Origin of the sequence: Reichenbachiella agariperforans, from assembly GCF_900142205.1 — a bacterium.
In the GTDB taxonomy this organism is placed as follows: domain Bacteria; phylum Bacteroidota; class Bacteroidia; order Cytophagales; family Cyclobacteriaceae; genus Reichenbachiella; species Reichenbachiella agariperforans.
In genome coordinates this window covers 115,343-173,013 of the sequence record NZ_FRAA01000006.1, presented here as the reverse complement: position 1 = coordinate 173,013, position 57,671 = coordinate 115,343, and the positions used below count along the sequence as shown (strand labels likewise).

Annotated in this window: 46 protein-coding genes (2 of these 46 running past the window's edge); 11 read left to right on the top strand and 35 right to left on the bottom strand. The window is 44.4% G+C overall.

Annotated features, from left to right (window positions below; genetic code table 11):
* The 3 genes from porU to BUB99_RS15345 all read right to left on the bottom strand — a co-directional run.
* Positions 1-1,836, bottom strand: partial view of a type IX secretion system sortase PorU gene (gene porU / locus BUB99_RS15355; protein WP_073123873.1) — the 5' portion only. The gene continues 1,491 nt to the left of window position 1, outside the view; only the first 1,836 of its 3,327 coding nucleotides appear in the window; it begins with the start codon at positions 1,834-1,836; its stop codon lies off the left edge, out of view.
* 92 nt (positions 1,837-1,928) lie between these two features.
* Positions 1,929-2,624 carry a CDP-diacylglycerol--serine O-phosphatidyltransferase gene (pssA, locus tag BUB99_RS15350; RefSeq protein WP_073123870.1) on the bottom strand — a complete coding sequence of 232 codons (696 nt, stop codon included), beginning with the start codon at positions 2,622-2,624 and terminating at the stop codon, positions 1,929-1,931.
* Positions 2,621-3,268 (bottom strand): MBL fold metallo-hydrolase, encoded by a 648-nt coding sequence (locus BUB99_RS15345; protein WP_073123866.1) that lies wholly within the window; start codon positions 3,266-3,268, stop codon positions 2,621-2,623. Before BUB99_RS15345 ends, pssA begins: the two co-directional genes overlap by 4 nt.
* Positions 3,269-3,330: 62 nt before the next feature.
* Between BUB99_RS15345 and BUB99_RS15340 the strand changes: the two genes are divergently transcribed.
* The 3 genes from BUB99_RS15340 to BUB99_RS15330 are packed head-to-tail and all read left to right on the top strand — an operon-like array spanning position 3,331 to position 8,575.
* On the top strand, positions 3,331-4,389 hold the full coding sequence (locus tag BUB99_RS15340) for an NAD(P)/FAD-dependent oxidoreductase (protein WP_073123862.1): 1,059 nt from the start codon (positions 3,331-3,333) through the stop codon (positions 4,387-4,389).
* A gap of 16 nt (positions 4,390-4,405) precedes the next feature.
* On the top strand, positions 4,406-7,648 hold the full coding sequence (locus BUB99_RS15335) for a TolB-like translocation protein (RefSeq protein WP_073123860.1): 3,243 nt from the start codon (positions 4,406-4,408) through the stop codon (positions 7,646-7,648).
* 51 nt (positions 7,649-7,699) lie between these two features.
* A complete protein-coding gene (locus tag BUB99_RS15330; RefSeq protein WP_073123858.1) occupies positions 7,700-8,575 on the top strand; it encodes a YicC/YloC family endoribonuclease in 876 nt (291 codons plus the stop codon).
* Between the two features lie 84 nt (positions 8,576-8,659).
* Here BUB99_RS15330 and BUB99_RS15325 read toward each other — a convergent pair whose 3' ends face one another.
* The 10 genes from BUB99_RS15325 to BUB99_RS15280 form a co-directional block, all read right to left on the bottom strand.
* A complete protein-coding gene (locus BUB99_RS15325) occupies positions 8,660-9,334 on the bottom strand; it encodes an energy transducer TonB (RefSeq protein WP_073123857.1) in 675 nt (224 codons plus the stop codon).
* A gap of 82 nt (positions 9,335-9,416) precedes the next feature.
* Positions 9,417-9,716, bottom strand: coding sequence for a VanZ family protein (locus tag BUB99_RS15320; RefSeq protein ID WP_158584276.1), 300 nt, complete (start codon positions 9,714-9,716; stop codon positions 9,417-9,419).
* Positions 9,717-9,785: 69 nt separating this feature from the next.
* A complete protein-coding gene (gene gcvH / locus BUB99_RS15315) occupies positions 9,786-10,166 on the bottom strand; it encodes a glycine cleavage system protein GcvH (RefSeq protein ID WP_073123853.1) in 381 nt (126 codons plus the stop codon).
* Between the two features lie 108 nt (positions 10,167-10,274).
* The gene (gene sov / locus BUB99_RS15310) at positions 10,275-17,273 is read right to left on the bottom strand and encodes a T9SS outer membrane translocon Sov/SprA (protein ID WP_073123851.1); all 6,999 of its coding nucleotides are present in this window, start codon (positions 17,271-17,273) and stop codon (positions 10,275-10,277) included.
* An 86-nt stretch (positions 17,274-17,359) separates the two neighbouring features.
* Complete coding sequence (gene ruvA, locus BUB99_RS15305; protein WP_073123849.1) at positions 17,360-17,953, bottom strand: Holliday junction branch migration protein RuvA; 594 nt, start codon at positions 17,951-17,953, stop codon at positions 17,360-17,362.
* A complete protein-coding gene (locus BUB99_RS15300) occupies positions 17,950-20,223 on the bottom strand; it encodes an NADP-dependent malic enzyme (RefSeq protein ID WP_073123847.1) in 2,274 nt (757 codons plus the stop codon). The genes ruvA and BUB99_RS15300 overlap by 4 nt, the downstream gene beginning before the upstream one ends.
* A 46-nt stretch (positions 20,224-20,269) precedes the next feature.
* The gene (locus BUB99_RS15295) at positions 20,270-21,358 is read right to left on the bottom strand and encodes a DUF4837 family protein (protein ID WP_073123845.1); all 1,089 of its coding nucleotides are present in this window, start codon (positions 21,356-21,358) and stop codon (positions 20,270-20,272) included.
* Positions 21,359-21,417: 59 nt separating this feature from the next.
* On the bottom strand, positions 21,418-22,782 hold the full coding sequence (locus BUB99_RS15290; protein ID WP_073123843.1) for a lytic transglycosylase domain-containing protein: 1,365 nt from the start codon (positions 22,780-22,782) through the stop codon (positions 21,418-21,420).
* Positions 22,779-24,209, bottom strand: coding sequence for an Asp-tRNA(Asn)/Glu-tRNA(Gln) amidotransferase subunit GatA (gatA, locus tag BUB99_RS15285; RefSeq protein WP_073123841.1), 1,431 nt, complete (start codon positions 24,207-24,209; stop codon positions 22,779-22,781). Before gatA ends, BUB99_RS15290 begins: the two co-directional genes overlap by 4 nt.
* A 3-nt stretch (positions 24,210-24,212) precedes the next feature.
* Positions 24,213-24,413: a Sec-independent protein translocase subunit TatA/TatB gene (locus BUB99_RS15280; RefSeq protein ID WP_073123839.1), complete on the bottom strand. Its 201-nt coding sequence runs from the start codon at positions 24,411-24,413 to the stop codon at positions 24,213-24,215.
* Between the two features lie 205 nt (positions 24,414-24,618).
* Here BUB99_RS15280 and BUB99_RS15275 point away from each other — a divergent pair, with 205 nt between their 5' ends.
* The 3 genes from BUB99_RS15275 to BUB99_RS15265 all read left to right on the top strand — a co-directional run bounded on the left by BUB99_RS15275 (position 24,619) and on the right by BUB99_RS15265 (position 26,532).
* Positions 24,619-24,996, top strand: a complete 378-nt coding sequence (locus BUB99_RS15275) for a VOC family protein (RefSeq protein WP_073123837.1) — start codon at positions 24,619-24,621, stop codon at positions 24,994-24,996.
* Positions 24,997-25,175: 179 nt separating this feature from the next.
* On the top strand, positions 25,176-25,757 hold the full coding sequence (locus BUB99_RS15270; RefSeq protein WP_073123835.1) for a YceI family protein: 582 nt from the start codon (positions 25,176-25,178) through the stop codon (positions 25,755-25,757).
* Between the two features lie 115 nt (positions 25,758-25,872).
* On the top strand, positions 25,873-26,532 hold the full coding sequence (locus BUB99_RS15265; protein WP_073123833.1) for a LiaF transmembrane domain-containing protein: 660 nt from the start codon (positions 25,873-25,875) through the stop codon (positions 26,530-26,532).
* Positions 26,533-26,534: 2 nt separating this feature from the next.
* Here the strand turns inward: BUB99_RS15265 and BUB99_RS15260 are convergent, their stop codons facing one another.
* The gene (locus BUB99_RS15260; protein ID WP_073123831.1) at positions 26,535-27,053 is read right to left on the bottom strand and encodes a hypothetical protein; all 519 of its coding nucleotides are present in this window, start codon (positions 27,051-27,053) and stop codon (positions 26,535-26,537) included.
* A 124-nt stretch (positions 27,054-27,177) separates the two neighbouring features.
* Here BUB99_RS15260 and BUB99_RS15255 point away from each other — a divergent pair, with 124 nt between their 5' ends.
* On the top strand, positions 27,178-28,266 hold the full coding sequence (locus tag BUB99_RS15255; RefSeq protein ID WP_073123829.1) for an NAD-dependent epimerase/dehydratase family protein: 1,089 nt from the start codon (positions 27,178-27,180) through the stop codon (positions 28,264-28,266).
* A 27-nt stretch (positions 28,267-28,293) separates the two neighbouring features.
* On the opposite strand, the gene BUB99_RS15250 is transcribed toward BUB99_RS15255, so the two are convergent.
* The 3 genes from BUB99_RS15250 to BUB99_RS15240 are packed head-to-tail and all read right to left on the bottom strand — an operon-like array spanning position 28,294 to position 29,802.
* Positions 28,294-28,740 carry a DinB family protein gene (locus tag BUB99_RS15250; RefSeq protein ID WP_073123827.1) on the bottom strand — a complete coding sequence of 149 codons (447 nt, stop codon included), beginning with the start codon at positions 28,738-28,740 and terminating at the stop codon, positions 28,294-28,296.
* Positions 28,737-29,432: a GTP cyclohydrolase I FolE gene (gene folE, locus BUB99_RS15245; protein WP_073123825.1), complete on the bottom strand. Its 696-nt coding sequence runs from the start codon at positions 29,430-29,432 to the stop codon at positions 28,737-28,739. Before folE ends, BUB99_RS15250 begins: the two co-directional genes overlap by 4 nt.
* On the bottom strand, positions 29,395-29,802 hold the full coding sequence (locus BUB99_RS15240; RefSeq protein ID WP_073123824.1) for a 6-pyruvoyl trahydropterin synthase family protein: 408 nt from the start codon (positions 29,800-29,802) through the stop codon (positions 29,395-29,397). Before BUB99_RS15240 ends, folE begins: the two co-directional genes overlap by 38 nt.
* A 218-nt stretch (positions 29,803-30,020) precedes the next feature.
* On the opposite strand from BUB99_RS15240, the gene BUB99_RS15235 reads away from it, so the two are divergent.
* Together BUB99_RS15235 and BUB99_RS15230 are read left to right on the top strand one after the other, a co-directional pair.
* Positions 30,021-30,677 carry a phosphoadenylyl-sulfate reductase gene (locus BUB99_RS15235; RefSeq protein WP_073123822.1) on the top strand — a complete coding sequence of 219 codons (657 nt, stop codon included), beginning with the start codon at positions 30,021-30,023 and terminating at the stop codon, positions 30,675-30,677.
* 71 nt (positions 30,678-30,748) lie between these two features.
* Positions 30,749-31,669 (top strand): NAD-dependent epimerase/dehydratase family protein, encoded by a 921-nt coding sequence (locus tag BUB99_RS15230; protein ID WP_073123820.1) that lies wholly within the window; start codon positions 30,749-30,751, stop codon positions 31,667-31,669.
* Positions 31,670-31,754: 85 nt separating this feature from the next.
* Here the strand turns inward: BUB99_RS15230 and BUB99_RS15225 are convergent, their stop codons facing one another.
* The 7 genes from BUB99_RS15225 to BUB99_RS15195 form a co-directional block, all read right to left on the bottom strand.
* Positions 31,755-33,230, bottom strand: a complete 1,476-nt coding sequence (locus BUB99_RS15225; RefSeq protein ID WP_084190586.1) for a glycoside hydrolase family 30 protein — start codon at positions 33,228-33,230, stop codon at positions 31,755-31,757.
* A 6-nt stretch (positions 33,231-33,236) separates the two neighbouring features.
* Positions 33,237-34,670 (bottom strand): glycoside hydrolase family 30 protein, encoded by a 1,434-nt coding sequence (locus BUB99_RS15220; RefSeq protein ID WP_073123818.1) that lies wholly within the window; start codon positions 34,668-34,670, stop codon positions 33,237-33,239.
* A complete protein-coding gene (locus BUB99_RS15215; RefSeq protein ID WP_073123816.1) occupies positions 34,670-36,139 on the bottom strand; it encodes a glycoside hydrolase family 30 protein in 1,470 nt (489 codons plus the stop codon). The genes BUB99_RS15220 and BUB99_RS15215 overlap by 1 nt, the downstream gene beginning before the upstream one ends.
* Positions 36,140-36,249: 110 nt before the next feature.
* Positions 36,250-37,194: a PKD domain-containing protein gene (locus tag BUB99_RS15210; protein ID WP_073123814.1), complete on the bottom strand. Its 945-nt coding sequence runs from the start codon at positions 37,192-37,194 to the stop codon at positions 36,250-36,252.
* Between the two features lie 115 nt (positions 37,195-37,309).
* Positions 37,310-38,794 (bottom strand): RagB/SusD family nutrient uptake outer membrane protein, encoded by a 1,485-nt coding sequence (locus BUB99_RS15205; protein ID WP_073123812.1) that lies wholly within the window; start codon positions 38,792-38,794, stop codon positions 37,310-37,312.
* Between the two features lie 11 nt (positions 38,795-38,805).
* Entirely contained in the window at positions 38,806-41,766 is a 2,961-nt protein-coding gene (locus tag BUB99_RS15200; RefSeq protein ID WP_073123810.1) for a SusC/RagA family TonB-linked outer membrane protein, read from the bottom strand.
* Positions 41,767-42,021: 255 nt separating this feature from the next.
* Positions 42,022-43,692, bottom strand: a complete 1,671-nt coding sequence (locus BUB99_RS15195; RefSeq protein ID WP_073123808.1) for a DUF6377 domain-containing protein — start codon at positions 43,690-43,692, stop codon at positions 42,022-42,024.
* A gap of 205 nt (positions 43,693-43,897) precedes the next feature.
* Here BUB99_RS15195 and purB point away from each other — a divergent pair, with 205 nt between their 5' ends.
* Positions 43,898-45,253: an adenylosuccinate lyase gene (gene purB, locus BUB99_RS15190; RefSeq protein ID WP_073123806.1), complete on the top strand. Its 1,356-nt coding sequence runs from the start codon at positions 43,898-43,900 to the stop codon at positions 45,251-45,253.
* A gap of 128 nt (positions 45,254-45,381) precedes the next feature.
* On the opposite strand, the gene BUB99_RS15185 is transcribed toward purB, so the two are convergent.
* The 8 genes from BUB99_RS15185 to BUB99_RS15150 form a co-directional block, all read right to left on the bottom strand.
* Positions 45,382-45,807, bottom strand: a complete 426-nt coding sequence (locus tag BUB99_RS15185) for a hypothetical protein (protein ID WP_139281040.1) — start codon at positions 45,805-45,807, stop codon at positions 45,382-45,384.
* 48 nt (positions 45,808-45,855) lie between these two features.
* Positions 45,856-46,116, bottom strand: a complete 261-nt coding sequence (locus BUB99_RS15180) for a DUF493 domain-containing protein (protein ID WP_073123802.1) — start codon at positions 46,114-46,116, stop codon at positions 45,856-45,858.
* Positions 46,117-46,174: 58 nt separating this feature from the next.
* Positions 46,175-48,274, bottom strand: a complete 2,100-nt coding sequence (locus BUB99_RS15175; RefSeq protein ID WP_073123800.1) for a peptidylprolyl isomerase — start codon at positions 48,272-48,274, stop codon at positions 46,175-46,177.
* 90 nt (positions 48,275-48,364) lie between these two features.
* Positions 48,365-49,639, bottom strand: coding sequence for a hemolysin family protein (locus BUB99_RS15170; protein WP_073123798.1), 1,275 nt, complete (start codon positions 49,637-49,639; stop codon positions 48,365-48,367).
* A 176-nt stretch (positions 49,640-49,815) separates the two neighbouring features.
* Positions 49,816-50,439 carry an LPS export ABC transporter periplasmic protein LptC gene (gene lptC, locus BUB99_RS15165; RefSeq protein WP_084190584.1) on the bottom strand — a complete coding sequence of 208 codons (624 nt, stop codon included), beginning with the start codon at positions 50,437-50,439 and terminating at the stop codon, positions 49,816-49,818.
* 63 nt (positions 50,440-50,502) lie between these two features.
* Entirely contained in the window at positions 50,503-51,795 is a 1,293-nt protein-coding gene (locus BUB99_RS15160; RefSeq protein WP_073123794.1) for a hypothetical protein, read from the bottom strand.
* Between the two features lie 89 nt (positions 51,796-51,884).
* Complete coding sequence (locus tag BUB99_RS15155; RefSeq protein ID WP_073123793.1) at positions 51,885-53,156, bottom strand: hypothetical protein; 1,272 nt, start codon at positions 53,154-53,156, stop codon at positions 51,885-51,887.
* Entirely contained in the window at positions 53,140-53,862 is a 723-nt protein-coding gene (locus tag BUB99_RS15150) for a type III pantothenate kinase (protein WP_073123791.1), read from the bottom strand. Before BUB99_RS15150 ends, BUB99_RS15155 begins: the two co-directional genes overlap by 17 nt.
* Before the next feature lie 211 nt (positions 53,863-54,073).
* Between BUB99_RS15150 and BUB99_RS15145 the strand changes: the two genes are divergently transcribed.
* Positions 54,074-55,558, top strand: coding sequence for a sodium:proton antiporter (locus BUB99_RS15145; RefSeq protein ID WP_073123789.1), 1,485 nt, complete (start codon positions 54,074-54,076; stop codon positions 55,556-55,558).
* A 69-nt stretch (positions 55,559-55,627) separates the two neighbouring features.
* On the opposite strand, the gene ribH is transcribed toward BUB99_RS15145, so the two are convergent.
* From ribH to pdhA, 3 genes are all read right to left on the bottom strand, one after another.
* The gene (gene ribH / locus BUB99_RS15140) at positions 55,628-56,104 is read right to left on the bottom strand and encodes a 6,7-dimethyl-8-ribityllumazine synthase (RefSeq protein ID WP_073123787.1); all 477 of its coding nucleotides are present in this window, start codon (positions 56,102-56,104) and stop codon (positions 55,628-55,630) included.
* A 76-nt stretch (positions 56,105-56,180) separates the two neighbouring features.
* Positions 56,181-56,885, bottom strand: a complete 705-nt coding sequence (locus BUB99_RS15135) for a tetratricopeptide repeat protein (protein WP_073123785.1) — start codon at positions 56,883-56,885, stop codon at positions 56,181-56,183.
* Positions 56,886-56,959: 74 nt separating this feature from the next.
* Positions 56,960-57,671, bottom strand: the 3' portion of a protein-coding gene (gene pdhA / locus BUB99_RS15130; RefSeq protein WP_073123783.1) for a pyruvate dehydrogenase (acetyl-transferring) E1 component subunit alpha. The gene runs 320 nt beyond the window's last position; 712 of the gene's 1,032 nt are visible here — the last part of the coding sequence; its start codon lies off the right edge, out of view — the gene reads right to left on this strand; the stop codon is at positions 56,960-56,962.

Genomic DNA, 57,671 nt, shown 5'->3' with positions numbered 1-57,671 from the left:
CTTGGTCAAAGCCTCTAGAAACGCATCGCTAGCCCGTGGCGAACGCTGATCCAGCTCCCCCATCGCTCCAACCTGCTCATAACTGTCCAGAAAAATTCGTCGAATATTGAACTCTCGCCGTGATGTGTCGACCAATGTTGCTAAACGGTCTGCATCTCGCTGATGTCGTTTACCATCTTCATCATCCGCAAAAAACACCACTTTGTTTTTCCAATTGCCATACATAAATCGGCTGGTTTCATAGCGTATCACCTTATCTACATATTGCGCTAGCTCCGTCGGCGTACGGACAGGGACACGGCCGATACCGAGCTCGAGGGTATGATCTCCTGCTGAGGTTTCGATCCATTCACCTTCATCATCCTCCATAAATCCCAAAAAATCATCCGACGAATAACTATACAAGGGGTGTACAGAGTTTCGTGCTTCATAGACAGGTACCCAATTGGTTTTATCTGATATTCTATCTTTGTAATCATACGAGCAGTCTCCCAGTAGTGTCACATACTTTAATGTGCCATAGCTATCGTACTGATGCTTGATGAAATCTCGTAAGGCAGTCAAATCTTGACGCCCTGACGAAAACTCATTGTAGATATCCCCTACCGTCACCACCTGCGTCGCTAGCCCATCGTGGGTTGCTCTGAAATCTGCCAAGCGCTGCGCCTGCTTCTCAAAAGAGCTATTCGTTATATAAAGTACTTCGGCCGAAGCTAGCCCATGTAAGTTTTGATTGGCCACTTCTCCTACCACAATCGGCTTCTCTATATGGGATTCGTCGAATGCCCAATACTGTACTCCTGCTACTGCCTCGAAGCGTAGACTCTCATTTTCTATTAACGCTTGTTGGACTTGTACAGCAGTGGGATCTGTAATATCCCAAACGTAGCGGTTGGTTTCACCTCCTGAGATTGCCAACACCTCGTTTTCAGGATAAATAGACATTACACCATGATCTAGGTTGAGCACATGTCGAGACACCAGATGACCGTAATCTATATAGCCCTTGGCATTGCCAGATGAGATTTCAAAACCAATAGTGAGATCCAATTTATCCTCCACATGACTGGCTATCTCGTAGCGTTCATATCTAATGTCCGCCTGTGTTTCATATTGATCACCAGACATAGGTGTCATATTGATCGTCCCCAATGTCTCCCCTCCTAGAGCACAATGAAAAGCTGACGGCACAACTGCTTCGGATACTACTCCTACATAGACTGTCAACGGGCTGCCAGTGACATACCCTGTCGGGTCATGTTTAATCGTGGTTTGAGGCACCCCATTCGAAAGCCGTTCTCCGAACCATTCTCGCCCAGAGGACAGAATGTTAACCAAATCTTCTTCGAAAATGGATGTTCTCCAATAATCAGTCGTGACCGTACCAGTCGTTGTTCCAACAGGTCGTGTTGCCATACGCTTGGCCGCTTGCTTTTTCTCTGTGACGAAGTAAAAAGAACTATCACTATAAATGTTTTTTTCGAAAAGAAAATCTCTAGTTACAGGATCAAAATCAACCCTATGTGGTGATTTGCCATAAAACAACAAATAGTCGTCCTTGTCAAAACTACCATCCTCTAACCCTACAGCCATCGTAGCATTTTCGATTAGATCTACTGGTCTATCCGCACTGTTGGCTTGTGGCAGAATACCATTCACGGCATTGCCATAGACTGTTAGGTTGGCTGGATTGATTGATGATCGATCGATACCTAGTTTTTTGAGGACATTCGCATCTATTCGATACGCTCCGTCTTGCATGATGGCAATTTTGTACCAATCGCCCGCTCGCAATACAGACTGAGTCTGGCCTACAGCCATATATGCGCCTCCCATAGTCAGGAGATAAAAAGAGATATGAAGAAGACGTTTAATCAAGTTTTGGATCTAAAAAAAACAGAACAGAATAATCAACAAATGATTGTAAATCAGTGCCCTTCGGGCGCAGCTGCATTGACAAAAATAGACCCAATGAAGTAAAATACAATCACAAAAGGTAAAGCCATCACCTGAAATGTCGCTAAACCCACCAGAGAAAGACCAAGAATTAAATATCGTGCTTCATTGCCCTTCCAGCCAAAATGCTTGAATTTCAACGCCAAGAGTTTCACGTCTGTAACCAGCAAACTCGCCATGACGATACTAATCACTACCAAAACCCAAGGATTAGATAAAGTACTCTGGAACACTTCTGCACTTGCTAAAAAAGGCAAAGCACACAAAAACAAAGCGTTGGCAGGAACAGGCAGGCCATGAAACGAATCGCTCTGTCGTTCGTCATTGTTAAACTTAGCCAGTCGCAGCGCAGAAAATGCTACAATAATTAATGCAGCATAAGGCAAATAATCCTGCTCTGCATTCTCCTCTATCATCTTGAACATCACAAAGGCTGGCACCACCCCAAAAGACACCATGTCTGCCAAAGAATCCAAGTCTTTTCCGATATTAGAAGTCGCCTTGAGCAACCTCGCCGCAAACCCATCAAAAAAATCTGCTACACCCGATAGAAACACATAGTAGATTGCACGATCATAGTGTCCATCAAATATTTCGATCAAGGCCAGACAGCCAAAGATGAGATTGAGACAGGTCAGGAAGTTGGGAACGAAATTTCTTAGTCTCATTTCTTCACCGCACAAAATGGATTACTCGCCTTCTCCTTACCGATCGTTGTACTACCACCATGACCACAGTACACCACGGTCTCATCATCCAAAACAAAAAGTTTTTCATTGATGCTTTGAATCAGGGTATCAAAGTCCCCTCCTGGCAAATCAGTTCTGCCAATACTCCCATCGAACAACACATCGCCACCGATACAGATTTTTTGTTCCTTATTCACCAGTACGACGTGACCAGGTGCATGCCCTGGTGTGAAGAACACCTCAAAAGAAGAGGTGCCAAAGGTGACTACATCCCCCTCGTTCATCCATTGATCAGGCTCTGTTTTGGTATAATCCGAAAAGCCATAGGCCGGTGCATACACCTCGACGGATCTTAATGTAGCTTCGTCCTCAGGGTGTACGTATAGTTCCACACCGTATTTCTTTTTCACAAAAGCATTGCCCAGCACGTGATCTACATGACAGTGTGTATTGATCAGTTTGGTGACTTTGAGTCCTTCGTTCTCTATAAACTCCGTCAGTTCCTGCCTTTCAGTATCCTCATAGCACCCAGGATCTATGATCAAAGCTTCCTTGCTTTCATCGTATACGACGTAGGTGTTTTCATAAAATGGATTAAAAACGAAATTGTGTATCTGGATCATATTAATTAGGAATATATCTGCAAATTTGACCTAATATTGATCAATAGCAAAACACTTTAACATTGAAGGACTACCTCATCATCGGACATGGACTAGCAGGAGCTGTACTGGCGCATTCATTGACTGAAAAAAATCACTCGGTGATGGTAATTGATCAGCCAAATGAAAACCGCTCCTCTACTGTAGCGGCAGGACTTTACAACCCTATCACTGGTCGTCAAATGGTCAAAACCTGGCTAGCAGATGAGATTTTCAGTATGCTAGAGCCTTTCTATCGTAAGTTAGAACAACATCTCGATGCTATATTTCTACAGGCTATAGGAATCTATCGCCCCTTTGTCAATCAGGAGGAGCAAAACGACTGGGACATAAAACAGTCTGATGAAAAATTCAGTCCTTTTATTTCGTCCATCCGAAAAAAACATCATCCCGAGTATCAACTAGACGATCGATTCGGAGGCATCCAACTAAAACCTGCGGGTTTTTTACAGATTCCAAAACTACTTCAGAGCAGCAAAGAAAAGCTCCTTCATCAAGCAAGCTATCTGGAAGAAGAATATGACGAAACACGACTCGTCGTTGCTAGTAACCACGTCGAATACAACGGCGAGACCTATCGCAAACTTATCTATGCGAACGGAACACGGGCACTAAACACGAACCTTTTTGGGTGGGTACCGCTACGACCTGTTAAAGGAGAAATCCTCCGTGGCAAATTAGACAAGCCACTCAAGACCATCCTCAACCGTGGTGTTTTCATCCTACCCACAGATACGGGTCTCGTCCGCGTAGGCTCCAACTATCAACATCATTTTGAGGACATCCTTCCCAGCAACAAAGGTCAAGAAGAAATCACGCGAAAACTAGAAAGTCTCCTGCACGAACCCATCGAAATCGTAGATAGTGTAGCCGGGGTGCGTCCTGCGACAAAAGACCGTCGACCAATCATTGGAAAACACCCTGAATATGAACATATTTATCTTTTCAATGGTTTCGGATCTAAAGGCGTCTCTTTGATTCCGTTTTTCACTGATAAATTCTTAACTTATCTATCTGACGAAACCCCACTAATGGAAGAGGTCAATATCACTAGATACTACAAAGCGTACCCATCAAAATAATGAACTGTATCACTGCATGAAGAACCGATTAGTCATAGCATGTCTATTCCTCCTTGCTACCTCCAGTGCCATAGGGCAATACAAGCCTCAGACTTTTGGTCAAAACAGGGTGCAATACAAGGAGTTTGACTGGTACTACTATGGTACAGAAGAGTATGACGTCCACTTCTATAGTCAGGGCGAAGAGTATGCTGACGTCACAGTAGATTTTCTACAGGATGAGTTCGAGAAAATCACCGACATGATCGGGTATGCTCCTTTTTCTAAAAGTGAAATTTTCATCTACAACTCACACACAGACCTACTTCAAAGCAATATTGGCGTAGGGGCTGCTACCTTCTCTGTAGCCGGGGAAACCAAATTCGTCAAACTACAAGTGGAGATTGCTTATCCTGGCAATATGGTAGATTTCAAAAAAGAACTAAGATTCAAAGTCTCCAAGATGCTGCTCGAAGACATGATGTTCGGCGGGAGTCTCACAGAGATGTTCCAGAGCAACTACCTGCTCAATCTCCCCGAGTGGTTCATCGAAGGAGCCGTCAACTATATAGCCAAAGGATGGGACGTGACTATGGATGATTATGTAAGAGACTACCTCACGGATAAGAAAATTAAAAAATTCAACAAACTAGAAGGAGAAGAAGCAGCACTAATAGGCCAGTCAGTGTGGAACTTCATCGCTATCAAATATGGCAAAAGCAATCTAAGCAACATCCTCAACCTCACCCGTATCATCCGAAATACAGAACATAGTGTAGCCAGTACGCTAGGGATGTCTTTTCGACAGTTTATGTACGAATGGGCGGAGTACTACGGCGTACCTAACGAACAATTAGACGACAGTTATATCGCTCCTACAAAGGATGAAAAGCTCATTAATGTCACAGGAAAAATAACCAAACTCACTGGCCTGAAAATAAGCCCACAAGGCACTCAAATCGCTTACATACAGAACTACAAAGGCAAGTACAAAATCATCATTAGGAACATAGAAAAAGGAAAAGAACGTGTCGCACTCAAAGGGGGCTACCACTCGATCGACCAAGAGGTATCCTATAAACTACCCATCATAGACTGGATCAGCGAGTCACAACTCGGGATTGTCCAAAACAGCTACGGCAAAAATTTCCTTGTGACCTACGACATCCCCACACGGTCTAAGCAAAAAAAATCACTCGTCAGATTCAACCAAGTCAATGACATAGACTTTAACGAAAACGGAAAACTCGCCATCATCAGCGCAGACGTCAAAGGACAAACAGACCTCTACCTAATCAGTATGCGACGAAATGCCATTAAAAGGCTCACCAAGGACAGCTGGGATGATCTATATCCACAGTTTATTCCTGGCACAGATGCCTTTGTGTTTAGCTCCAACCGTACGACAGACACGCTCAATATCACTACACCAGACATCAATCACATGCCGAGCCTGCTCAACCTGTTCGCCTATGATCTAGACACGACTACCAATGTCCTCCATCGGATGACTAACACCATCAGCAATGAAACCTATCCGGTCCCTGTAGATAAAGATCACATCTACTTTTTGAGTGATCTAAAAGGGATCAATAACATCTACACTTATAGTTTTAGCGATAGCCTCTATCATCAAGTTTCTAATTTTCGCACCAGTCTCAAACAATATGACCTCAACCCCTACTCTGGGGATCTCGCTTTCCTCATGCTGCACGAGGGCAAGACCCGGCTCTATTACAATGAGGATTACAACCTAGACCAACGTCTGTTCACTCCTCCTACACTTCGTCATCAGGTTCAGCAAGTGGAGTACATCCGAAAAAAACGTGAAGAACGAGCCACCCAGGAACTACTCGAACAGAAAAAGCGCTCAGAAGAAGAAACAGCATTGCTCGACTCTATCCAACAGGCAGACACGACCCAGCTCTTAGTAGACGAAGGCTTCATAGATACAGACAACTACACCTTTGAGGATGAGGAAGTAGATAAGGATAGCCCAGACAATGACCAGCGTTTTTCCTTCCTATCTATCTACCAAAAAATCCAGAAAGAGCCTACAGTTACAGGCCCCCTACCATACGAAACCAGCTTTACGGCTGACAACCTTGTGACCTCATTCGTATTCGACCAGATGAGAGGCTTTGGCGTTTTGGTTGAGACACAAATGACCGATGCACTTGAAAACCACAAATTCAACGGTGGGTTTCTCGCTATCAGCGACTTCAAGAGTGGTGATTTCTTTGCGCAGTACGAATATCTCAAAAACACGATTGACCTCCGCGTCAGGTATGACCGAAACGTCATTATACAAAATGACTTTGACACACAACGTGATTTTACAGAACGCGAGCATCTCCAAAAATACCAAATGAACACCGTCGCTCTAGGTGCCGCCCTACCTGTATCCGTTTCTGCTCGTTTCGAAATAGATGGTTTCATGCGCTTTACCAACTACTATAACCTAAACAGAGATGTCATCGCGGGTACAGTTTCAGGTGCCATCGAAGATTCCAAGCATACCTATGCTGGCTTCAAGGCGGCATGGGTGTTTGACAATACCCTCGTCAATGGGCTCAATCTATTCGAAGGAATGCGTGGCAAAATATCATTCGAACACAATCAAGCATTGGATGACGCCAGCCGTAGCTTCAGTAATTTCAACATCGACATGCGACGATATCAAAAAATTCATCGTGAACTCGTACTCGCTACCCGCGTTTACTACGGAGCTTCCTTTGGCAATCGCCCAAAAACATATATGCTCGGCGGCATGGACAACTGGCTCTTCAACAAGAAAGACAATGAAGACCAGATCAACTCACCACTCTATTTTAGTAATTTCAAGGACAATACAGACATCTTATTTACGGAGTTCGTAAACCTCCGTGGCTTCAACTACAATCGTTTCAATGGCGAAAATGTCTTAGCAGCAAACGCAGAACTGAGGTTTCCAGTCATCAAATACTTCACCCGTGGCACCATCAAATCTAACTTCCTTCGCAATCTTCAGTTCATTGGATTCTATGACATAGGATCGGCTTGGACAGGGCTATCCCCCTTCAACGAAGACAATACTGTCGACACCAAAATTGTTAAAACCCCAGGATCTCCTTTTGAAGCCATCATCAAAACAAGTCGAAACCCATGGCTACAGAGCTATGGATTTGGTATGCGAACCGTATTACTTGGCTATTACTTACGTTTCGATGCAGCCCGACCTATAGAGGACTATCGCAGAGGGGAAATGAAATACTATCTCTCCATCGGGTATGATTTCTAAACGGACTGAAACTGTATTTTTTATAATCCGAATTATTCCTGACTTTTGCGCATGACAAAATCGATGACAGGTTATGGCAATGCCACGTTTGAAAATGATCAAATAGGCATTCAAGTAGAAATCAAAACGCTAAACTCTAAGTTCTTAGACATCAACAGCAAAGTTCCCAAGGAGATTTCGGCCATGGAAACTGACCTTCGAAAAATCATCTCTGACAGACTCATCCGAGGAAAAGTCAACTTTAGTGTAGAGTTCACTATCAAATCAGGTACTGATCAGGCTTTAAGAATCAATCCTGAGTTATTTCAGCACTACAAAAATCAGTTTGAACAAGTAACTGGCAATATGCAGCTAGCAGATGCTGATATCCTCAACAGTATTCTGAAAACGGGTGACGTATTCGAGCACCCTGCCAGCAAACGTGACCTAGTAGACAGAGCGACCATGGTTTCGCTCATCAATGAAGCACTCGACAAGTGTGATGCCTTTCGCGCACAAGAAGGTGCGTCCGTAGACACTGCACTCCGATCATTCGCACACAATATCACACAAAGTCTAGAAGCCATCAAAGTCAAAGACCCTGAGCGCATTCAGCACGTCAAAAACAGAATCAACGAGAGTCTAAAAGAACTAAATGCCGCAGACATGTCTGATCCAAACCGCTTTGAGCAAGAACTGATCTACTACATCGAAAAACTAGATATAGCTGAAGAAGTTGTCAGACTAGAAAACCACATGCGCTTCTTTAACACTACACTAGCAGAGACAGAATCTCAAGGCAAGAAGCTTGGTTTCATCAGTCAAGAAATGGGAAGAGAGATCAACACAATTGGCTCCAAAGCCAACAACGCTGACATCCAAAAACTAGTCGTAGAAATGAAAGACGAGCTAGAAAAAATAAAAGAGCAAGTACTCAATATCATCTAAGCAAGCACAAGGTTCATAAGACATAAAAAAAGCACTGAGGATATCCTCAGTGCTTTTTTTTATGTCTTTGGTATGAAACGAGACTTAGCTCAATTTGAATGTGATCGGTAAAATCATTCTTACCTTCACTGCTCTACCTCTTTGCTTTCCTGGCTTCCACTTAGGAGCACCCTGTAGTACTCTTACCGCTTCTTCATCACATCCAGCTCCAATACCTTTGATCGCTCTTACCTCTGTGATCGAGCCATCTTTGTCTACTACGAACTGAACAAACACTCTACCTTCTACACCCATTCTACGGGCTTGGTTAGGGTATTTCATAGATTTACCAACATACTTATAGAATGCTGCCATACCCCCTGGAGGTGCTGGCTGATCCTCTACAATGTCAAAAATCTCATCCGCAACTTCTTCTTCTGGCTCCTCCTCGAAAACGATATCTTCGATAACTGTCTCCTCAGTGATTTCCACGTCAAGTTCTACTTCGATTTCTTCCTCGATTTCCTCTTCATCTGGAACTTCTATAATCTTAGGAAGCTCAATCTTCGGTGGGGGTGGAGGTGGCTGCTCCGTAGGAGGAATCTCCATAATATCTTCAAAATCATCATCAATCTGTCCAAGATCTACCAACTCTCCTTCATCATAAAATTTCCACTCAAAAGCAGTAGTGATGAGCAATAAGCTGACAGCAAGACCGATGTTAAAAAACATACCAGCCTTTCTTTCAAGGGAGATTTTCGGGTTTTTCTTTAACTCCATGCTCCTTTATATTTATTTTCTCTTACTTCAGTAACCATTAGTAACTTCAAATATACTAAACTGAAATACAATTCCACATTTATTAATTTATTTTCCAATACTTTGTCAAACACACTCCGAGTAACCCTCCTGACATATCTGCCACAAAGTCCAAAACATCATCCTGACGCCCTTCTACATAACGCTGTAGCCACTCGGTACCTGCTGCCAAACATACGATCGCTACGACTGCCACAGACCACAACTTAACCGTAGACTGGCTTGCACCAAAAGCACGATAGCCCAGACTTCCCCAAACACAAAACAAAGTAAAATGAACCACCTTGTCCAAGTGTGGGATTTGACCCAAAAAACTTGGTTCGCCAGTGCTAGGCTTTAGCAATAAGAAAAGGATGGATAAAGTCCATCCTAAAAAAATATACTTATACAGGTTTTGACTAATAGCAACCAATTACTTCCCGATCAGCTCTTTGTACGCATCCGCTGACAACAACTCATTTGCCTCTGCCATGTCTGCTATTTTGATCTTGATCATCCAGCCATCCTCGTAGGCAGCAGAGTTGACCAACTCTGGTTCGCTTTCCAACTCTTCGTTGAACTCTAGCACCTCTCCTGACACAGGCATAAACAAGTCCGAAACCGTTTTGACTGCCTCTATCGTGCCAAAAAGCTCGCCTTTCTGGATGGTTTCGCCTTCGGTTTCGATCTCCACATAAACGATATCACCTAATTCGCCCTGAGCAAAATCCGTGATCCCTACAGTAGCCACATCGCCTTCTATACTCACCCATTCGTGATCAGCAGTATATTTCAAATGATCTGGAATATTCATTTTTGAATTGTTTTGTTGAATAATATTTTCGAGTCCAAAAATACGGTTTAATTCCAAAATAATGATCTCAGAAAAAGGATAATCGTTCGTGAAGAGATAGCTCCTAGCCTACTGCGCTAGACTGAAGCGTACCTGAACACCAAAAGCAGAAGACGACCGGTTGTAAGAACTAGAAATTTTTGGTTCGTTGATGTTCTTTTCATAGTACATCGTGATATTCAATTTTTGATTGGCTACATAGCTGAGGGTCGGTCTCACCTGATAGTTGATATTACCATCTGTAATCGTGCTCACATCTTCGACCTTGCGCTGAACAGTCTCTGTATCTCGTACAGTGAATCCCATCCTAAACTGCAACTGATTATCTACTGTAACTGTTCGTCCTTTAATTTTGAAAGGAAATTTCCATGTGTCACGTGTAACACCAATATCGAAAGACACATTACTGCTGCGCATCTCCGTAATCTGAGTATTGAAAAGATCGAATCGCAAATTACGCTCCCTCGCATAATCCACCTTAGCAGTGAACATCCCTTTGGTCCTGACACTAATTCCGATCAACGGAGAAAAACGCTCTACTACATCTACCTGACTAATAATATAAACGGGCACCAGGCTTCCATTGTCCTTAACTGTGGCTTTTGGGTAGTCCAAAATATCATTAGTTAGATCAAGCAAATCAACATCGTTATATTTCAACGAATTAGTATAATTGGAAATACTAAAACTAGAAGTATAAGCGTGCGTCAAATTGATCGAAGAAAATACTTCCTTGAGCCCTGGGAGTTTACTCAACCCTGCATAGTCCACTCGCCAGTTAGGCATAGGCGTTTTCGGAAATGGCAAAAGATTGATCTCTGAAGCATTCTGATCAGTATATGCCGCAATAAATGCGGGTATCAATACGTCCTGAGAAGTGGTGTCATATTCCTGACCCTGGGCTCTCCACCGATCCCAGATGATATCACGATTTTCCACGAACTGTTCAAAAATAGGAGATATATTGTCTCCATTGTCCTTGGTAAAACTCGTTTTGATCGGCAAGAAACTAACCGTGTAACTCCCAGATCGTAATGGGGTCTCTGAGACAAAAGTATTGACGGTCGTACTGTCCCATTTGTAATACTCTTCGTATTCCGCACGATTACTCCGCTTTGCATCGACCTGTATTCTAAAATCCTTGAAGGGCTCTATCGATGCGCGCATATTGATATCCTCGGTACGACTCTGTACAAAAGGCACGGTAAACAATCCGTTCTTCACGAGCCATTCTTCCTTGGCGGCACGTATCCTGATATTAGGATCCTGGCTACCCAATACAAAATCCCAACCTGGTGCTGCAAAATCTCTATCCATGCCAAACATATAAGGAGACGGCAACATACCTGGCAAAGAAGTCCCTTCTCGCAACCCATAGGTCACATTGATCGAACGTAGTGCCATCACCAGACGTAGAATCCCCTTAAATGCCCCTGCTCCTCCCGAAGCTTGAGCGGTATCATAGCGTGAAGTACGTGAGCGGCTCGGCGGCTTATTGATACTGCTGAGATATTTCGATTTGTTATATAATCTGGTAAAATCCATCTTCCCAGTCATATCCTGTGTGCGCTGATTCTCTACGACGTTACCATATTCCTCTACCTGATCGATATTGCCCCCTATCCATCCGAAATCAACCGAATAACGATAGTCCGCACTCATCCAGTCTGTCAATGGTAGCTTGTCCAGTGGCAGTCGGTAGTTCAAACTCAAACTCTGGTTATAATTCTTCATACGCCCTAGACGTTTAATATTCGCCATAATAGAATCACGTTTGGCCTGTGTATCTATATCTCCCTCTGGCTCATCTATAATCGCACGAGCAGTCGCATTGTAATTCAAGCTAAGGTTTTTGAACAAACTCCACCGCAGATTATAGGTACGGTCAAAACTGAATAACTTTTCATAATTTGCATCTATACCATCAGTAGTCAAGTCCACATTGCGCAATTGAGTCCTCTGAAATTGCCTATCCATAGACGCTCTGACCGAAAAACTATTCGGTAAGGGGGAGAAATTGATATCCTTGATCAACTGAAGGTAAGGACTAGAAAAAGCCTTCACATTCTTAAACGGCTCAATACTCGGTGATTTCATGGTGTAGTCATACGCAACACCTCCCGAATACTGTTTGTTTAACCTCTCGGCGGTATTGACATTGGATGACTTTTGTTCGGAGTAGGAATAATTGAAAGAGAAGTTCTCAATATCGTATATATGACTCTTCGCATCTGGCTTTACCTTTTCCTTACGCACATTGATAAAATTGATGCTCTTGTTGGTCGTCTGTGAGATGACTTTCTTTCGATACTCGTCCTTTTCTTCTTGTGTATCAAACTTGTCTAACGATGCTTCTAGCGGAATATCATCATCCAACGGATCGTACCGTGGGGTTTCTGTAGACTGTGACGTACTCACGAACATAGGCAGTTTGATCCCCGTCTCAGCAGGTATGAACTTGTCCAAGTTAACATTGGCAGACAGGTCATACTCAAAAGTCTCTGACCGGGTGCGCTCTGAAATTCGCTGCTGTATGCCTCCAAAGCCTACCGATGTATATCGTGTGGCAGCATTAATCGTCGCAAAATCCGCCAACTTCATATTCAATTGAGCATTAGCCGCCCACCCTTTTTCTGTATCGAAATCCGTTAATCTCATTTCATTGGCCCAGATACAAACGGACTTACTGTCCTTATCCTCAGTCGTCGGGTTTCTAATCCCGATCATCATGTCTGTCACGCCGCTTAGTTTGGGATTTCCGATGATGGTTATTTGATATTTCCCATTGAGTGAGGCGCGCGTATAGCGACTGTTGACGTCATAATTATCCGCATTTCTAGCGGACTTCACAGTATAAAGTTCATTGAGAGCCAAATCAATATTGTTTTCCTCCGGCCAAATGTCTTCAGCACTATATGATCCAAGTCCATCAGGAGTGATTTTGAGTGGCACCTCTATTTCATAATAGTTGTTGGTCTGATCAAAACCTAATCGAATAAAAGCGCTTACTTCGTCATCGAGAATCATTTCTCCCTCATTGGCCTCCGCATGAAAGAACATCTTTAGCGTACCGTAGTTGATCATATCTAGGTTCAGTGAGTTTTTATACGCTGCTCTAGCATCACCATCCTCTAGGTCATCTACACATAGTTTGAGCGACTGCTCATCTCTACGGATCGTCACAGCACTGGTATTGTCTAGATCACGCTTGATGCCTGGCGGTACCATATATGGGGGGGTATCTCCCGCTGGAGAGCTATTTTGTATAACGCCCACCACTGACAACTCAAAGTCAGACAGTACCGACTCTGGCAACTCTCCTAGTCCTGGTGCAGACAGATCCTGCGTGTACTGTCTCCACTGACTCGCTACCATCTGATATCTCGCCATCCGCATCACCACTGGGGTCGTCCATCCCGTCAAAGTCATCCTCATATATCGGAGAAATTGCAAATTCGGATCATTAACTGCAGTACCACTAGAGATCGGTATCCTAAAGAGGTACCACTCAGCATCCCCACTGATGTCAGTCACTTGGTCTACGACATACCCTCTTCCTGGCACCAAAGTGCTAGGGTTCACATCGATTTCATACTCAAAATAGGATTCCGTCTGATTAACATAATTATCTTGATTCAAATCTTCATTGTCTGGTATCGTAGTAGCAGACAGCCCTCCTGCATTGACAGGAGAGTTTCCTTCCAAACCATTGTACAGTTTGTATCGCTCTAGAATTTGAGCTCCTGCAGCATCATAGTCTGGGCTCAGATAATGCTTAAAATCATCCGCAGAGATATCCGACAAAATCTGATTGCCAGAGGCTCCTGACACATTGGTCTCTACATAGTTTCGAAAATCAGTGTAATGATTGAGTTCGCTATCACTGTTAAAACCATCTAAACCTACATCCTGATTGGTTCTAGCACTTCCCGAAGCATCAAAAAACTGTGTCAGGAATTGCTGTGTAGTAACACGTCCCCATTCATTGGTTTCAGTATTATCATCACTACCATTGGCTGATAGACCGTTTTCGAATGCATGCTTTTTGTCTTGCATGACGTCTTCTGACACGTCTCCCAACTGGAGAATTAGTTTTCCATTCGTGTCATTATTGACCACTGCATTGCCATTGCCATCTATCACTGGTGCCTGAAATGGATTCATCAACCAAAACTCTATATACTCAATATTGTTTTTTGTGAAATCAACGCTAGAAGGCACCGCTCTGGTAATACTCGCAAAGTTCTCCTGAGGGTCTTCCAAGCGACCATCCTGATCTAGCTTATTCGTGTTGTAATTATAAGGACCTCTTTCGCTCGGATAGTAAGCCAAATCAAAGGTTCTCAGCGGAGTATTCAACCCTGGTGTATTGGTGTCCTGCTGCTTAAAAATATCCTGCGGGTAAACTGGCTTGACATAGATGTTTTTCAAATCATCGTCTTCTATGTTTCCTGGTCGAGCATTGGTGTACAGGGTATTGTCAATGATATACCAGGCCAACCTTGCCCTACGAAACCCCTGGCCCAGCGAGCCTGACTCACCGAATCCAGATGGTGTTGCCCCTAGGCTCCATGCTTGGTTGCCCCCTCCTAGATTGAATGGAGTTGCAGCACTTTCAAAATCGTCTATATAGGAGGTGCTCTCACCATTGACTTGATTACTCGTCCCAGGTATCAGCTGCGCAAACTCCCCACTGAAGGTAATAGTAGAAGTCTCCTTGGTACTGATGAGTGGGATCGCATCTATAATCTTAGTCAACATTCGCGAGTCCTCCTGATAGTTCACATCAAAACCATATTTGGTGTTTTTGATCGGCTCATTACCCATACTATAGCGAGACACTCCTCCGGTGCGCTCACTTAGATGAAGTAAGGTCGCTCCCACGTTGATTTTGTCACTAAACTGATAATCGAGACGGGTACCTGTCAACCACTTAGATTGAAAACTAAACAAATCATCCACTTCGTAGGTGATATTGATCGTCTTACCCGAATTGAGCACCCCGTCATTGATGATGGTCACTTGACCAGAGCCCAGATAGCTCACCTCATAGTCCAATCCCTCTGTCAATAGTGTGCTCCCAGCCGTGACCCGTACCGAACCCTCGGCAATATTGAACCCATCCAGATTATAGACATTCTTGGCATTAGAAGAATAAGTACCGGTAAGGCGAAATTTATTTTTTGCCGACACCTGTTCCGCTAGTGTCTTGGTGCGATCATATAACTCGTGGTAGACATATTTGTCTTTCAGATTTTGCTCATTCGTAGTGAAGGCATTTTCCAGGGTCGTACCGAAAGGTTCTAATACTGGAAAAATAACATTGCCATAGTCTTCGTCAAAAGTGATCCCAGTGATGAAATCAAAATTACCATCTGGCTGATTGTCCCCATTCATGTTCAGTTGATCCAACTTCAGCACTTCGATCAGCGGGGTATTGTTCGTGTTTTGTCCTTCGTTCAGGTTAGGCGCATCATAGTTGTTTACATCATCTCGGTAATTAATCTTAAGATCAAACCCTTCTTGATTGATCCGTGACCCTCCCAGGTTATAGATGTTTTTCATCGCAAGATCCCAGATAGGGAGATCTGTGCTCGTGTTTTTAGCTGGAAGTAAAAGTTTCAACACGATGAGTTCTTCGTCTGGTCGGCCTTGGTAGTTCTCTGCCAACTCCCCCACCTGATGCGGCTCAGAACTACCACTATAGGTGTACTCATAAGACACTGCTAACACTTCTCCCTCTCTCAGTCTGCTGTTCAACGAGATATAACCAAACTTATCATTGATATGATACTCGGACTGATCTAGCCTACGCACACTGGGTCGCGCCTCAAAATCACGCCCCTCTACCATCTGAAACTGGCTACTTCCCAAATAGTCAGCTACGGTAGAGATGTCCCGGATTGCATTATCGTTAGAGATACTGTTGTAGATGTTGTTGGCTTCATTGTCATTGGGTGAGCTAGGAACAGGTACGATACCCGTAGAATTCCCGAAGCGAACTGGCTCCCCCAGATCTGCCAAAGCAATGATCCCACGTAAACCTGTCGTCTCAGTCTGCTGCTTGACCACATAGACTTCCACCCTCGACACCTTCACTCCTGACACGACCTGTGGCAGATTCCTCAACCAACGCTCGTAGTTGTCTCTAAAAAAGTGCCCTAAGAAAAAGTGACGGTACTGATCATAGTCCGAGGCACGGATGCTAAATGGAGTCCCCTCCGTTCCATTGCTAAAGGACTTGGTCTTGGCGCTACCTTGCTGCTGCGAAGCAAGTGCTGTCACAGACAACTTACCGAACTGCAACTGGGTTTTAACCCCAAACAGGCTTTGTCCTCCCGTCATGAGGGTATTTGCAACAGGCATACTTACATTTCCAATTTCTATTTTTTGGATGATCTCCTCTTCATAGCCTGTGTACTCGACTTTCATATTGTTCTGAAAATCGAAAGAGTTGTTGTTGTCAAAATTAGCCGTGACCGTTAGCTTCTCCCCTACATTTCCTTTGACATTCATGGAGATTTGCTGGTTGTAGTTGAATCCTCCCGTTCTCTGGTTTCGAACAGGGACGGCAGGATTCTCTACGGTCTGCCATCGTCCACCAAAATCCATATTGACGAAACCATTGGGTTGAATATCCACATAGTTGCCACCAAAAATTCGGTCAAACATCGGGCTAATGTAGATTTTGGGGATCAGTCGTCGACCACTCACGGCACTCTCTCCATCTAGTCCAGCCGATCGATCTTTCCAATACTGCTTTTTGATCTGTGCATCTTGATAAGCCTGAAACTGCTCAAAAGTCATCGTGGAACGTGGACGATAATTCAATGCACCTACACGCTCATATATCGTGTAGTTCATCCCCGTATCCATCTCTACTTCGATAGACATATTAGAGGGGTTGTCCAGCAACAATGGGGACTGGCTTTCCGTATTAGAGAAGGGATCTCCGTAGCGATCTTCTGCCCTAAAAGAAGGTCTAAAACTCGGCTCATACTCCTCTGCGTTTTGGGCACTATCCGTCTGATTCGGCATCTGCTGTTGGGCATATACCGATAGGCTCATTATCACACTAGTCAGGAGAAATGAGTAAAAGCGTACAAAGAATTTGACTCTGATCAAACTCGGAGTTTACAGGTTTAGTTTTGTATTTACGGTCTTTTCAACGCTAATTTAATTAAATCCTCCAGACCAATATCTTCCTCAGAACTTTTCAATATTTTATCTAAGGTCTTTTCTGCTACCGACTTAGATATTCCTAGAGTCGTCAGTGCTGCCAAAGCCTCAGATTTAATACTCTGCTCCTTCTTGAGGGACAGGATTGGCACATTGCTTTCCAGTTCTTCTTTGGACATTTTGTCCTTGAGTTCTAGTATGATTCTCTGTGCTGTTTTTTGTCCTATACCCTTTACACTACTGATCGTTTTTACATCGCTATTGACGATGGCAGAGTGTAGTTCTTGGGATGAGAGAGATGACAAAATCATCAATCCAGTGGAGGGGCCTACTCCGGATATGGAGATCAGCTGTTGAAATCTTTTTTTCTCGTCCTGATCAAAAAAACCGTACAACGTCTGGGCATCTTCTTTCACATGGAAGTGCGTAAAGATTCTCGCCTGTGTCAGGTTCTTAATCTGACCAAAAGTAAGAAGGGAGATATTGACATGATAGCCAATACCTCCCGTATCTATAATAATGTAAGTCGGATCGATCTCGACTAATTTTCCTTCTATATATGCGATCATATAGCTTTTCTACTTTTAGACTGTATCGCATCTACTGCCGCGATAGTCGCCATATTAAATATCTCTCGTACCGAACTGCCTCGCTGTAGCACATGGACGGGCTTGTTCATTCCCATCAGTACAGGGCCGATGGCTTCACTAGACCCGATCTCCATCAGTAGTTTGTAAGCGATGTTGCCAGAGGCTAGATTCGGGAATATCAAAGTATTGACCGCTTTGCCATTCAACTCACTGAACGGGTAGCTCTTCGCCATCAGTTCAGGGTTGAGAGCCACATTAGCCTGCATCTCTCCATCGATGATCATCTCTGGCCATTTGTCCTTCGCCATTGCGACTGCTTCAGCTGCTTTAGTCGGCAGCTCTCCCTTCGCTGAACCAAAACTCGAATAAGACAGCATCGCCATTCTAGGTTCGAAATCAAAAAATCTAACAGCTCTATGAGTGAGCTCGATGATGTTCAACAATGCCTCCTTATCAGGGTTAACATTTACCGTCGTGTCTGCCAAGAAGTAAGTTCCCTTCTGATTACGAATGATATACATACCCGCCACACGACTCAGCCCTGGCTCCATGCCAATAATCTGAAGTGCCGGCTTAATCGTGTTCGGATAATCATTAGACAATCCTGAAATCAAAGCATCTGCATCTCCCAGCTCGACCATCATGGCTCCATAGTAGTTGCGATCGATCATGAGACGCTGTGCCTCCCTTAGCGTCATGCCTTTACGCTGTCTTTTTTGGAACAAAGTATCCGCATAGACCATACGCTTTTCACGCTGATGATAGGTGTCGATGATCTCACAGTCTAAATCCAATTCATTCTCTTTGATAAGCTCCTGAATTTTCTCTTTGTTACCCAAAAGTATCGGAATAGCCACTCCTTCGTCTATCACCAACTGCGCCGCTTTGAGGATAGATAATCTATCTCCCTCTGCAAATACTAAACGCTGTAAATCTTTTTTCGCCCGAGAAGCCAAACGTGAAATAATTCGCTGTCCCATTCCGAGACGCTCCTCTAATTTCATCTTATACTCATCCCAGTCACTGATCGTCGCACGAGCCACACCTGAGTCGATAGCTGCTTTCGCTACAGCCGATGATATACTCGCGATCAACCTAGGATCGAGTGGTTTTGGGATCAAATAATCCTTGCCAAACTTGATACTTTCCGAACCATACGCTTTGGTCACTGCGTCTGGAACAGGTAGCTTAGTCATCTCTGCCAAAGCACGCACTGCTGCCAATTTCATTTCTTCATTGATACCTGTGGCTCTTACATCCAGTGCTCCTCTAAATATATAAGGGAAGCCCAAAACATTATTAACCTGGTTAGGATGATCCGACCGTCCAGTAGCCATGACCACATCCTCTCGGGTTCTCATTGCTAGATCGTAAGGAATCTCTGGGTCAGGGTTAGAGAGTGCAAATACGATAGGGTTGTCTGCCATAGATAGCAAATCATCAGCATTCATGATGTTGCCCATAGAGAGCCCGAGGAACATATCCGCTCCTTTGATTGCTTCTGACAAAGTCTTCAGTTTGGTATCCGCCGCATACTGTGCCTTCATCGGATCGAGGTTTTCTCGGTCTTTGGTGATGACGCCTCTACTGTCGAGCATTAGGATATTCTCCTTTCGTGCGCCCATCTTGACGTACAGGTCTGTACACGCTATCGCTGCACCACCAGCACCACTCACGACGATCTTAATTTCTTCGATCTTCTTACCTACTACCTCCAGAGCATTGAGCAATGCCGCACTCGAAATAATCGCCGTACCATGCTGATCATCGTGCATGACAGGGATATTCATCTTTTCTTTGAGTTCAGTTTCGATTTTGAAACTCTCTGGAGCTTTGATATCTTCTAGATTTATTCCACCAAAAGTCGGTTCGAGAGACTTGACAATCTTGATAAACTCATCAGGATCCGTTTCGTCAATCTCTATATCGAACACATCAATACCAGCAAATTTCTTGAACAGTACACCTTTCCCTTCCATGACAGGTTTAGAAGCTTCTGGGCCAATGTTTCCCAGACCTAATACCGCAGTACCATTCGAGATTACCCCTACGAGATTGCCTTTAGAAGTGTATTTGTAAACATCCTCTTTATTTTCAGCGATAGCCAAACATGGTTCTGCTACACCCGGAGAATAGGCCAGCGCTAGATCGTGCTGAGTGGATAACGTTTTGGTAGGACGTACCTCGATCTTCCCAGGGGTTGGAAATTCATGAAAGTCCAAGGCATCCTTTTTTCTTATTTTACTCATAATTATGGGGATAATTGTTTTAAGTCTTTTGATCTGAAAGCCTAAACTATAGGCTCAAATTGGAGGTAAATGATTGTAAGATTACTTCCATTTCCTGCATAGGGACGCGCTTGTCCTCTCCTGGATTGAACACATACCCCTCAAGGTAGTATATTCGCTTCTGCTCTTCATCTACGAATGTATAACTGACAAAGGGGCCTCCTGCTGATATGTCGCTATACTTCCACAGTCCGCGAGCCTCTTTAGCATAACGACCTTTGAAGTTCACCTCCTTGACATATCCTAAAGTGTCCTGTAGCGTCATGTATATCTCTGGTTTTTGGATGTCCCGCATGTACATACTCGTGATAGACTCACGATAAGCCATCACATCCTCAAATGGCTCTTGGTTATCATAGGGACGGAAATAAACAAATATATCCTTCTCCCACTGCGTGTCTAATTGGCGAATCCAAACGAAATCCTTGAGGTTTTTAGCTAACTCATAACCATAGGGGATGTTCAATGTAAAGTCATGATCTTCTTCGAGACGCTTCTCTATTTGCTTTTCTCGGACTTTAAAAATTTTACTTGCAACGCGATCATTCTCAATCTTCAAAAAATGATTTCGGAGTGTCGATTGGTTGTCCTGGATATGCTTGATCAACTGTGTTTTGGTCTGACCAAAAAGGTGGAGTACATTCTGCCCCTTTGCATACACATCTGTCTGTGGCAGCATGAAAATACTACTGTCTTTTTTGATTCTCTCCACTGTCGCCTCAGAGTAATACTTGGACATCTGATAACTCTGTCTGCCTCGACTATCGAGCGTATGCACGAATATCACATTCGTCGCACGCTTAATGATACTGTTAAACTTGAGAGGGTTGATATTTCGAACCTTGAAATATGGTTCATCCTGTGGTAAGCCTGGCACATAGGCTGAGAATATATCTCGTAATGATTCGCCGATCTCCCCAGACCAATCTGTCGTATCCATCACCACCAAAACAGCATTCGGCTCTCCGCCCGCCTTTGGCAAATAAGTTTTGTCTGAATCCTTCTTGGAAGAAATAGACTGGTCAGAAGAATTAGAACATGCCACGAGTAAAGACATACTCGTCAACAGCGTCAAGGTACATAGCAACTTGGACATAGGCTTGGGAGATTTTAGGTATATGAAACGACGGTACGGCCAGCCCGAAGATCAGCAATTTACATGTTGATCAATAACTTTTGGCCTGGTTTAATACTCGAAGAGGTTAGGTTATTTAATTTTTTAATTTTCTCTATCGATAGATTGTCATACTGCTTGGATATACTCCATAGAGAATCTCCTGACTGCACCAAATGATATTTTCCTCCAGGTATTGTTTTTTGCTCTTGCACTGGAGCACTTGGCGTCTTGACCGCATAAACATCTTTGGTCGACTGATTGTAGTAGGGCATCACCCAAACATCTAGCCGCTGACCGACACGTATCATGTTACTGTTCAGGTTATTCCATCGTTTGAGATCCGACACGCGGACATTGTGTCGCTCGGCGATGGTCCCGAGTACATCACCGCTGCGTACACGATATACCTGTCGGGTTCTGCCGTAGGTAGCACCAGGAGTGTTTCTAGATAGATATTCTATCTCTTTCTTACCGACTTTGGATGCAGAATCCAACAAAGCCAACCTTTGTATTCTAAATGTGTCAGCCAGATCAGCAGGTACTTTCAGTGGGTAATTGGTCATGCCCTCTGGGATAGCTCCACGAAGTACCTGAGGGTTGAGGATCAAAAGCTCGTCCAAACACAAATTTAACTGAGTCGCTAAAGTCTCCATGTGGACATAGTTACTCACATGTACCGTATCATAGGCCATCATGTGTTTGAGATCAGATTGATTGTCTATCAGGTTATGCTCCTCAGCATAATTGACAACATAGATCATGGCGACCAGCTGCGGCACATACGACCGTGTTTCTCTTGGTAAATAAGGATAAATCTCCCAAAACCCTTGTTTGTATCCTGAGCGACGGATTGCTTTTCTGACATTACCAGGACCTGTATTGTATGCTGCTAGTGCCAACTCCCAGTCATCAAACATGCTGTAAAGCACTTTGAGGTATCGGGCAGCTGACATGGTAGACTCCCATGGGTTCATTCGTTCGTCGATATACCAAGATTGATCGAGCTTATAGGCTTTTCCTGTATAGGGCATGAACTGCCACAGTCCGCCTGCGCCTACTCTCGATACCGCATTAGGATTGAGACCAGACTCGATGATCGCAAGATATTTAAGCTCATCAGGCATTCCTTTGTCTGCCAAAACCTGTTCGAAGATCGGAAAATAAAGGTTTTTCTTCTCCAGTACTCCACGGGTATAATCACGATTTCGCACCGTGAAATAATCAATGAAAGAATACACCCGCTCATTAAATTCGAGAGGAAGTGATTGCTGTAGGCATGACATGCGATCCGCGACGAGTTCATAACTCACATCTGGCAAAACATCGATCTCTTGCTGTGCAAGAGCGACATTCGTCCAAACCATCGAACCAGTCAAAAACGCTATAAAAAACCTACGGATCATAAAATGTGTTCTTTCAAATATTTGGAGAAAGATAATAATTTTTCCTCCTCGAACGAATTACAAATGACCTGTATGCCTATTGGAAGACCATTCTCATCAGTACCATTAGGGATCGAAATACATGGCAACCCTGCCAAAGATGCCTGTACTGTAAAAATATCTTCGAGGTACATCTCCAGCGGATTTCTGTCGTGACTATTCAAATCAAACGCTGGTGTAGGTGCTGTGGGCATGATGATAAAATCATTGTTCTCTAGCAGAGACTTCATCTCGTCACGAATCAATCGTCGAACTTTTTGCGCTTTGGTATAATATGCATCATAGAACCCTTCGCTCAGCACATAGGTTCCTAACAATATTCGCTTCACGACTTCTTCACCAAAACCCTCTGTCCGTGTTTTTCTATACATGGAATCCAAGTCCTTAGCATTTTCAGTCCTATAGCCATATTTAACACCATCAAAACGCGAAAGGTTTGCACTCGCCTCAGCAGTTGTCAAAATATAATAGGTAGGAAGCACATAATTGAGATAGGTAAAGTCCACCTTATGAATACGATTTCCCAAAGTCTCAATCTTATCAAACACACGATCTACGGATTGCTTAACAGCAGAATCTATAGCCTCATGCGAGTTGATGTTTTCGAAGGAAACTACGCTAAATTTTTCTGCCCACTCAGGAGCTTTCGAATAGGCGGGTACATTGGTGGTGCTCACTGTGTGATCATACTCGTCAGGCCCTGCAGCGATCTCTAGCACGAGCGCAGTATCCTCTACCGAATGTGCCAATACACCCACACAGTCAAAAGAACTCGCATAAGCTGTGAGTCCATGCCTTGAGATTCTACCATAGGTGGGCTTAAAGCCTATCACACCACAAAATGACGCAGGTTGTCGTACTGACCCACCAGTGTCTGACCCTATTGAGACCAAACACATCTCGGCCTGAACTGCTACAGCAGAGCCTCCCGATGAGCCTCCTGGGACTTTGTTTTTCCCTACAGCATTCTTAACAGGCCCATACACTGAGTTCTCATTAGATGAGCCCATAGCGAACTCATCACAGTTATTCCTCCCGATGATGATGGCATCTTCGTCGAGGAGTCGCTGAATAGGGGTCGCTGTGAACTGAGACTTGAATCCATCTAGGATTTTGCTGGCACTCTGTAGCGTATGCCCATTGTGACAGTACACGTCCTTGATGGTAATTACCATTCCAGCGAGGCGGCCTGCAGAGCCATTGTTGATTTTCTCTTGAACCTCGGCCGCTTGCACTAACGCCTCCTCTTCGTACACTTCTGACAATGCATTGAGGTCAGTATTTTTTGACGTGATGTTAGACAAATAGCCTTGTACTAACTCTACGCAAGTGATGGTCCCAGATGCTATGTCGGATCGGACCTGAGACAGTGAATGGTAACTCTTCAAAACTTACTTTTTCTCTTCTTTGATTCCGTCTTCTATTTCATCTTTGATTTCTTTGGATGCATCCTTGAATTCACGGATTCCTTTACCCAAACCTTTGGCCAACTCAGGTATTTTCTTTGCTCCAAACAACAGCACAACAACTAGTACGATGATGACTAGCTCCCAACCTCCCGGCATACCAAATGCCAATATTGAATGTGTCATAATATTCTTTAACTTTATTGTATAACAATACAAAAGCAAAGATATGTAAATAGATTCAAGATCGATCGGGCACTATAAAATACTTGGAGGAATGTAAAACTGAGTACACACCCAGTATGACTAGTTTATCTGATACCAAAATATGATCTCTCCCTATTTCCCATGCTTTGCGATCCCTTTCTCAGGATATTACGTATGGGTAATCATGGATTTAAACCAGGTCACACTTCCTTCTCTATCACTAGATAAATCAATCCCGTTTTATCTAAAGCTCGGGCTACAGCTGATTGTAGATGCTTCACCGAGATACGCTAGGTTTCAATGTCCCGACGGTAATAGTTCCCTGTCTCTTCATCTCGTCGATGACCTTCCTACGGGCGCTGGAGTTGTTATCTATTTTGAGTGTAAACATCTGGATCAAGAATACGACCGTCTCACTGCCGAGGGAGTCATCTTTGACACAGTACCAACAGACCAAACTTGGTTGTGGCGTGAAGTAGCACTATCCGATCCAGATGGTAATCGTATCATTCTATACCACGCTGGTGACAACAGACTCAATCCTCCATGGCGGATAAACTAATCAGAGGACGATAACTGGGTCGAAGTATTTGATCGATTAGAAAATTAATACCACGGCGGCTTGATCTTAAATGATTTATTTTCACTTTTTCTGAACCCTTTTCTAAAGCTTCCGTTATATTTGTTGCAACATATAATGTTGATACAAAAAGAACTAAAATCATATTAAATTATTAGACCATGTTAAATACAATATTAGCAATCGTTACATTTTTTACGCTCACCGGTACTGAAAACACCAATGATGTACAAGCGAACGTCACCGAAAGTACTGTCATCTGGAAAGCAACCAAAGTAGTAGGTGGTGGACATGAAGGTACAGTAGTTGTCAAAGAAGCAGACCTCAAACTAAAAGGAACTGAACTAAAAGGCGGTTCGTTCACCGTAGATATGACAACTATCTCATCGACTGACCTAGAGGGTGAGTGGAAAGATAAACTCGATGGTCACCTGAAAAATGATGACTTCTTCGGTGTAGCTACTTACCCTACATCTACTTTCAAAATCACCAAAGTACAGAAAACTGCCGAAGGGAAATACAATGTAACTGGTGACATCACCATCAAAGGAACCACAGAAAGCATCACTTTCCCAACTACTGTTACAGCAGAAGGAGACAAAGTAACTACCAATGCGACCATCACACTTAACAGAACCAAATATGGTGTAAAATATGGTTCAAGCAGCTTTTTTGACAACCTAGGAGATAAAGCTATCTCTGACGAATTCAAATTGATCGTGACACTAGTCACAGTAAAATAATTTCGATTAGACTGGAAATTCCAAAACCCTAACGATCCTCGCTAGGGTTTTTTTGTGTTCTATCCTTATTTAATATCCGTATTTAGTTACTTTAGATGCTTCAAAATACAAAACCATGAATCACACCAACAGAAGAGCATCGTTAGGCATAGTCATGATCGTCATCGGGATTTTATTCCTACTTGACAATTTCAACATCATATCCTTTTCCGTACCCCGTTACCTATTTACTTGGCAGATGATATTGGTCGTAATCGGTATTTTCCAGTTCGCTACGGGCAACCAGCGTGGTGGAGTACTACTCATTACTCTCGGCGTGATCTTCTGGATTCCTGATTATTTTGATGTAAGCTTTAAAGACTACTGGCCTGTATTCTTGATCGCACTGGGGCTCAGTTTTTTTTTCAAAAGTCGAACCGGAAAACTCCACCAGACTGAGTCCGACACCATAGACCACCTAGCGATACTCGGCGGCACGAACCAGACCGTGAGTAGCAAAAACTTCGCTGGAGGAAAAATCACCACCATCTTTGGAGGCGTAGAGGTAGACCTAAGGCAATCATCCCTCGCCGAAGGAAAAGCCATCCTTGACTCCTTCACGACTTTTGGTTCTGTCAAACTTTTCGTCCCGAACGACTGGGTCATCAACTACGAAGCGACTACTGTATTCGGTGGTTTCAAAGATAAACGCATCCACAAACCCACAGAGTACTTTGGCAATGTACTCACGGTCAAAGGGATCGTACTCTTCGGGGGAATCGAACTAATTGGCTAGTTCTAATCCAAGCTATTGATCACCGACTTGATCGGGATCACCAGGCTCCACATGCCCACAGCCGCAGAGTCAGGAACACAGTCCGCATAGAACCTATCCGCTACATCATAAGGTACGGTGTAGAGTGCATACTTATCATCCATCCGTTGTATAGCGGGTTGGCTACTTACACCGTTCTCATTATTATACTGATATGCGGCATACAGGTCTTTCTCTTGTCTAGATACAAAATCTCCCTCAGAGAAGCCCAGTTTGATTTGTCCAGAAATGACAGTGCTCAATGAATCAACTATTAGCTCTTCTCTTGCCAATATGCTCTGGCAATCCGATTTGATATGCAACAGGCTATCAAGCGAGCCATAAAGTCGCACACCAAATTGCTCTGCCGCAATAATCACCTCTGCCTCATTGAGCTGACGAATTTCCTGTGTTTTAATAATCTCATTCACGTTGGTTTTTTGTTCTCCTTCCAAAGCAGAACACGAAACCAAAAAGATAAGTCCAAGCCAATAATTTTTCATAAACTCAAATTTACAGATCCTTACCAATTATTCTACTGCGATCTAACCGCAAGATGAAGTTAATAGGCATGTTTTTTCATTGGAAGCTTTGATTTCCATCATTCATCATTATTTTTAGAATTCTATGACGAATAACCTAGACCTCAATGAACCTAACCCTAACATACTGTGTAGAGACTTCCCCGTCTTGGTCACTGGAGGAGCTGGTTTCATGGCATCATGGCTCGTCAAATACCTCCTCGATGATGGCTACAAAATTCGCGTAACTGTACGAGACATGCACAATGAGGATCGCTACAGACATCTGACCAAAATAGCAGAGCGATCCAAGGGGAGTTTAGAAATTTTCGAAGCTGACCTATTAAATCCTGATGCATTCAAAGGTTGCATGACTGGGTGCAACGTCGTCTTTCATACCGCTTCTCCTTACAAAATAACCGGGATTAAAAACCCACAAAAAGAATTGATTGATCCCTCTCTAGAAGGCACTAGAAATGTACTAGAAGCGGTAAATAAAGCCCATTCAGTCAAAAAAGTCATTTTTACGAGCGCCATCTCTGCTATCTACGGGGACGCCACCGATATTGACGGGCTAGAGGAAGAATCCTTCAATGAAGCCCACTGGAACAAAAGCTCCAACCTCAAACACCAACCATTAGGCTTTGCAAAGACAGTAGCCGAGCGCGAGGCATGGCGTATCCATGATGCACAATCTCGCTGGAAAATGGCAACACTCAACCCATCATTGTGCCTTGGCCCTTCGCTAACCAACTATAGTCAGTCAGGTAGTTTTGATTTCATCCGTCAACTAGCTGATGGCACCTTTGCCTCTGGAGTTCCTGATCTCCAGCATGGACTAGTGGATGTCAGGGATGTCGCTCACGCACATATATTTGCTGCACAAGACGAATATGCTACGGGTAGATTCCTTCTAGTCAACGAAGTAATGTCCCTACTTCAGCTCTCCAAGTTCCTGCACAAGAAGTTTGGTGAAGAATTTGACTTCCCTAGAAAAGAGCTCTCTAGTCGGATGCTGTACTTCTTTGGCTTCACCAAAGGGTTTTCTAGAAAATACGTAATGGAAAATGTGGGAAAACCGCTCAAAATAGACAATACTAGGAGCAGAAATGAATTAGGCGTCTACTACAAACCCGTCGAAGAAGCCGCCGAAGAAATGCTCCGCTTCATCCTAGATTATAATATGTTGAAGTAATAATTTATCAAAAACCATCGCCCTCCTTTATATCAACCGCCTATGGTAGTTGATCTGACCAAGGTGATAATCGAAGTGACCAAGAAGTCGTAGCAAGAAAAACGTATAGGTCATGGGATGTCCAAATACTTCGACAGGAAAGGGCCGACTTAGCTGCTCCTCCGTCAATTTTGACATCCCTGCCTCAAATGCCTTTTCCGCCGCTTTGATCTCTTCTAGAATCTCCTTGAGAGGAACATTCCGCCGAGCAAACTCAGCCTCTCGGTCACGGACATAACCCGTCTCGCCAATCATCGCTCCGAAAAAATGCTGGGCATTGCCACAAAGGTGCAGTGCCAAAGTACCCGCCGAATTGCCAATACCAGGCTTCAAGAGCCAAAGATCAGATTCATTCTCGTATGCTTTGAGCTCTGTCTCTAGTCTATCGAAGTTCAAAGCAAACACTTCTTTCATTGTCTCTATACTCTTACTCATACCATTCCGTTTCCTGGTGAATTGATGTAGTTGAGGAATTCGTTTTTGTACTTCTCCTCTAGGAACTTCCCACTAAAGTGGGCGGTGCCCGTCTTGCTGTTGGTATCGCCTACTCCCCTCGAAGACACGCACATGTGGTTGGCATCTATCACCACCCCGACATCCTCGGTTTTGAGCACCTTGCGGAGTTCGTTGGCGATCTGTACAGTGAGTCGCTCCTGCACCTGTGGGCGCTTGGAGTAGTACTGCACGATGCGGTTGATCTTGGACAAGCCAATCACCTCACCACTGGAGATATATGCCACGTGCGCCTTGCCATAGATTGGCACAAAATGGTGCTCACAATGTGAGTAGAACGTGATATCCTTTTCTACTAGCATTTGGTTGTAACCAAACTTATTTTCGAACAGACGTGCTTTGGGCTTGTTTTTGGGATTCAACCCACTGAAAACCTCCTCTACATACATCTTGGCCACTCGACGCGGTGTACCTGCTAGACTGTCGTCTGTCAGGTCCATCCCGAGGATTTGCATGATTTCTTTGAAATGCTTTGCGATCAGCTCCTTTTTGAGCTCATCGTCCATCTCGAAAGCATCTGGTCTGAGTGGCGTATCGTAAGACGATGCAACGTGATCGTCTAGTATATCATCATTGTCAAGCGGGGTATTCGACATAGTTTCTTTTTGTTTCATACAATTGAATTTTTATGTCATACTTTTCGTCAATCTCCTCTCTCAACAAATCATAAATGACAACTACAATATTTTCGGCCGTCGGGTTCAAGTCCTTGAACTCCGCTACATCCAAATTCAAATTTTTGTGATCAAAACGATCTACAACGAGACGTTTGATCATGTCGCTGAGGATCTTGATGTCGTAGACATAGCCTGTCTCAGGATCGATCTCTCCGATCAGTTTCACGTGCAGTTCATAATTGTGCCCATGGTAGTTCGGATTATTGCACTTCCCAAAGACCTCTTGGTTTTGCTGATCCGACCAGGCTGGATTATGCAAACGATGCGCTGCATTAAAATGTTCTTCTCGAATGACAGCTGTTTTCATGCTACGTGATTTGGAAATTTTGGCGTTTGGATTGAACTGACAAATTTTTGCAAATCTGACGACAATTCAATACTGATCTTACTTTCTAAACAATTCTTCAGTAGAAAAATTCAATAATCTTCATCTAAATCAGATTATTCTGCGTTAACGAGACTTTTATAAGATCAGTTTATCCAAACTGTACTAACTTCGTTTTTTAATAAATTGTCCTGCAATATATGGATTTTGAAGAGATCAAAAGTAGCATAATCAAGTATCAGGAGGACGGGCGAAAGCTCTTTACCACCTCCTCGTTTCAGACACACAGTATCGTTTTGCTCCACTTGTTGAGTAGAATTGACAAATCGATACCAGTATACTGTCTGAATACAGGATTCTTGTTTCCTGAAACGATTGAGTACAAGGACCAGCTAGCGGATGCCTTTGGTATCACCATCAAAGACATCAAACCCGACGTGCCCAAGAGCATCCAAAAAGATGCAGAAGGCAAACTGCTGTTCGCTTCGGATCCAGACAGATGTTGCTACTACAACAAGGTACAGCCTATGGACAAGCTCCTCTCGGACTATGACATCTGGATCAACGGCATCCGTCGTGATCAAAATGCCAACCGTGCCAAGATGCGTGTCGAAGAACCCTCCAAGATGAACACCGTGCGTTTTCATCCCATGCTGGAGTGGACCAACAAGATGATCTTTGACTACATCAAAGAGCATAATTTGCCGCGCCATCCGCTCGATGCGGTAGGCTACAGCAGTATCGGTTGTGAACCTTGTACCCGCAAGCCAAGCCTCGAAATGATGGAGCGTGAAGCACGGTGGTACGGCATGAACAAAACGGAATGTGGACTCCACACCGAACTAGTAAGTAAATAATCCAACGCAGCACGCTTGCCGTGCTGCGCTATTTAATCATATAATCCAGAGAGAACTGGACATACACTGAGATGAAAGTATTAGTAACTGGAGGTGCGGGATATATCGGCACCAGATTGATCAAAAAATTGAGCGCCAACAAACAGATAGACAAAATCATCGTCTATGACAACCTGATGCGTGGCAATTACAACCTCTTCTTGGGAGACAAATTTATCAATGGAGAGTCGATCGAGTTCGTCAAAGGAGACCTGTTGGATTCGCGCACGCTCAAAAACGCACTCAAAGGCGTGGACGTTGTATTCCACTTGGCTGCCAAGGCTACTTCTCCCTTTGCCAATGTCAACTTACACTTCTACGAGCAGATCAACAACTGGGGCACTGCCGAGCTGACCTATGCGATCGAAGAAAGTGACGTGAAAAAATTCGTCTACCTCAGTAGCATGGGTGTGTATGGATTTTCGGATGAGCCAATCACCGAAGAGCATGATGTAAACCCTGCCTCCTTCTATGCAATCTCTAAGCAGCGCGGCGAAGAGCACGTCAAGCGCCTCAACAAAGCACATAATCCGATCATCCTCCGATGTGGAAACGTCTATGGCTACAGCCGTAGCATGCGATTCGATGCGGTGATCAATCGATTTGTCTTCGAGGCGAACTTTGATGGTAGACTTTCTATCCACGGTAGCGGCAACCAACAGCGTGCCTTCATTCACATCAGTTCGATCGCTGACATACTGGAGCAAATCGCGGTGACTGACATCCCAGCAGATACCTACAACGTGTCCGAACGCAACATGTCCGTACTCGATATCGTCGATGTACTGAAAGAACTCAAGCCAGAACTCGAATTCCTGTTCATCAATCAGCAAAACAACTACAACCAACAGCTGGTCAGTGCTGAACAGAAATTGAAGCAATACATTCCATACGGAGAAGAGGAGTCCTTCAAAGACCAAATGATCGAGTTTCTCAATAGCTTTAGTTACTAATATCAACCGAGCAGATACGCAAAGAGCCGCTACCCAAGACTGATCTTAGGTAGCGGCTCTTTTTGCTTCGCAACTACTCTCGCGCTCAGTACCTCAAGGTCTGAATCGCTCGCGCAGGAATACTCGCCTCAATCACTTGCGTCCCTACGAAGCACTGATAGTCTATCGCCTCGTCCGTCTCGTTCATCACTACGGTCGCGTAGCTCCCATCTTCGTTGACAAAGGTGGTCGCCATGAGCGAGGTACGACTCGCTACGGTGCTCACCCGCTTAGCTCCTGGCTTGATATACTTCGAAAAGTGCCCAATATAGTAGTAGGATGGCGTATAGATCAAGTCGCCCGTTTGGCTGTCTGCATGTATCGGCGCAAAACAGAAATTACCCACGTGGTTCGGCCCTCCTTTGTCATCCAGCAGAATATTCCAATCTGTCCAACCCGCTGTGCCACGGTTGAAGTCATTGATCATTGACTTGCCGTATCGCTCGGCATTTGGCCAATACTGGTACTTCGCAGGATCGAATTTTTCGTTGCAGCCTTCGGTGAACATCAGCTGTTTGTCTGGGTAGGACTCCTTGACTCGTCTCAAATTCTCGAAGTTGGGCTCGCTACCTGTCCATGTCTCGTACCAGTGAAACCCTATACCCCAAGCATACTTGGCCGCTTCGGGATCGCCAAAAATAGTATTGGCTCGCTGCGTGATGAGGTCACGATTGTGATCCCATACGATGATGTTCTTGTCCCCCAGCCCTTCGCTCGCCAAGGTCGGCCCGAGGTGATTCTTCAAGAAGTCACGCTCTTGCTCTGCTGTATAGATACACGATTCCCAGGTTTGAGTAGCCATGGGCTCGTTTTGTATCGTCAGGCCCCAGATCGGCACTTCTTCCGCCTCATATGCTTTGATGAACTTGGCATAATATCTCGCCCAAGCAGGAGCAAACTCAGGAAGTAGCGAGCCTCCTTGAAGCATACGTCCAGTGGTCTTCATGAATGCTGGAGGGCTCCATGGACTCACATAGGTCAGCAATGAACCTCCCGCTTCTGTGATCGCTCTTTTGATCATCGGCAGACGGTAGGCTCGGTCATGCTCTATCGAAAAAGTCGCAAGAGCCGTGTCCCCCTCTTCGATGTAGGTGTACGATCCAGATCCAAAATCACTGCTATGAATTGTCGTACGAAGCAAACTGTACCCAATACCCTCTTGGGAATAGTACGCAGACAGCAACTCCTCCTGCTTGTCCGCTGAGAGTCCTGCGAAAACCTCCGCCGAAGCATCCGTCACTGCTCCTCCTATCCCTACCAACTCCTGAAAGGTCTTGTCGGGATTGACAAAGACAGATATCTGTGTCTCCAAAGGTTGCTCGCCCGGACCAAAAGTCTTCGTACCGGTCTGCGTCAGTCTCAAGTCTGTACCTCGAGCCGTCGTGTAGATCGTCGCTGTACTCAGTTCTTTTATTGGTTGTATTGTTTCGGGAACTGCTTCTTCTACAGGAGACTGTGGGGTACTGCAGCTCACCAGCAGCCCTAGCCCCCATGCAACGAATGCTATTTTATTCTGAATCATAAATTTCTAATTGTCCCAAATGAAAGTCGCCGTACTCCCAGCCTCCAAGACTGCCGAGAAGGATTGTTCTCCTTGGGTGATGTTACATATTTGTTTCGTATCGGTATTGTTGATCGCCAACAACACAATTTGATTCTCTGGAGTCAAGAATGCCACATTTGGCAACTCCTCGGGTGCGTTGGATGCGATGCGCTTCGCTCCTGGTCGGACGAACTTCGAGGCATGTCCAATCGAGTAGTAGCCTGCGTTGCGGGTCACCTCATCGCCATCGATGGTGATCCCTCCGAGACATTGGCTACACCCTCCGTCAGTATGTGGCTGTAGATCAGGAGCAGACGATAGGTTCCACTCGATGACACTACGACTCCAATTGCGCGGAGCACCAATCATCAATTCACGGACATGCCATTTCAGATCTTCGGGGAAATTGCCGGGAGCGCCAAACCACTGCTCAGTGAAGTAGAGTCCCTTGTCTGGATGTGCACTATGCACATCAGACAGTGCCGCTATACTCCCACCATACATATGAAACGCCGACCCTGCTACATACTTTCGCACCTCGGGACGATCCAAAATTGAAATCGGATAATCCGGTCGATCCGCATTGTGATCATACAAAACAATCTTGGTCTTGATCCCCTTTTCTGCGAATGCAGGTCCGAGACTCCGCTCGATGAAATTGGCCTGCTCCTCTGGCTCCATGCTCATACTCGGATTGTTGCCAGGGTGCAAGGGTTCGTTTTGGATGGTCATCGTCTCGATGGTGATTCCTTCCGCCTCCATGGCTTGAAAGTATTTAGTCAAATAAAGTGCATAGGAATCGTAATATTCTTCCTTTAAATGGCCTCCAATACTCGATCCATTGGTTTTCATCCAGACAGGAGGTGACCATGGACTTGCCATGATTTTGATATTAGGATTGATCGCCTGTATTTTTTTGAGCATAGGGATCAACAGTTCTCTCTCTCGCTCTATCGAGAAATTTTCCTGCATCAGATCCGTTTCGCCTGCTGGCAGGTCGTTGTACGAGTACACCTCTGCATCCAAGTCCGATGCGGCAATACTGATGCGTAGATACGACACGCCTATGTCATTGGTACCGACACCAAACAGCTCCTGTAGCAAATCTGACTGTGCCTGTTCGTTCATCTGACTGAGGTGATAGACACTCCCTCCCGTCAACGCAAAGCCAAACCCCTCCATCTGCTGATACATTTGTGTTGGCTCTACGAACACATGCACATCAGCATCGAGTCGTGGTTCACCTAGCAAATCCGAAGACTCTTCCAACTGGCGCTCTCGACTCGCATCAGTCACGTACACTTGTACGACGGGTTCTACATGAAGAGATTGTGTCTGATTATCTGAGATCTCTTGGCTGTCTTTGGCTCCACACGCCGCTAGCATCAGACCACAGCAATAGGTAAGTACTCGATTCATTATTCTATCGTTTGGTTTGGATCCCAGACGAATGTCGCCACAGCCCCCGCATCCAACGAAGCAGAAAAGGACAGCTCGCCCTGAGTCATATTGAAAGTTTTGTAAGCGTCGGTATTGTTGAGAGCGAGTAGGACTATCTGCCCTTCAGGCGTTAGAAAACTCACGTTAGGAATCTCACCAGTATAATTGGACGAGATACGTGTCGATCCTGGCACGACAAACTTCGACGCATGGGCAATCACATAGTAACCCGCTTTGCGCGACACTGTATTGCCGCTGATTTCTATCCCTCCCAAGCATGCCGTACATCCCCCATCGGTGTGCGGCTGTAGGTTGGGCGCTGACGATAGATTCCACTCGATCACGTTGCGGCTCCAGTTGCGCGTCGCTCCGATGATGATCTCTCGTATGTGCCACTGCAAGTCTCCTGAGAAATTGCCTGGCGCACCGAACCACTGTTCGGTGAAATATATGTTCTTGTCCGGATGACTATTGTGCACTGAAGATAGGGCAGAGATATCACCTGCATAGAGGTGAAACCCTGAACCATCGACATATTGTCGTGTTTCTTCGTCATCGAGTATCGAGATCGGATAACTCGTCATGTCTGCATTGTGATCGTAGAGAACGACTTTCGTCGAAATATTATGTGCAGCAAAGAGGGGCCCCAAGCTGCTTTTGATGAACTCGTTTTGCTCGTCCGCAGACATCTCCATGCTCGGGTTGTTGCCGCCATGTAGGGGTTCATTTTGAATGGATACCGTCTCTATCGTGATCCCTTCTGCCTCCATAGCCTGTAGATACTTGACCAAATAAAGCGCGTACGAATCATAGTATTCGGTAAGCAACCGACCGCCTTTGGACGCGCCGTTGGTTTTCATCCACACAGGAGGAGACCAAGGGGTCGCCATCAACTTGAGGTCTGGTTTGATCTCCAATATTTTTTTGAGCAGCGGGATCAAAACCGCTCGATCTGGTTCGATCGAAAATTGCAGCTGATCCATGTCTGTTTCTCCCTGCGGGAGATCATTGTAAGAAAACACAGAAGCATCCAAATCCGACGCTCCAATGCTAATGCGCAAATATGAGATGCCAATCCCATCCCCTTCTGTTCCAAATAGCTCTTGGAGCAAGTCATCCTGTGCCGCATCACTCATTTGGCTGATGTGCTGTGCACTACCACCTGTCAGGGCAAACCCAAAACCATCTATGTCTTGGTAGCCAATCTCTGGATTAATCGTCAAGTTGATACTTGCATTGGCTACTGCCGCTCCGACTAAACCCTCTTGTTGAGCAAACTTGACCGACTCATTGGCCTTGGTCAAATACACCATCACCTCGGGCAGGTTTGTCTCTGGAGGCTCGACTACTGGAGGAGGTGGTGCGACAGTGTCGTCACTTTCTGCGCAATTGAGTAAACACAAACACATTCCCCACAGCACTGCTATCCATACTTTTCTATTCATCATTTGAGTTATTTGCTGAACCCTACGATTCAGGAGTGATGAGCAGGTGAATCTAGTCACCTGCCCATGTTGTACTTATTCACTAACCGATCAAACGGCTTTCAACCTGTTTATTATAATACTTCCTTGATCTCCACATTGTCGAGGTGCATGCCCTCACCAAATGGAGAGACTTCTTCATCTGAGGCCCATCCCGAACCAGCTTTGAAAAGCAAATAGATCGAGCCATCCTCCGTCAAACTGTCTGCGGGCAGAGTAAACTCGCCACTAGCATCCAACGACTGAGTGAAAGCATTCGCAGCAGTACACCCCTGTGCGATTTCCATGATATCTCCATCAAAAGCACCTTTGAGACAATCTTCGCCCTCTCCGTAGGCTTTGAGTGCAACTTGCGACCCTGGCTTATTGATGATATCTTCTGAGTCAGGTGATTCATGTAGGAAATATACCTCGAACCACGTGCCGTCATTGCCTGTCGTACTGCTGATATTGGCAGAGAACTTATAGGTTTTGTCTGCTGTCAAGGCCACCTTCTGATACAAAATATGGTTCGAATACTGGTAAACCTTGTCCATATCATCCGTCGCGTTTTTGAACATGAAAGTCTCATCAACAAACGCCGCTTCCGTGATGTTGTCATCAGCTGTCCACAGTGCTACGGATATCCATGCTGACGCATCAGACATGTCTCCACTTGCTACGAGATTGGGGCCGAACCCTGACACTTTCACTTCTTGGGTCGCATCATCACTGCCTCCCTCATTGGTAGTTGTCAAGGTGACTGTATAGGTACCACTCTCTGTATAGGTATGCTCAGCATTAGCAGAAGTAACAATGTCTGAATCATCTCCAAAATCCCAAGCATAGCTTTCTCCTCCTATGGATGTATTGGTCACAGAGATCATCATCGTATTCTCTTCGTTCACTTCGAGTGTGAAGCCCGCCAAAGGCGCATCCACAGTTTTGTCTTCTTTGCTATCCTCTCCGCATGAGCTGAGAATCACAGGCGCTACGAGAAGTGCCGCCAAATAACTGTAATTTCTAAATAGTCTTTTCATAATTATAGTTGTTAAAAATTGATTTGATAAAATGTACCATGGGTCGGCAAACGGCCTTTCCCCTATGTTTTCCATCCCGACTTTCATGCTATCAATCTGGACAGAAGTATTTTAATTATTCGTTGGGTGTCAGGTTTGGATTTCTATCCAATTCTTCCTGTGGAATCGGTACGAAAATCTTGCTCTCATCCATGTTGTACTCAACTGGCTGCCCCGTACGCAAATCGATTTCCACCAAGTTATTCATCACCGATACGACCTGATCAAAGCGCACGAGATCATCCCAGCGCTGACCTTCTTGTGCCAACTCCAACCTTCTTTCGTCCAATATCGCCTGTCTCATGCTAGCTTGACTCGCCTGATCTGCGACCGTCAGATTTGGTAAGTTCACCCTCGACCGAATGCGGTTGACCTCAGTTGCTGCATCACCCAGTCGATTGAGACCTGTGAGCGCCTCTGCTTTGAGCAAAACCACATCCCCTAGACGGAGCAAGTGCAGACGGTCTGTACTCGCCCAACCATCGGCATGCTTCCACTTGTAAGCGAATGGAATCGAGCTGCCCACGGCATTGCCCCAGTACTCATCCACCCAATTGACGGACTCAAACAGTACAGTCGCATCTCTACGAATCACATCGCCCTCAGCAGCATAAGCATCGATGAGGTTGTGCGAAGGCGTAGTAAATTTCCTCCAAGTATCTCCCGATATCGATGGAGGCAAATGCATCTGTGGTCCCCAAGTCGCCTCAGGTGCTCCGATATATTGCACCTCCAGGATGGACTCGGCATTGTTGTAGTGTGCCCCATCAAACAAGTCTGCATAGTCAATCAGTGTGTAATTGGCTGAACTGCTCTCCACCGCTAGGATATAATCCAGTGCCGCTTGATAATCAGGCGTCGGACGTTGCAATGCCGCCTTGGCGGCTAAGGCATTGGCAGCACCAGCAGTCGCTCGTGCCTTGTTGACACTCGCATCTGAGCCATAGGTGTCTGGCAACATTGAGATCGCCATTGTGAGATCTGACAAGATTTGGTCGTAGACTTCATCCTCTGTAGACTTCTCCGGACGAATGACATCAGGGTCCGTAGATTTGACAAATTCCGTCACCAGCGGTACCTGTCCCCAAGTCGTGACTAGTGTGTAATAATGATATGCACGTAAGAAATACGCCTCCCCGAGTATCTGCTCTCTGCGCTCCTCTGTCAGCTGTGGGTCTTCTACCAAAGGTGCTCTTTCGAGTACCACATTTGCTTTCGCAATGGCATTGTAGATGTTGGACCAGTTGGTCAACAGACGTGAGTTAGTAGGCGTCACCGTCAACCAGTCCAATTGAAAAATCTCTGGGTTGTCTCCTCCTGCGTAATGATTGTCGGAGCGCACATCTTGAAACAAGATCTTGTCCCAAGCATAATAATCTGAAGACTGAAAGGACTCGTATGCGCCAACCAAAGCTGCCTCGATCTGGCCAGCATTATCATAGCCTACTTCGGTCGTCTCCTGAGAGATCGGCTCCAAGTCCAAAAAATCATCACAGGCCACCAAGCACAGACCAAGTGCCATGCTTAGGGCTATATTTATCTTTACATTTATTTTTTTCATGGGTAGCGATTTTAGAAAGTGAGGTTAAGTCCAGCGATGAAATTGCGGGTCTGTGGATAGGTACCATAGTCGATCCCCTGGGCGGTGTTGCTATACCCAAAGGCATTGACCTCTGGATCAAAACCTGAATAACCCGTGAATGTGAGGAGGTTTTCACCTGTGACATAAACCTTCAGTCCTTTGATGTTGGCCTTGGACAAGAGTGACGATGGCAAATCATAGCCTAGCGTCACGGTTTTGACTCTCAGATATGATGCATCTTCGATGAATCGAGTAGAGATTCGCGAGTTATCGGTATTGCCCCAAGTTGCTCTCGGAATATCCGTCACATCTCCTGGTTGTCTCCATCGATCCAGTACCGCCGTGGATTGATTCTTAGGATCGGTCATGCCCTCGATATCAATGCGCGATGCATTCAGGATGTCATTGCCATAGGATCCTTGCAAGAACACGAGCAAGGTGAGCCCCTTGTAGCTCAGTGTATTGGTCATCCCGTAGAGGAAGTCTGGATTGGCATGACCAATGATACGACGGTCGTCCGCCGTAGGTGTGAAAGTGCTCTCTCCGATCTGGTTGATATAGTAAGCATCCCCTGTCTGTGGATCCACCCCTCCATACACATAGCCATACAAAGTACCGAGTGACTCCCCTTCACGAACCAAACTGGCTTCACCACGACCTGCAACAGCCCCGTCAAAAATCTCTTGCCCAACGATATCGATTACTTTGTTTTGATTGAATGAAATGTTGAAATCCGTATTCCATTTGAAGTCTTTGTCAAGATTAACTGTACTGACAACAAACTCTAACCCTTGGTTTTGCAGTTCTCCGATGTTTTGGATGGCATTGTCAAAACCCGTGGATCGGGGCAGCGGAGCATTGAGCAATAGGTCAGTGGTGGTCTTGCGGTAAGCATCTGCCGTCAACGTCACTCGGTTGTTCCACAAGCCTAGATCCACACCGATATTGGTCTGCTGCGACTCCTCCCATTTGAGCGTATTGTTACTGATCGAGGCTGGATAAGTCCCTGGCTGAGTCACTCCTCCGATGGGATAGTTGGCACCTCCTCCAATCAACCCAAGATAAGAGTAGCGATTGTCGCCACTTAGCTGGTCGTTTCCTACGATACCCCATCCTGCACGGATTTTCAAATCACTGATGGTAGAAATCCCTTCGAGAAAGCTCTCCTCGGAGATTCTCCATCCCCCTGATACCGATGGGAAATATCCCCAGCGATTCTCAGGGCCAAAAACACTAGATCCATCGACCCGAAAATTGGCTGTCAACAAATACTTGTCATTGTACTCGTAGTGTACTCTACTGAGGTAAGACTGATTGGCCTTCTCCGACTTGGTCGCGGTAGCCTCGATGATCTGCGAACCCACATTGGGTGTTTGTATTCCATCGCTCGAAAAATTCTGAGTCACCACCTTGTTGTATTCCCAAGTGAATTTTTGCTGTACCGCTCCGACCAGTACTTCCACTCTGCTCTTCCCGATGTCTTTGGTATAGGATAGCGTATTGTCGAGAATGTAATACTGATTTTTGTTCGTGTTGTTTTCGGCACGGCCATTCAAGGCTCGTCCATAGCTCGTCAAATAAGGATTCAAAAAGTAGTCGTAGATGTCATTGTTATGATCCAGACCGATGTTGCTCCTGAACTTAAAGTTTTTGAGAAAAGAGATCTCCGCATAGGTATTTCCAATCAAACGTTGGTTGCGGTATTTTCTATCCGATCCATCGGTACTCGCAAGTGGGTTTTCCCAGTTCTGGAACGGGTTGCTCGTGAAGCTGCCGTCTGGGTTGTAAATCCCAATGATCGATGGAGTCGACAATGCCCCAAGCAATACTCCCCCCGAATTCACGGCTTGGTTGTCAGTCACATCTACATCGGAGTAGAGCGTATAGGCTACACGTGTTCCGACCTTGAGCCAATCACTCACCTCATGGTCTAAGTTGACTTTGAAATTGGTTCGACTCATCTCCGAAGTACGTACGGCTCCTTTTTGATCCGTCCATCCACCCGAGATATAGTAGTTCGTCTTTTCGTCCTTACCAGATATCGACAATTGATAGTTCTGTGATACCCCGCGCTGGAATACCTCATCCTGCCAGTCCGTGTTTTCGGTATACTGTGACCAATCCGTATTTTGGCCCATCTCCTGCATCAGCTCGATGTAATCTCTGCTGCCCAGCACATCCATTTTTTTCCATACTTGGGCAAAGCCACCGTAGGCATTGAAATTGATTTGTGCATTGTCAGTTGTACCTCGTTTGGTCGTGATCAGTACTACCCCATTTGCTCCTTGCGCCCCATATATGGCTGCCGACGAAGCGTCCTTTAGGATCGAAATAGATTCTACATCTGCAGGATTGATCGAACGGGTGTCAGTCGTGGGTACTCCGTCCACCACGTAAAGAGGTTCACTGCCCGCATTGATGGAGTTGGTTCCACGGATTCTAAGGTTGAGCCCTTGAGAGGGTTTCCCGCTACTGGACATCACTTGCACACCCGCTGCTTTTCCTTGGATGAGTGATCCGATCTGAGAGTTGGGGCGTAGGCTCATGTCTTCGTCACCCACTACAGCGATGGATCCTGTCACGTCTTTTTTCTCCTGCGTCCCATAGCCTACCACCACGATCTCCTCTAAACTGACGACATCTTCTACCAGCGCAAATTGGAAATTGGATTGATTGCCCACTGATACAGTCTGACTCAAGTAGCCCAAAGAGCTCACCACCAACTGATCCGTCGCGGAAAAATCATAGGTGATCGAAAACCTCCCGTCTATGTCCGTCACCGCTCCGGTAGTTGTCCCGACGAGCTGAATCGTCGCGCCCGGTATCGGCTCTGCAAATTCATCTGTCACTTGGCCCACCACAGTACTCTGCTGTGCCATCGCGACGCTTTGTGTCAGTAGAAATACTACCAACACGCAAGCATATAATCTAATCTTGTCAATGTGTTTCATGCGTTGTTCATTCGTCTTTTGAAATAATCATGTTCCCATTTTTAGGAATATGTAAACCAAGAAAGATCCAGAACCAATCGCCAAGGTGAGTAGTAAAGAAGTGGACGAAATGAAGTCTACAAAAACAATTATAGTTTGATTACCAAATGGTTAAAACAAATCAATGCCGTCAAAAAAGTGGATAGATATGGAGAACCCTCCGTGAAGGAAAAGCAACGATAATACTAGGAACGCCAAGTCTACCTCTAAATTGAATCAATTGTTTTCGCTACCCGCACCACGGACGAGTGCGCTGATCTTCATGATCTGCTCTTCGAACTCCTCGCGGGGACCCGCCGATTTGTTCTTGACTTTGACACGGTAGTTGTAAATGGTGTTGACAGAGTAGCGTAGCAATTTAGAGATCTGCGAACTATCATGAATCCCCAACCTAATCAAAGCGAAGATGCGCAGCTCGGTGTTGAGGAGCTCTCCCGATTTGAGCTCGATGCGCTCATCCTCCAGCAGGAGTTCGTTGACACGGTTGACAAAATCCGGGTAGATATTGAGAAAGGTACTGTCGAAAGTCGCATAAAATTGCTTGAGTTCTCGGTCTATCAGCTCAGGCGAACTGGTCGTCTGGAGCAGTTCCTCAAATTTTCGACTGGTGATCATCTTGCGCACCATGCGACGGTAGTTATCCAACTTGTCGATGAAGTCCGAACAGATGTTGAGGAAGTTGGCGATGTATTGCTCCTTGATACTATCGGTCTCGACAAGTTGACCGTTGAGGCTATTGAGCTGATCATTGGCATACTTGAGTTCGTCGTTGAGCTTTTGGAGACTGAGGTTGGCTCTGCTCAGGTCATTGCGGCCTTTACGCACCTTTTTGACCTGTCTGAAAATCATGAACACCATCACGGCTAATCCCACCGAGAGCAAACTGATCAGCAATAACATGTAACGAAGCTTAGTATTCTGCTGATCAATGCGCTTTTGATAGGCCGCCGTAATCAACGGGAAAATGTTAGAAATCTCAATAAAGCGCAGTCTTGAGTTGAAAAATTCCGCATCCTGAAACGAAAACTTGATGTATCGATAGGCACGCTCGATCTGGTGATCTTCATAGAGCAACTGTGCCAACTGAGTCAGCGAAGCATTGTCTTTGATCGCAGCACGTATATCTGAGATCGCCGATAGCGCCAAATAAACCTTCTGCTCCTCGCGATTGCCGTTGATCTGATGGATCAGTGAGCGCTGAAACGCCACCAACGAGTACCCAGCAGTCGCCATCTCTACCATTTGCATTCGGCGCGTGTTGATTTCTAAGCACTTCTCCATTTGACGGGAATCACGGTATTCCTTTTCTTGAATGTCCAAATACAAATCCGACCCCTCGTCCACATGCCTAAGTAACGAATCCGTATAACTGTCAAGCTTTTCACGGTACATGACGATGTTGGACTCGATGCGCGAGTAGAAATGGAGATCCTCATACACTTTTCGGTAGACGACATAGTACATTTTGAGCGAATACTCATCCAGTTTATCAGGAGCTACTTTTTGCAGGATCTCAATCGCCTCCATATAGCTGCCCGAATGTGCGAGTAGTTTGGCAAGATATAGCTCGGATTGCCCTTCGAAGGCAGCATTGTGCAGACGACTACCGATCTCTAAATTCCTTTTGATATAGGCGAGTGCCGAGTCAAAATTGTACGCGGCATACTCCCGAATCAACTGCACATCGATGTGGTAGCGGTCTGCTTCGGTGAGTGTAGGGTCATCCATGAGGCTTTTGATGCTGTTGATCTTCAGCTCCCGGCGCTCCTCATAGAGTGGTCGTTTGGCGAGCTCCTGATCGAGCACATCGAGCAGTGAGTCTAGCTTTGCGGCAAAGACACCATTCGAAACCACCAACAGCAACATCAACCCTAATAACCTATGCATGGAGAATGATAATAATTTTTCAAATCAATAGGGAACGAAATTACACAATTCGATGAGATAACACAGCGATCCCTTCATCGCTCTTTGTATTTTGCTGAATGACAGACCTCCAAGACACTTTGGCCTACCCAATAATCTTGACCGCACGGATGCATAAGTAGCATATATTGGCTAATTTTGCGCCTCACAATTAGACACATAGACGATGGAATTGAATGCATTGACAGCTATTTCGCCAGTAGACGGCCGATACAGAAGACACACCGCAGACCTTGCCGAGTTTTTCTCCGAGTTTGGGTTGATCAAATACAGAGTACACGTAGAGATCGAATATTTCATCGCGCTATGTCAGCACCCATTGCCACAATTGGAGAGTGTAGACGCAAGCGTATATGGCAAGCTTCGCCAGATCGTCGTGGAGTTTTCTGAAGCAGATGCACTAGAGATCAAAAAGATTGAAAGCACTACCAATCATGACGTCAAAGCCGTAGAGTACTTCATCAAAAAAAGATTCGACACGCTCGGACTAGAGCCTTACAAGGAATTCATCCACTTTGGGTTGACCTCTCAGGACATCAACAACACGGCGATCCCACTACAACTCAAGCACGCCATCGAGAGCGAGTACATCCCAGCGCTCAATCAAATCGAAGCACTGCTCATGGACATGGCCGAAGCATGGAAAGACATCCCTATGCTCGCCAAAACACACGGTCAGCCCGCTTCCCCTACTTTGCTAGGCAAAGAAATCCTCGTGTTTCATGAGCGACTGACCCAGCAGGTCAACATGCTCGACTCAGTGCGCTATGGTGCTAAATTTGGCGGAGCGACTGGCAACATGAACGCGCACCACATCGCCTATCCCGAAATCGATTGGATCAAGTTTGCCAACAATTTCGTAGACAACACCCTCGGACTCAGACGCAGCTACCCCACCACTCAGATCGAACACTACGACGACATGGCTGCCCTGTTTGACAACCTCAAAAGAATCAACACCATCCTCATCGATTTTTCCCGTGACATCTGGCAATACATCTCGATGGGCTACTTTAAACAAAAGATCGTGAAAGGAGAGGTCGGATCATCAGCTATGCCTCACAAAGTCAATCCGATTGACTTTGAAAATGCCGAAGGCAACCTCGGTATCGCCAATGCGCTCTACGAATATCTCTCTGCAAAGCTACCGATCTCACGCCTACAACGAGATCTGACAGACTCTACTGTACTCCGCAATGTCGGTGTCCCCGTTGGTCATGGTTTCATCGCGCTCAAGTCTCTCGAAAAAGGGATAGGGAAATTAGAGCTCAATCAAGCCAATATCGAGTATGATCTCGATCAAAACTGGGCTGTCGTTTCGGAGGCCATTCAGACTATCCTCAGACGCGAAGCGTACCCAGAGCCATACGAGGCACTCAAAGCGCTCACCAGAGGCAACCAAGAGATCACTCAAGAAAGCCTCAAGGTCTTCATAGATGGACTAGAAATCAGTGACGCACTCAAAGCGCAAATGAAAAAAATTACTCCATTCAACTACACGGGTATCAACCCGCTGAAATAAGAATAAAAAAAATCATTTGATACAAAGCAGGAATCAAAGCGGAGCTATTTCGTTGAGGTTCCTGCTTTTTTATGTGCCATTGGATAGTGATGTTGTTTTGTGAAGACACGAAACAGGGCTAGGTTGTTTTATCCCCTGAAGTCACCACTCGCACGAGCGCATTCTTTTAGTCTCTTGTTGACTGTAGCTTTCCACCATGGCCCTTTGGTGAATACCAGTTTGGTCTTAACCCAAAGGTTATTTTTGAACCGTCTCCAACCTGTTTTAACAGACTGACCTGGCCGATGCTCTAGGACATACTCAAAACCCATGTTATGCGTCACTTCTATAGCGCATCGGTTTCCATAGAGCAACTTTCTACCATCCTTAACATAGATATAACTAATCTCCTTTTTGTCTGGCTGATTTCGTCGGATGTCTTCTTTGACTTTTCGATCCACCTTTCTTGTGGGAAGCTCCTCTTCTGTTACTTCCTGAGCCCATGCTCCACCACTCAATAGCACAGTGACTACCAAAGCAAAAAGAAACCGTATGACTGAAGAGCTTAACATCATTTCAATGATAATTCAAATATCTATAGATAGCGAACGGTAAAGGTGAATTTATAGCGAGATGATGCCTTCGATGTTTTTGGCGCTTTCATAAACCTCAATCACCTGATCACTACTGCCTGCCATCACCTGGATCGTAGCACTCACATATTTACCATTCTTGGAGGGCTTTAGTTTTACATCATGCTTTGGGAATAAAGCATTGACTGCCCCGACCTGAGCCTCGGGTACGATAAACTTAAACATGTACAAGGTAGGAAACGAATGTACGCTCTCTAGCTTGTCTTTGAATGATTGTGATGAATAGTCCATAAATAAAAAAAGTCCTGACTATTTAGGTCAGGACTCAAAGTTATCTTTTGTTTCTCTACTAGAAAAACTTATATCTCTCGTCTTTGATGTCAGCGAGTTCTCTTACTGCTTGATCTATGTTATACGACAACCTAGACTGCTGCTTAGAAGCGGCTTGGTTTCTGTAAACTTCATAGTCAGAGATTTCCGGCGCTTCATGCTTGTTGATTAACTCCAACTGAACTACACCGTTTTCTACTGCAAATGGAGCTGTTACCTCTCCTGGTTCCAACGAAAACGCTACGCCTACCGCTTTAGGAGCTAGACCTACGCTTTTGAGAGAGTTACTACTCAATTTCAAATCATCCATCGAGTAATACTTCACGTTATTGCCATCATAAGCGATGATTCTATTTGCCAACACTGGCTCATCAATACTGTTTAGCTTATCCGTAATGACTTTTGCCTTTTTAGCATCTGTTACTTTCTTCGTCACTTCATTTCTAACAGACGATAGGTTAGCAACGCCTTCTTCTTGCTCAGACTCAAGGGTAGCCACTACATACTGGTTGTCTATTTCGAAGACATCAGACACATCTCCTACACTCGCTTTGTTGTACGCCCAGTAGACAATCGTTCTAGCCTCGGCTAAGCCTGGCAATCTTTTATCATTTGCTCCTAACTTGCCAGCTGATTTTACGCTCATGCCTGCAGCTCTCGCATTTTCCTTGAAATCCGATGAAGAATTGGTATCGAATGCAAAACTCTCTGCATTTCTATAGTACTCATTACGCGTGTCGTCACTTACGAATAACTCCAATGCAACCTTAGCTACTTTCAGCTTTTCGTTCGTCTTAAGTGCAGTAACATCAATGATATGGTATCCGAACTGTGTTTCTATTACATCAGATAACAAACCGGTCTTCTTCGCATTGAACACTGCTTCTTGGAACGGAGCAACCATTCTTCCTTCGCCGAACCAACCAAGATCACCACCCTTAGACGCTGTACCATCCGTACCATGTTCTCTTGCCATTTCGGCAAAGTCAGCACCGTTCTTGATTTGCTTCAACACTTTTCTTGCCTCACTCTTAGCCGTTGCTTTCGCAGCATCAGTATCGCCATCCGCTTTGAACAAAATATGACTTGCTCTCGCTGAATACTCTTCTCCCGCCTCTTTGCCAGAGACTTTGTAAACCACATAGCTTCCACTCTCGATTACTGGCCCCACTACATCACCAACTACAGCGTCTTGTACTGCGCTAGGTAGCTTGTCAGCGGCATAGCTGTTATATGGATCATTTGAGTCTGAATTAACAGTAGCAAACAATGAATCATTTTCTGCATTAGCTAACTCTGTAGCTAATTTGTCGATTTGTGTCTTAACCTCTAAAGTATCTGCCGCAGATGGTACTACATCTATCACTACATAATTGATAGCCTTAGAAGCATCTCTTTTATACTCATCTTCGTGATCAGACAAGTAAGCCTTCAACTCACTCTCTGACACAGACACTAAACTATCCTCTACTGAACTAAATGGCACGTAGATGTAGTTAACTTCTGCTGTATTGTTAGCATTAGTGTACTCATACTTGGCCTCAGCCTCTGTAGCGTAGTTCGTTTTAAGTATGAGGTTGTTGTATTTCGTACGCTGACGTGTCGGAGCTAAACTGTTTTCAAAGTTGTACCATGAAGCCCGCTGCTGTGGCGTCTGCTCATTTAAGCTCTGTAAAAATGCAATCACATTTTCTTTTTCGAACTGTCCTGTTTCTGGATTAGTAAATGCCTGTCTGATCTGTGGGCTAATGTTATCACCCTGAACCATATCTACAATTTCTTCTTTTGAGATCTTCAATCCCAAAGCCTGGAACTGATTTTCGAATGCATATTTGCTAATCAAGGCATCCCAAGTTTGGTTGCGGATATACTCCTGCTCAGAGGCAGAAGGGCTTCTTCCCTGATTCAGCTGAAAGTTGTAGGTCATTTCCTCCTGCTTGTCCAAAAAGTCCTGATAAGAAATAGACTGCCCTGCTATCTCCCCGATATCATTAGACCCACCGAATATCCTTGAGTTAGGTCCCAAAAGATCCGCGCCTACAAAAGCAACGATCGAAAACCCAATGAGTCCGACAATAATCTTCCCTCCTTTATTCCTTAATGTATTTATTAATGCCATGTCTATCTATGTTAAAAAGAAGCGCAAAATAAGAAAGCCTCCCGTTAATATCAAAATTTTCTTCTCTTAGTTAAATCCTTGTTTATGAGGCTATTCTTGATCCAAAACACGGAGCTTAATTTTTTCGATTCTAGCCTCCTCCATGAGCATGATCTCAAAACTGTATCCAGGAATCAAAATCACCTCTCCTAACTCTGGTAGATTCTCATTGATGGTAAGAATCAGGCCTCCCAACGTATCGTATTCACCTGTCGGTAAGTTTAGACTTTGACTCTCATTGATATAGTCAACCTCTTGTCTCGCACTGAATATAAATTCACTGTCATTGATTTTAAGTTCGACAAGATCATCATCATCATGTTCGTCTCTGATCTCTCCAAAGATCTCTTCGATGATGTCCTCCAAAGTCACGATGCCTGAGGTCCCTCCATACTCGTCGACGACCAGCGCAATACTTTTACGATCCGTAATGAGCTGAACCATCAGTTCGTTAGCAGCCATGGTTTCTGGTGCAATAATGATCTTCGTCAAGATACTCGCTACATCCTGGGGTTTTTTGAACAACTCTAAAGAATGACAGTATCCTATCACATCGTCTATAGAGTCATTGTACACTATTATTTTGGAGTGACCTGTTGCCACAAACTGATCTCGCAAATTATCAATGGTATCATTGACATCCACTGCCTTGATCTCCGTACGTGGGATCATACATTCACGAACTTTGACTGTCTTGAAATCTAGCGCATTGTTGAAATATTTGGTATCCACATCCTGATCATTCTCCTCCTTGTCACCTTCCATAATGATTTTGAGGTAGTTATTGAGATCAGTCAGTCCATATACTGGTTTATCATCCGAATAGTCGAGTCTTAGTACGCTTTTCAGGAGGAACTTGCTACCAGCCACAATCACGTATACTACAGGACTGAGTACATAATAGATCAATAAAATCGGCACGGACAACACAGACAAAAACCGATAGGGGTTAGTCAAAAAGATACTTTTGGGTACATACTCGGCGGTGAACAATACAATAATCGTAGAGATAATCGTCTGAAGGAGTAGAACAATGATGTCATTGTTCAAACTCTGCGGTAGCACCGAGACCAACCAAGGGTCCAGCAACATAGACATGAATATACCATAAACCACCAGTGTCAGGTTGTTTCCGATAAGTGTCGTGGCGATGAAGTTAGAAGGGTTGTTAGAAAATTTGGTAAGGATACGAGCAGACAGACCTCCTTGTTTCCCTTGTAAGGCGATGTGCAACTTGTCCGTCCGGATAAAAGCAATCTCTATACCTGAAAATAGCGCTGAAAAAAATATAGATGTCAGGATGCCCCCTGTGAGGAATGTGTCCATAGATTATAGAAGAGCTATTTCTTGTTCTTTTTAAATTGATATAAAAGTAAGAGAGATACACTTAACATAAAAATCCAATATGAATGCGAAAAGCCGTATGTCATCGTCTGGTGTAGGCCAATTAAAAAAAAGCCTGCCGCCAGTGTAAATATTATGATTTGAAAAACTGAATTCATCTACTCTTCCATTATTTCTTCGGGCTCATCATCGTAACTGGTCGTGTCTTCCTCGAAGACCAAATCTTCATCAAAGCCCGACTCTTCGTCCACACTACCCTTGGTCGGGTTTAGCGTCATCACGCCTGTAGGGTTCAAAATCGTATACTGATCAAAATCCTCACTGGCTTCTAAGCCTTCTCCCTTCAGTACCTCTCCATCTGCCTTAATGGTCACAAATTTGTCCGTATATATTCTTTCTTCTTTTGGGTACCAATTGAGAAGTTCAGAATGCAGTTCATCTCCTTTGGCTAGACTTTTCATCTGTACATCTCCTTCAGCTTTGTAATAGTCCTCCTTGGCAAAATAATATCCAGTATTGGCACGTAAGGTAGATGATAATTGTCCCATGGCATTGTAAAACTCAAGGTATATCCCTTCGGGAAAATCCCTGTCTTCGTTTTCATAAACCAACTGTTTGGCTGCTACCAGTCTCAGTTTGGTTACCGCTGAGTCAGACACCAAGACATCTATGTTGTCCAAAGTTACCGATGGCCCGTCATAGGTTTCCTTCTCCAAAACAGCATTCTTGCTTTCACATGCTAGCAATAGGCCAATCATTAATATGGGAAGTAAGTATTTCATACAAAGCAAAAAAAGCACCTTACTAGAACAGTTAGGTGCTTTTCATCAATTCTTTTTTATCTACTAGTTTGGTCTTCTTTCGAGAACGACTGTTTCGTTGATCCAACATCCTACAGTCATAGACTGTCCCTCGGTCAACCCAAGTTCAAAGATCTCCGAGATAGAAGGGAACTGCTCTTTGGCTTTTGCCATTCCATCTACATTCCCAGCCTTTTGGTATTGATTATATGCTGCGATGAACACCAATCTATCCGCTACTTTGCTCACCCCTTCTCTACAGTCATTGTAACTCTGCATATAAAGGTTTCCAATCATAGTATATGCATCGCTCATAGATGGATCGTATGACAATGCCTTTCTTGCATTTGTTCTGGCAGCTGCTTTTTGCCCCTTGCTTGCGAACATTTGAGCTTTATTCATATAAATTTCTGCTTTTTGCAAGTTGTCATCAGACATCTCGATTGCAGCATCATAGTACTCAGCTGCTTTGTCTGTTTCTCCAGCAGAGGCCAATTTGATCCCTAACACTTTTGCCATACCGTACGATGGCTCGCTCTTATAGACCAACTCTCCCGCTTCTACAAATGCTGGGCTATCTGTACACTTCGCTGACAACATCAACTGAAATACCTTTTTGGCCATCTTGGGGTCTTGAGTCTCATTCATTTTAGGAACGAGTTTCCCTTCGATAAACTCACAATTAACATCTACAGTAGCTGTCAATAGCTTGTCTACGTTCTCTTGGTATCGCTCGTATTTGGGATTGCTCTTTTGTGCTTCCTTTTCAGAAATCACATCCGATATTTTCCCATACTTGTCTATTACCTCTTCGTCTGTGATAGATCCCCCACCTAGCTTATATCTTCTGACCACATCCATATAGGCCACTAGATTGTTATCAAGTGTATTGACACCATTCATCTCGAAAGTTTTGTCAAACAAATCCATCAACTCCTGATACTTGTCACGATTTCCTTTGTAGAATTTATATGCTCTGAACGCTTTTCTATTCAACACATTTGGTTCATCACCAAAATACTTGATACGATCGTCATACATCTGAAGCGCTTTCTCTTGGTAAGCGAGTTGTTTAGCAGGATCAGTTTCTTTTTCTTCTAAACCCTCGTAGATTTTAGCACCATTGATATAAAGTGATTCGTTGAGATCTGGGCAGTTATCTAGTAGCCATTGGTGTGGCTCTACTGCTCTAGCAAACTGATCACTTTTAACAGCGTCTACATATAGTGCGTTCTTTTCCTTGGCTTTATCTACATCTTCTGGCCAGTTCCATCCTGGCTGAGCGATTGCTGCGGCATTTAATCCAACAACTAACCCTATCAATAGTAGCTTCTTCATTTTAATCGAATTTATGTTTTGACCGTTGAGTTCTTAAAAAAGTGAAAAATTATGATGAACTGTCCACTTTCTCAACTAATGCCCAACTATTAATTATATTTTCTTCTAACAAACCACCGATCATTCAGTGTTGCACCTAAGACAAACTTGATATATGTCTCTTTGACTAACCCGTCACTCTTAGTACCTCTCTGCCCATATTTGAACGCCATATCAAGCGATGAAACAGACTTTACAGGAAGTGACCAGCCAAAATTAATGCCAAAGTCATCGATCTTCGTCGTACCAGCTAGGTAGGGCACTTGCTCATAGCTCACACCAAAACGGTATCTCACACGGCTCAAATAGCTGTCTACATCGTTATACTTGGGGATTATTTCTACACCTAACCCTGCTCTGTAAGAATCCCTCATTTTCTGCTCAGAAAAATCTCCAAAGGCAGCATCCTCTTTCCATTCTGCTCGTGCTACATCTATTCCTATGATGAATCTGTTGAGGTGCTCAAACGAAACACCTATTCCATATTCAGCCGGCAAATCAAAGGCATTGCTATAGGTTCGGTTGGTCAACGTATCTCCTGGTATGGAATTGTCATTAACGAAAGTCACCTGACGCGTCAGCCTATCCCCTTCCAAACTATGCGCCAGGTCATAGGTCGCCCCTATATTTATTCTTTTGTCCTTTGCGATATCTATTTCATAGGAAGCCCCAAACCCAAAAGTAAACCCTTTGTAATTCGTCTTTTCTTTTAGACCCGTAGGTACTTGAGCCAAAACATCTTCGCTATAGAGATAGATTTTAGTTTCGTCCTCTATAAACCCAAATAGAAAAGAACTCCTTACGCCGACGGATAAATTATCTATGATTTTGATACCATTAGACCAATAGACTTCTGATATACCCCCCTCTCCTTGATTCTCGGTAATGGAGATCACATCATCATTACCAATGACCTGACCTGAGGTAAGAAAATCAAAATTAACAGAGCTATAGGGTCTAACGCCAATATTGGTCGTCATGCGGTTATAGAGTACTGGAAAAGCAAAACTGAGGTATTTGAATCCCCCAGTACCTGTGGTCTGATTGTCAAACTCGCTTGCTGCTGTACGTGACTCTCCTTGCAACCCTATTTCAAATGCACTGAGGACATTATAAGTCAAGAGTGCCGGGTTCATATTGTTGATGTGATAAAAACTCGGCGTACCGATACCCACTCCCCCCATGGCCTCTTGGTGAGACATGGCTCTACTCTGTATATCACCAATACCAAAAACCGAATACGGGGAAAAAGTAATCTGTGCTTGAGCGAGATAGCCGCAAAGACAGGTAGCTACAAGGGCTATACTATTTTTTATCTTCATTATACTCCAAAATCCTATTCAAACCTACCAGCACTAATTCAGGGGACGCAAAGATGGATTCTTTTAATTTAGATTCAAAACGTTTTGCACCACCACCACATAGAATCACCTGTATATCAGGCCATTTTTGTTTGTACCGTGAGATAATACCGTCTATTTCGGCAGATATCCCATGGATGACTCCACTCGTCATAGCTGAGCGTGTCGAATCTCCTATCAAGTCAACTTCATCATATTCCTCTATCAAAGGCAGCCTCTTGGTATAGTCGTGCATCGCTTTAAACCTCAGCGCGATACCTGGAGATATTGCTCCTCCGTGGTAGTTGTTATCCCTATCCAAAAAATCATAGGTAATACATGTCCCTATGTCAATGACCAAACGATCACAAAGGTTGCCTACCGTCTGTGCTCCTACCACTGCAGCGAGACGGTCCAGACCTAAGGTCTCCTTAGTACTGTACAAATTCTGGAGAGGGAGTGGTGTATCGTGAGACATATAAAGCACGTCATGGTTTGACAGATAAGCCTCCTGCTCCGTAACAGAGTAGGCTACCGAACAAGAAATCACACGATCTGGTGCCAATCGAGTCAGCACCTTCTGTAGACTAGGCAAATCCGAGACCTCCAAAATCTCTATTTGTGTGCCGCTATCAAAACTACCTACCTTAACCTTCGTATTGCCTATATCGATTGCAACCGCCTTCATTTTATCAATAAATTAACATAAAATTAATCAGACCGGAATTTATAAGCTATTCCAAAATAAATATGCCGGATCACCCGAAAATGCCCCCCACCTCGCTATATTTATTCACACAATGCTGGCATTAGTCGGCTAAAGGAGTGAAATAATGTAATTATTGGATAGACGAGTTCAGCGCATTTATATATTATTGCCATACCATATTTATGTCCTCATGCGGAAGTTTTTTATTCTATTTTTATTACTTAATACAGCACAACTAAGTGTTGCCAAAACATCAGAAACCGACCTAAACTCCAACCATACGGAAACTACAGTTGGGTTAGATTCAGTCCAGTCTGATGCAGAAGAAGCGCATCATCATGCCCCAGCGTGGACGGTCATCCCTTTCGTGTTGCTACTACTGATGATCGCTACGGGGCCTTTGTTCTATGAACATTTCTGGCACAAAAACTACCCCATCGTAGCATGTGTATTAGCAGCCATCGTAGTTCTCTATTACCTCTTTATACTACACAATCATCATAGCCCCGTCCATGCATTGGCTGAGTATGTGCAATTTATTGCTCTCTTGAGCGGCCTGTTCATCGCATCAGGAGGCATCATGATAGAAGTGGATAAGGAGGCCAAACCTATGACCAACGTGATGATCCTTTTGATTGGCGCATTAGTAGCCAACATCATCGGTACGACAGGTGCATCAATGTTGCTCATTCGCCCGTTCATCAGACTAAACAAAAACAGAATCAAGCCCTACCATATCATATTCTTCATCTTCATGGTGAGTAATATCGGAGGTTCATTGACACCTATTGGAGACCCTCCTCTGTTTCTCGGGTTCTTAAAGGGGGTGCCTTTCTTCTGGACACTAGAACACAATTTGATCCCTTGGCTCTTTGCCTCATCTATATTAGCTATTGTTTTCTTCTTTGTAGATAAGAAAAACAAAGCAGACTACAGCTTTGGAGAAGAGCAAGCTACTCCGACGAATAAGATAACTTTCACTGGAACTAAAAATTTCGCTTGGCTAGCGGTAATCGTAGGCTCAGTATTCTTAGACCCAAACGTGCTAGATTGGGTCCCTGCGATCACTTATGAAGGCCAGAAATTTTCCTTCGTTAGGGAGATTATTATGCTGTTGTCCGGCTATTTGTCTTTCAAATTTGCAGACCGAAAAGCAATAGATGGCAATGAGTTTAATTTTGAACCGATCCGTGAGGTTGCCTTTATTTTTGTAGGCATATTTGGGACGATGATGCCTGCACTAGAACTGGTCGGCAACTTTGCTCAATCAGATGCAGGGGCAGCAATGATCACTCCTAATACCTTATTTTGGGGAACAGGTCTTTTATCAGGATTCTTGGACAATGCACCTACCTATATCAACTTCTTAACAGCGGCCATGGCTTCTCAGGGAGCATCTATCAATAGCCTTGCACAGGTCATAGATTTCTCTCAAGGCGGTGCAGTTTTCACTAATTCTATCCTATCCCTAAAGGCCATATCCGTCGCGGCAGTTTTCTTTGGCTCAATGACCTATATAGGCAATGGACCAAACTTCATGGTCAAATCAATCGCAGAACAGGTCGGTATCAAAATGCCTTCATTCTTCGGCTATATCATTAGATTCTCCATTCCGATTCTACTACCTCTGTTCCTTTTGGTATGGTTAGTCTTCTTTTATTGGGGGATATTATAAGTTCAGAAAATCAAAAAAGGGATGCAATCAAATATTGCATCCCTTTTTTATACTAGCCCCGAAAAAAGCTTACAGCGCCAACATCTTGACAGCAGTTATGGCTGCTTCATCTCCTTTGTTGCCGTGCTTACCACCAGCACGATCCATGGCTTGTTTTTGTGTTTCTGGTGTCAATACGCCGAATATAACGGGCTTGTCATACTTGAGTGAAACATTAGTCACTCCCTGTGCTACAGCATCACAGATAAAATCAAAATGCCTGGTTTCTCCTTGAATCACACATCCTAAACAAATCACCGCATCTACATCATCTCGCTGCGCGAGTTTCTGCGCACCTAGACTAAGCTCAAAACTCCCTGGCACATCTACTTTTACGATATGTTCTTGTTTTGCGCCATGACTCAGTAGCGTCTGTACTGCTCCATTGTATAATGAACCTGTCACCTCCTCATTCCATTCAGAAACAATGATCGCAAATACTTTGTCACTGATATCAATAAGGTTATTGGTACTATAATCGCTTAGATTTTTTTGTGCACTCGCCATGGGTTCTTACTTTTTTGCAAAGAAAAAAGGGATGAATCAATATCCATCCCTTTTCCTTCAAAATATCTTTCTATTATTAGTTTTGCAGACCTTCTAGTCTTGCCACATGCTTCACAGCATCTTGGTATACTGTAGAGGCGCTATACTTTTCAACGATAGTCTCATAGTTAGCTAGTGCATCAGATTTGCTACCTGCTTTCTCATTGGCAATCGCTGCTTTGACTAAATATACAGGGCTAAACTGATCGTTGGCCTGATAGTTCGCTGCTCTTTCGTATAATCCTGCAGCATCTGAGAACTTCCCTAGCTCCATGTAAGCGTCTCCTGTCAAAGCATACGCTCTAGACTGAATCAGGTAATCATCTGCACTGAATTCTTTAAGGTATTTCAAAGCATTGTCATAATCCCCTAACTTAAGATACGTCGCTCCTGTATAGTAGCTAGCCAAGTTAGCCGCATCGGTCATTCCGTAGGAATCCATGATCTCCAAGAAACCATAGTTGTTACCATCACCATTGAGTGCCAAGCCTAAGCTATCTGCCTCGAAATAATACACCGCTTGAAACATGTCGCGCTGTGCATTTTCATTTTGGTTCTCTATATAGTAACGTCCAAAAAGAAAACCTATAATAATCACAGCAACCACTCCTCCTAGTACAGAAACGAGCGTTTTATTCTTCTCTATGAAATGCTCAGTTCTGGATAATTGCGCAGCAAGTGCCTCTGGGCTCTCTAGCAAATCATTTCCGTGTGACTCAGCGTCTTTTCTCTTTTTTGTCATCTTTATTTAAAATTCAAGGCAGTAAATCTAGTAAAGAATTTGATTTACCGCCATGTTTAGTCTTTCAAGTCTAATTAAACCTCCACGAATGGATAAGAAGCATCTGCATATACATCCGTGTAAGCATTTTCTGCCGTTGGGTACTCAGACTCTTCGGCAAATTTAACCGCCTCAGCCACAATCTCCTTGATCTTGTCACCAATCGCTGCGAGATCTTTCTCTGTTGCAATTTTTTGATCCAAAATCTCTTGTCTAATCTGCTCAATTGGATCTCTCTGCTTGTATTGCTCTACCTCTTCTTTGGTTCTGTACTTAGCAGGATCAGACATTGAGTGTCCTTTATATCTATAGGTTCTGAACTCTAGCAATGTTGGGCCTTCGCCTGCTCTAGCTCTCTTAGCAGCTCTATCTACTGCATGGTGCACATCGATCACTGACATCCCGTCTACTGATTCAGAAGGCATCTCATATGAAGCACCTAATTGATCTAGACCTGTTACGTTAGACGTTCTAGCTACAGAAGTACCCATTGCATACCCGTTGTTCTCGATACAGAATACAACTGGCAGCTTCATAGTCATTGCCATGTTTAGTGCTTCGTGAAATGCACCTTGTCTAACCGCGCCATCACCCATGTAGGTCATACATAGTTTGCCAGTGTTATTGTACTGCTCGGCAAATGCGATCCCTGCTCCTAGTGGCACTTGTCCACCTACGATACCATGGCCACCAAAGAATCCATTCTCTTTGTCAAACATGTGCATAGACCCACCTTTACCTTTGGAT

Coding starts and splice junctions, on each gene's coding strand:
- pssA (WP_073123870.1), bottom strand. CDS start 2,624: ATGAGACTAAGAAATTTCGTTCCCAACTTCCTGACCTGTCTCAATCTC.
- BUB99_RS15345 (WP_073123866.1), bottom strand. CDS start 3,268: ATGATCCAGATACACAATTTCGTTTTTAATCCATTTTATGAAAACACC.
- BUB99_RS15335 (WP_073123860.1), top strand. CDS start 4,406: ATGAAGAACCGATTAGTCATAGCATGTCTATTCCTCCTTGCTACCTCC.
- BUB99_RS15330 (WP_073123858.1), top strand. CDS start 7,700: ATGACAAAATCGATGACAGGTTATGGCAATGCCACGTTTGAAAATGAT.
- BUB99_RS15325 (WP_073123857.1), bottom strand. CDS start 9,334: ATGGAGTTAAAGAAAAACCCGAAAATCTCCCTTGAAAGAAAGGCTGGT.
- gcvH (WP_073123853.1), bottom strand. CDS start 10,166: ATGAATATTCCAGATCATTTGAAATATACTGCTGATCACGAATGGGTG.
- sov (WP_073123851.1), bottom strand. CDS start 17,273: ATGAGCCTATCGGTATATGCCCAACAGCAGATGCCGAATCAGACGGAT.
- ruvA (WP_073123849.1), bottom strand. CDS start 17,953: ATGATCGCATATATAGAAGGAAAATTAGTCGAGATCGATCCGACTTAC.
- BUB99_RS15300 (WP_073123847.1), bottom strand. CDS start 20,223: ATGAGTAAAATAAGAAAAAAGGATGCCTTGGACTTTCATGAATTTCCA.
- BUB99_RS15295 (WP_073123845.1), bottom strand. CDS start 21,358: ATGTCCAAGTTGCTATGTACCTTGACGCTGTTGACGAGTATGTCTTTA.
- BUB99_RS15290 (WP_073123843.1), bottom strand. CDS start 22,782: ATGATCCGTAGGTTTTTTATAGCGTTTTTGACTGGTTCGATGGTTTGG.
- BUB99_RS15280 (WP_073123839.1), bottom strand. CDS start 24,413: ATGACACATTCAATATTGGCATTTGGTATGCCGGGAGGTTGGGAGCTA.
- BUB99_RS15275 (WP_073123837.1), top strand. CDS start 24,619: ATGGATTTAAACCAGGTCACACTTCCTTCTCTATCACTAGATAAATCA.
- BUB99_RS15270 (WP_073123835.1), top strand. CDS start 25,176: ATGTTAAATACAATATTAGCAATCGTTACATTTTTTACGCTCACCGGT.
- BUB99_RS15265 (WP_073123833.1), top strand. CDS start 25,873: ATGAATCACACCAACAGAAGAGCATCGTTAGGCATAGTCATGATCGTC.
- BUB99_RS15260 (WP_073123831.1), bottom strand. CDS start 27,053: ATGAAAAATTATTGGCTTGGACTTATCTTTTTGGTTTCGTGTTCTGCT.
- BUB99_RS15255 (WP_073123829.1), top strand. CDS start 27,178: ATGACGAATAACCTAGACCTCAATGAACCTAACCCTAACATACTGTGT.
- BUB99_RS15250 (WP_073123827.1), bottom strand. CDS start 28,740: ATGAGTAAGAGTATAGAGACAATGAAAGAAGTGTTTGCTTTGAACTTC.
- folE (WP_073123825.1), bottom strand. CDS start 29,432: ATGAAACAAAAAGAAACTATGTCGAATACCCCGCTTGACAATGATGAT.
- BUB99_RS15240 (WP_073123824.1), bottom strand. CDS start 29,802: ATGAAAACAGCTGTCATTCGAGAAGAACATTTTAATGCAGCGCATCGT.
- BUB99_RS15235 (WP_073123822.1), top strand. CDS start 30,021: ATGGATTTTGAAGAGATCAAAAGTAGCATAATCAAGTATCAGGAGGAC.
- BUB99_RS15230 (WP_073123820.1), top strand. CDS start 30,749: ATGAAAGTATTAGTAACTGGAGGTGCGGGATATATCGGCACCAGATTG.
- BUB99_RS15225 (WP_084190586.1), bottom strand. CDS start 33,230: ATGATTCAGAATAAAATAGCATTCGTTGCATGGGGGCTAGGGCTGCTG.
- BUB99_RS15220 (WP_073123818.1), bottom strand. CDS start 34,670: ATGAATCGAGTACTTACCTATTGCTGTGGTCTGATGCTAGCGGCGTGT.
- BUB99_RS15215 (WP_073123816.1), bottom strand. CDS start 36,139: ATGATGAATAGAAAAGTATGGATAGCAGTGCTGTGGGGAATGTGTTTG.
- BUB99_RS15210 (WP_073123814.1), bottom strand. CDS start 37,194: ATGAAAAGACTATTTAGAAATTACAGTTATTTGGCGGCACTTCTCGTA.
- BUB99_RS15205 (WP_073123812.1), bottom strand. CDS start 38,794: ATGAAAAAAATAAATGTAAAGATAAATATAGCCCTAAGCATGGCACTT.
- BUB99_RS15200 (WP_073123810.1), bottom strand. CDS start 41,766: ATGAAACACATTGACAAGATTAGATTATATGCTTGCGTGTTGGTAGTA.
- BUB99_RS15195 (WP_073123808.1), bottom strand. CDS start 43,692: ATGCATAGGTTATTAGGGTTGATGTTGCTGTTGGTGGTTTCGAATGGT.
- purB (WP_073123806.1), top strand. CDS start 43,898: ATGGAATTGAATGCATTGACAGCTATTTCGCCAGTAGACGGCCGATAC.
- BUB99_RS15185 (WP_139281040.1), bottom strand. CDS start 45,807: ATGATGTTAAGCTCTTCAGTCATACGGTTTCTTTTTGCTTTGGTAGTC.
- BUB99_RS15180 (WP_073123802.1), bottom strand. CDS start 46,116: ATGGACTATTCATCACAATCATTCAAAGACAAGCTAGAGAGCGTACAT.
- BUB99_RS15175 (WP_073123800.1), bottom strand. CDS start 48,274: ATGGCATTAATAAATACATTAAGGAATAAAGGAGGGAAGATTATTGTC.
- BUB99_RS15170 (WP_073123798.1), bottom strand. CDS start 49,639: ATGGACACATTCCTCACAGGGGGCATCCTGACATCTATATTTTTTTCA.
- lptC (WP_084190584.1), bottom strand. CDS start 50,439: ATGAAATACTTACTTCCCATATTAATGATTGGCCTATTGCTAGCATGT.
- BUB99_RS15160 (WP_073123794.1), bottom strand. CDS start 51,795: ATGAAGAAGCTACTATTGATAGGGTTAGTTGTTGGATTAAATGCCGCA.
- BUB99_RS15155 (WP_073123793.1), bottom strand. CDS start 53,156: ATGAAGATAAAAAATAGTATAGCCCTTGTAGCTACCTGTCTTTGCGGC.
- BUB99_RS15150 (WP_073123791.1), bottom strand. CDS start 53,862: ATGAAGGCGGTTGCAATCGATATAGGCAATACGAAGGTTAAGGTAGGT.
- BUB99_RS15145 (WP_073123789.1), top strand. CDS start 54,074: ATGCGGAAGTTTTTTATTCTATTTTTATTACTTAATACAGCACAACTA.
- ribH (WP_073123787.1), bottom strand. CDS start 56,104: ATGGCGAGTGCACAAAAAAATCTAAGCGATTATAGTACCAATAACCTT.
- BUB99_RS15135 (WP_073123785.1), bottom strand. CDS start 56,885: ATGACAAAAAAGAGAAAAGACGCTGAGTCACACGGAAATGATTTGCTA.